General features: G+C 72.1%; 47 protein-coding genes, 2 pseudogenes and 1 riboswitch (1 of these 50 running past the window's edge). Of the genes and pseudogenes, 23 read left to right on the forward strand and 26 right to left on the reverse strand.

The genetic code is table 11. The features are described 5' to 3' along the window. Together ACWDAG_RS11560 and ACWDAG_RS11565 are read right to left on the reverse strand one after the other, a co-directional pair. Positions 1 to 2,190, reverse strand: partial view of an HAD-IC family P-type ATPase gene (locus ACWDAG_RS11560; protein ID WP_450695386.1) — the 5' portion only. The gene continues 2,130 nt to the left of window position 1, outside the view; 2,190 of the gene's 4,320 nt are visible here — the first part of the coding sequence; the start codon lies at positions 2,188 to 2,190; the stop codon falls past the left edge of the window. A gap of 9 nt (positions 2,191 to 2,199) precedes the next feature. Further along, positions 2,200 to 2,682, reverse strand: coding sequence for a hypothetical protein (locus ACWDAG_RS11565; protein ID WP_450695387.1), 483 nt, complete (start codon positions 2,680 to 2,682; stop codon positions 2,200 to 2,202). Positions 2,683 to 3,119: 437 nt separating this feature from the next. Between ACWDAG_RS11565 and ACWDAG_RS11570 the strand changes: the two are divergent. Further along, positions 3,120 to 3,264 (forward strand): annotated as a pseudogene (locus ACWDAG_RS11570) (pectate lyase); the annotation flags it as partial. A gap of 81 nt (positions 3,265 to 3,345) precedes the next feature. Here the strand turns inward: ACWDAG_RS11570 and ACWDAG_RS11575 are convergent. Further along, entirely contained in the window at positions 3,346 to 4,089 is a 744-nt protein-coding gene (locus tag ACWDAG_RS11575) for a PaaX family transcriptional regulator C-terminal domain-containing protein (protein WP_450695388.1), read from the reverse strand. A 72-nt stretch (positions 4,090 to 4,161) separates the two neighbouring features. On the opposite strand from ACWDAG_RS11575, the gene ACWDAG_RS11580 reads away from it, so the two are divergent. From ACWDAG_RS11580 to ACWDAG_RS11600, 5 genes are all read left to right on the forward strand, one after another. Next, positions 4,162 to 5,826 (forward strand): DNA alkylation response protein, encoded by a 1,665-nt coding sequence (locus ACWDAG_RS11580; RefSeq protein WP_450695389.1) that lies wholly within the window; start codon positions 4,162 to 4,164, stop codon positions 5,824 to 5,826. Between the two features lie 213 nt (positions 5,827 to 6,039). After that, positions 6,040 to 7,269, forward strand: coding sequence for an EfeM/EfeO family lipoprotein (locus ACWDAG_RS11585; RefSeq protein ID WP_450695390.1), 1,230 nt, complete (start codon positions 6,040 to 6,042; stop codon positions 7,267 to 7,269). Continuing rightward, complete coding sequence (locus ACWDAG_RS11590; RefSeq protein WP_450695391.1) at positions 7,266 to 7,430, forward strand: hypothetical protein; 165 nt, start codon at positions 7,266 to 7,268, stop codon at positions 7,428 to 7,430. Before ACWDAG_RS11585 ends, ACWDAG_RS11590 begins: the two co-directional genes overlap by 4 nt. Beyond that, positions 7,427 to 8,647, forward strand: coding sequence for an iron uptake transporter deferrochelatase/peroxidase subunit (gene efeB, locus ACWDAG_RS11595; RefSeq protein ID WP_450695392.1), 1,221 nt, complete (start codon positions 7,427 to 7,429; stop codon positions 8,645 to 8,647). Before ACWDAG_RS11590 ends, efeB begins: the two co-directional genes overlap by 4 nt. A 212-nt stretch (positions 8,648 to 8,859) precedes the next feature. Beyond that, positions 8,860 to 10,743, forward strand: coding sequence for a phospholipase C (locus ACWDAG_RS11600; RefSeq protein WP_450695393.1), 1,884 nt, complete (start codon positions 8,860 to 8,862; stop codon positions 10,741 to 10,743). 55 nt (positions 10,744 to 10,798) lie between these two features. On the opposite strand, the gene ACWDAG_RS11605 is transcribed toward ACWDAG_RS11600, so the two are convergent. The 3 genes from ACWDAG_RS11605 to ACWDAG_RS11615 form a co-directional block, all read right to left on the reverse strand. After that, a complete protein-coding gene (locus ACWDAG_RS11605) occupies positions 10,799 to 12,022 on the reverse strand; it encodes an MFS transporter (RefSeq protein WP_450695394.1) in 1,224 nt (407 codons plus the stop codon). 146 nt (positions 12,023 to 12,168) lie between these two features. Further along, complete coding sequence (locus tag ACWDAG_RS11610) at positions 12,169 to 12,996, reverse strand: MIP/aquaporin family protein (RefSeq protein ID WP_450695395.1); 828 nt, start codon at positions 12,994 to 12,996, stop codon at positions 12,169 to 12,171. Between the two features lie 218 nt (positions 12,997 to 13,214). Then, a complete protein-coding gene (locus ACWDAG_RS11615; protein ID WP_450695396.1) occupies positions 13,215 to 13,799 on the reverse strand; it encodes an Rv1733c family protein in 585 nt (194 codons plus the stop codon). 280 nt (positions 13,800 to 14,079) lie between these two features. On the opposite strand from ACWDAG_RS11615, the gene ACWDAG_RS11620 reads away from it, so the two are divergent. The 4 genes from ACWDAG_RS11620 to ACWDAG_RS11635 all read left to right on the forward strand — a co-directional run bounded on the left by ACWDAG_RS11620 (position 14,080) and on the right by ACWDAG_RS11635 (position 17,957). Then, positions 14,080 to 15,165, forward strand: coding sequence for a WD40/YVTN/BNR-like repeat-containing protein (locus tag ACWDAG_RS11620; RefSeq protein ID WP_450695397.1), 1,086 nt, complete (start codon positions 14,080 to 14,082; stop codon positions 15,163 to 15,165). A gap of 73 nt (positions 15,166 to 15,238) precedes the next feature. After that, entirely contained in the window at positions 15,239 to 15,916 is a 678-nt protein-coding gene (locus tag ACWDAG_RS11625) for a uracil-DNA glycosylase (RefSeq protein ID WP_450695398.1), read from the forward strand. Further along, entirely contained in the window at positions 15,913 to 16,914 is a 1,002-nt protein-coding gene (locus ACWDAG_RS11630) for an N-acetylglucosamine kinase (RefSeq protein WP_450695399.1), read from the forward strand. Before ACWDAG_RS11625 ends, ACWDAG_RS11630 begins: the two co-directional genes overlap by 4 nt. Before the next feature lie 119 nt (positions 16,915 to 17,033). Next, on the forward strand, positions 17,034 to 17,957 hold the full coding sequence (locus tag ACWDAG_RS11635; protein ID WP_450695400.1) for a sirohydrochlorin chelatase: 924 nt from the start codon (positions 17,034 to 17,036) through the stop codon (positions 17,955 to 17,957). Between the two features lie 224 nt (positions 17,958 to 18,181). Here ACWDAG_RS11635 and ACWDAG_RS11640 read toward each other — a convergent pair whose 3' ends face one another. The 3 genes from ACWDAG_RS11640 to ACWDAG_RS11650 form a co-directional block, all read right to left on the reverse strand. Next, on the reverse strand, positions 18,182 to 19,216 hold the full coding sequence (locus ACWDAG_RS11640; RefSeq protein WP_450695401.1) for a lactonase family protein: 1,035 nt from the start codon (positions 19,214 to 19,216) through the stop codon (positions 18,182 to 18,184). 59 nt (positions 19,217 to 19,275) lie between these two features. Then, positions 19,276 to 20,439 carry a nitric oxide synthase oxygenase gene (locus ACWDAG_RS11645; protein WP_450695572.1) on the reverse strand — a complete coding sequence of 388 codons (1,164 nt, stop codon included), beginning with the start codon at positions 20,437 to 20,439 and terminating at the stop codon, positions 19,276 to 19,278. 374 nt (positions 20,440 to 20,813) lie between these two features. Then, complete coding sequence (locus ACWDAG_RS11650) at positions 20,814 to 22,307, reverse strand: FUSC family protein (RefSeq protein ID WP_450695573.1); 1,494 nt, start codon at positions 22,305 to 22,307, stop codon at positions 20,814 to 20,816. A 195-nt stretch (positions 22,308 to 22,502) separates the two neighbouring features. Here ACWDAG_RS11650 and ACWDAG_RS11655 point away from each other — a divergent pair, with 195 nt between their 5' ends. After that, positions 22,503 to 22,979 (forward strand): Lrp/AsnC family transcriptional regulator, encoded by a 477-nt coding sequence (locus tag ACWDAG_RS11655; RefSeq protein WP_030931193.1) that lies wholly within the window; start codon positions 22,503 to 22,505, stop codon positions 22,977 to 22,979. Between the two features lie 31 nt (positions 22,980 to 23,010). Then, positions 23,011 to 23,706: an HAD family hydrolase gene (locus ACWDAG_RS11660; protein ID WP_450695402.1), complete on the forward strand. Its 696-nt coding sequence runs from the start codon at positions 23,011 to 23,013 to the stop codon at positions 23,704 to 23,706. Here ACWDAG_RS11660 and ACWDAG_RS11665 read toward each other — a convergent pair. Together ACWDAG_RS11665 and ACWDAG_RS11670 are read right to left on the reverse strand one after the other, a co-directional pair. Then, on the reverse strand, positions 23,654 to 25,279 hold the full coding sequence (locus ACWDAG_RS11665; protein WP_450695403.1) for an AMP-binding protein: 1,626 nt from the start codon (positions 25,277 to 25,279) through the stop codon (positions 23,654 to 23,656). The two genes, ACWDAG_RS11660 and ACWDAG_RS11665, sit on opposite strands and share 53 nt — an antisense overlap. Next, complete coding sequence (locus ACWDAG_RS11670) at positions 25,276 to 25,893, reverse strand: TetR/AcrR family transcriptional regulator (protein WP_450695404.1); 618 nt, start codon at positions 25,891 to 25,893, stop codon at positions 25,276 to 25,278. Before ACWDAG_RS11670 ends, ACWDAG_RS11665 begins: the two co-directional genes overlap by 4 nt. Positions 25,894 to 25,971: 78 nt before the next feature. On the opposite strand from ACWDAG_RS11670, the gene ACWDAG_RS11675 reads away from it, so the two are divergent. Continuing rightward, entirely contained in the window at positions 25,972 to 29,070 is a 3,099-nt protein-coding gene (locus ACWDAG_RS11675) for a carboxyl transferase domain-containing protein (RefSeq protein ID WP_450695405.1), read from the forward strand. Positions 29,071 to 29,131: 61 nt separating this feature from the next. Here ACWDAG_RS11675 and ACWDAG_RS11680 read toward each other — a convergent pair whose 3' ends face one another. The 3 genes from ACWDAG_RS11680 to ACWDAG_RS11690 form a co-directional block, all read right to left on the reverse strand. Next, positions 29,132 to 30,520 (reverse strand): FAD-binding oxidoreductase, encoded by a 1,389-nt coding sequence (locus ACWDAG_RS11680; RefSeq protein ID WP_450695406.1) that lies wholly within the window; start codon positions 30,518 to 30,520, stop codon positions 29,132 to 29,134. Between the two features lie 106 nt (positions 30,521 to 30,626). Next, positions 30,627 to 33,227, reverse strand: a complete 2,601-nt coding sequence (locus tag ACWDAG_RS11685) for an AAA family ATPase (protein ID WP_450695407.1) — start codon at positions 33,225 to 33,227, stop codon at positions 30,627 to 30,629. A 67-nt stretch (positions 33,228 to 33,294) separates the two neighbouring features. Then, complete coding sequence (locus ACWDAG_RS11690) at positions 33,295 to 34,260, reverse strand: hypothetical protein (RefSeq protein ID WP_450695408.1); 966 nt, start codon at positions 34,258 to 34,260, stop codon at positions 33,295 to 33,297. 213 nt (positions 34,261 to 34,473) lie between these two features. Between ACWDAG_RS11690 and ACWDAG_RS11695 the strand changes: the two genes are divergently transcribed. Together ACWDAG_RS11695 and ACWDAG_RS11700 are read left to right on the forward strand one after the other, a co-directional pair. Then, complete coding sequence (locus ACWDAG_RS11695; protein ID WP_450695409.1) at positions 34,474 to 35,892, forward strand: hypothetical protein; 1,419 nt, start codon at positions 34,474 to 34,476, stop codon at positions 35,890 to 35,892. Between the two features lie 198 nt (positions 35,893 to 36,090). Beyond that, on the forward strand, positions 36,091 to 36,354 hold the full coding sequence (locus tag ACWDAG_RS11700) for a hypothetical protein (protein WP_450695410.1): 264 nt from the start codon (positions 36,091 to 36,093) through the stop codon (positions 36,352 to 36,354). A gap of 34 nt (positions 36,355 to 36,388) precedes the next feature. Here ACWDAG_RS11700 and ACWDAG_RS11705 read toward each other — a convergent pair whose 3' ends face one another. The 4 genes from ACWDAG_RS11705 to ACWDAG_RS11720 form a co-directional block, all read right to left on the reverse strand. Continuing rightward, the gene (locus tag ACWDAG_RS11705; protein ID WP_450695411.1) at positions 36,389 to 37,117 is read right to left on the reverse strand and encodes a TIGR03943 family putative permease subunit; all 729 of its coding nucleotides are present in this window, start codon (positions 37,115 to 37,117) and stop codon (positions 36,389 to 36,391) included. After that, positions 37,114 to 38,148, reverse strand: a complete 1,035-nt coding sequence (locus ACWDAG_RS11710; RefSeq protein WP_450695412.1) for a permease — start codon at positions 38,146 to 38,148, stop codon at positions 37,114 to 37,116. The genes ACWDAG_RS11705 and ACWDAG_RS11710 overlap by 4 nt, the downstream gene beginning before the upstream one ends. A 105-nt stretch (positions 38,149 to 38,253) precedes the next feature. Further along, positions 38,254 to 39,120: a hypothetical protein gene (locus tag ACWDAG_RS11715; RefSeq protein ID WP_450695413.1), complete on the reverse strand. Its 867-nt coding sequence runs from the start codon at positions 39,118 to 39,120 to the stop codon at positions 38,254 to 38,256. A gap of 67 nt (positions 39,121 to 39,187) precedes the next feature. Next, positions 39,188 to 39,985 (reverse strand): LysR family substrate-binding domain-containing protein, encoded by a 798-nt coding sequence (locus ACWDAG_RS11720; protein WP_450695414.1) that lies wholly within the window; start codon positions 39,983 to 39,985, stop codon positions 39,188 to 39,190. Positions 39,986 to 40,043: 58 nt separating this feature from the next. On the opposite strand from ACWDAG_RS11720, the gene ACWDAG_RS11725 reads away from it, so the two are divergent. From ACWDAG_RS11725 to ACWDAG_RS11745, 5 genes and pseudogenes are all read left to right on the forward strand, one after another. Further along, the gene (locus ACWDAG_RS11725) at positions 40,044 to 40,448 is read left to right on the forward strand and encodes a DUF5997 family protein (protein ID WP_450695415.1); all 405 of its coding nucleotides are present in this window, start codon (positions 40,044 to 40,046) and stop codon (positions 40,446 to 40,448) included. Positions 40,449 to 40,639: 191 nt separating this feature from the next. Beyond that, positions 40,640 to 40,813: riboswitch (cyclic di-AMP (ydaO/yuaA leader) on the forward strand. Between the two features lie 56 nt (positions 40,814 to 40,869). Beyond that, positions 40,870 to 42,276 carry an NlpC/P60 family protein gene (locus ACWDAG_RS11730; protein WP_450695416.1) on the forward strand — a complete coding sequence of 469 codons (1,407 nt, stop codon included), beginning with the start codon at positions 40,870 to 40,872 and terminating at the stop codon, positions 42,274 to 42,276. A gap of 269 nt (positions 42,277 to 42,545) precedes the next feature. Further along, positions 42,546 to 42,964, forward strand: a pseudogene (locus ACWDAG_RS11735) (enolase C-terminal domain-like protein); the annotation flags it as partial. Positions 42,965 to 42,978: 14 nt separating this feature from the next. Next, positions 42,979 to 43,740, forward strand: a complete 762-nt coding sequence (locus ACWDAG_RS11740; protein ID WP_450695417.1) for an SDR family NAD(P)-dependent oxidoreductase — start codon at positions 42,979 to 42,981, stop codon at positions 43,738 to 43,740. Between the two features lie 228 nt (positions 43,741 to 43,968). Then, the gene (locus tag ACWDAG_RS11745) at positions 43,969 to 44,754 is read left to right on the forward strand and encodes a LuxR C-terminal-related transcriptional regulator (RefSeq protein ID WP_450695418.1); all 786 of its coding nucleotides are present in this window, start codon (positions 43,969 to 43,971) and stop codon (positions 44,752 to 44,754) included. 18 nt (positions 44,755 to 44,772) lie between these two features. On the opposite strand, the gene ACWDAG_RS11750 is transcribed toward ACWDAG_RS11745, so the two are convergent. Continuing rightward, entirely contained in the window at positions 44,773 to 45,396 is a 624-nt protein-coding gene (locus ACWDAG_RS11750; RefSeq protein WP_450695419.1) for a DinB family protein, read from the reverse strand. Positions 45,397 to 45,510: 114 nt separating this feature from the next. Here ACWDAG_RS11750 and ACWDAG_RS11755 point away from each other — a divergent pair, with 114 nt between their 5' ends. Beyond that, positions 45,511 to 45,942, forward strand: coding sequence for a VOC family protein (locus ACWDAG_RS11755; protein WP_450695420.1), 432 nt, complete (start codon positions 45,511 to 45,513; stop codon positions 45,940 to 45,942). A 6-nt stretch (positions 45,943 to 45,948) separates the two neighbouring features. Here ACWDAG_RS11755 and ACWDAG_RS11760 read toward each other — a convergent pair whose 3' ends face one another. The 3 genes from ACWDAG_RS11760 to ACWDAG_RS11770 form a co-directional block, all read right to left on the reverse strand. Beyond that, positions 45,949 to 47,502, reverse strand: a complete 1,554-nt coding sequence (locus ACWDAG_RS11760) for an MFS transporter (protein WP_450695421.1) — start codon at positions 47,500 to 47,502, stop codon at positions 45,949 to 45,951. A gap of 136 nt (positions 47,503 to 47,638) precedes the next feature. Then, positions 47,639 to 48,568, reverse strand: a complete 930-nt coding sequence (locus ACWDAG_RS11765; RefSeq protein WP_450695422.1) for a carbohydrate kinase family protein — start codon at positions 48,566 to 48,568, stop codon at positions 47,639 to 47,641. Further along, complete coding sequence (locus ACWDAG_RS11770) at positions 48,565 to 49,251, reverse strand: class II aldolase/adducin family protein (protein WP_450695423.1); 687 nt, start codon at positions 49,249 to 49,251, stop codon at positions 48,565 to 48,567. Before ACWDAG_RS11770 ends, ACWDAG_RS11765 begins: the two co-directional genes overlap by 4 nt. Before the next feature lie 57 nt (positions 49,252 to 49,308). Here ACWDAG_RS11770 and ACWDAG_RS11775 point away from each other — a divergent pair, with 57 nt between their 5' ends. Further along, positions 49,309 to 49,959 (forward strand): TetR/AcrR family transcriptional regulator, encoded by a 651-nt coding sequence (locus ACWDAG_RS11775; RefSeq protein WP_450695424.1) that lies wholly within the window; start codon positions 49,309 to 49,311, stop codon positions 49,957 to 49,959. Positions 49,960 to 49,981: 22 nt separating this feature from the next. On the opposite strand, the gene amaB is transcribed toward ACWDAG_RS11775, so the two are convergent. Continuing rightward, positions 49,982 to 51,511 carry an L-piperidine-6-carboxylate dehydrogenase gene (amaB, locus tag ACWDAG_RS11780; RefSeq protein WP_450695425.1) on the reverse strand — a complete coding sequence of 510 codons (1,530 nt, stop codon included), beginning with the start codon at positions 51,509 to 51,511 and terminating at the stop codon, positions 49,982 to 49,984. 79 nt (positions 51,512 to 51,590) lie between these two features. Further along, positions 51,591 to 52,766 (reverse strand): NAD(P)/FAD-dependent oxidoreductase, encoded by a 1,176-nt coding sequence (locus ACWDAG_RS11785; protein ID WP_450695426.1) that lies wholly within the window; start codon positions 52,764 to 52,766, stop codon positions 51,591 to 51,593. A gap of 131 nt (positions 52,767 to 52,897) precedes the next feature. On the opposite strand from ACWDAG_RS11785, the gene ACWDAG_RS11790 reads away from it, so the two are divergent. Next, positions 52,898 to 53,812 carry a LysR family transcriptional regulator gene (locus ACWDAG_RS11790; RefSeq protein ID WP_450695427.1) on the forward strand — a complete coding sequence of 305 codons (915 nt, stop codon included), beginning with the start codon at positions 52,898 to 52,900 and terminating at the stop codon, positions 53,810 to 53,812. 304 nt (positions 53,813 to 54,116) lie between these two features. Here the strand turns inward: ACWDAG_RS11790 and ACWDAG_RS11795 are convergent, their stop codons facing one another. Both ACWDAG_RS11795 and ACWDAG_RS11800 read right to left on the reverse strand, forming a co-directional pair. Beyond that, positions 54,117 to 55,331: an argininosuccinate synthase-related protein gene (locus tag ACWDAG_RS11795; protein ID WP_450695428.1), complete on the reverse strand. Its 1,215-nt coding sequence runs from the start codon at positions 55,329 to 55,331 to the stop codon at positions 54,117 to 54,119. Next, positions 55,328 to 57,145, reverse strand: coding sequence for an amino acid adenylation domain-containing protein (locus ACWDAG_RS11800; protein WP_450695429.1), 1,818 nt, complete (start codon positions 57,143 to 57,145; stop codon positions 55,328 to 55,330). The genes ACWDAG_RS11795 and ACWDAG_RS11800 overlap by 4 nt, the downstream gene beginning before the upstream one ends. Between the last annotated feature and the right edge of the window lie 4 nt (positions 57,146 to 57,149).

A 57,149-nucleotide genomic window follows, 5' to 3' on the forward strand; every position in this document is an offset into this window, starting at 1 on the left:
CCGGAGCTCGATCACATCACCGGGGGTGAGCTTGGCGGCGTCCACGAGGTGCGGTTCGGCGGACGTCTCCTCCTCCGTGACACGTGCCTTCGGTTTCTGTTCGGCCAGCAGCTTGGACAGGGCCCGCTCGGCCCGCAGCCGCTGTATGCCGCCGACGAGGGCGTTCAGATCGAGTGCGCCGACCACCAGCAGGGCGTCCACGACGGAGCCGAGGATCGCCTCGGCGGCCGAGCCGACGGCCAGCACCGGAGTGAGCGGATCGTCGAGTTCGCGGCGCACGGCCCGGGCGAGCTGCAGGGGCCCGCGGACCGGCGCCAGCACGGGCTGCCGGCCCATCGTGCGGATCGCCGTGCGTGCCCGGTCCGTGAGCTGCTCGCCGAAGGTCGGCTCCGGTTCCGTCTCGTGCTCCAGCCGGTCGCGCACCTCGGCCGACGGGAGTTCGTGCCAGGCCACGCGCGGGCGGGGGCGCGGGGGGCGGGCCGCCGCCACAGCGAGGGCCGCTCGTGCTCCGCTCAGCAGGGCCCAGGCCGCGCTCGCGTCGACGGGTGTGTGCCGCAGGCCCGGCCACGGTGTGGGGCGGCCGCGCCGGGATTCGCCGATGGCCACGAGGAGCCCGGACAGCGTGGCACCGGAGCGTGCGAGGGTCTGCGACCTGCGGCCCACCGCGCGTGCGGCCGGGACCGCGGTCAGCAGCCGCCACACGTCGACGAGGCCGTGCAGGGCCAGCACGTCCGCGCCCCACAGGACGGCACTGTCGCCGTCGCTGACGGCCAGCGCCACGTCTCCGGCGAGCAGCCCGGTCAGGACGTCGTCGTCGGACGCCGTCGGCCGGGCGACCGAGACGACGACGGCGCCCTCGTCGTGCAGTGCGTTCACCACCTCGGCGAGCGGCCGCTCGGCGCTCACCACCTGGTCGACGAGGCTCGTGAAGTCGGCCAGGGCGGGGTCGTCCACCATCACCACCCGCAGCCGGGCGCGTCGTGCCGCGTCCAGTACGGCCTCGGCCCTTGGGTCCGCGCCCGCGCCCGCGCCCGGGGCCCGCAGCGCGCTCGGATGCAGGACGACCGTGTCGGCCATCTCCAGCTGTCGCAGCCGTTCCGTGTCCCGCACCAGCACGCCCGCGCGGGACAGCGTGCCGCTCAGGACGGCGTGGAAGGCGGCGGGCCCGTAGCGCGCGGCCTTGGGAGAGCCCGCGAGGACCGCCTCCGCCGCCTCCCGGCTGTCGTGTTTGACCAGCAGCACGGCAGCGGCACCGAGCACACTGCCGGTCTCCGCCTTCTCGGCGTACTCCTGGGCCGGGGAGGTGCGCAGCGGCGGGCGCGGGCGGTGGTCCATGGGAACGCTGTCCCGCTCCGGTACGCAGACCTGGTCGTGGACCGCGTCGAAGGCGGCGGTGCGGGCCACGGTCTCGGCGAGCTGCAGGGCGCGCAAGGCGCCGTCGAGGACCAGGGGCGTCGGTGTCCGGCCCGCGCCGTGGGCCGCCGCGTTCGCGACAGCCAGCGCCAGGTCCATGCGGGACCGGCCGATTCGAGCCCGCAGCCAGCCGCGGAAGCGGGGGTTCTCCCGCACCATGGTGACCAGCGCGGTCACTGCCCGTGGCGAAACCGGCAGCCGCAGACCGTAGCCGATCAGTGCGGCCGCGATGCCCGCACCGTCGACCGCGAGCGCCGTCGCCGCGGCCCGCACGCCGGCGGGATCGGCCGGGTGCGGGACGTCGTCGACCACGTCGTCGGTCTGCGCGAGACCGTGCCGGGCCGCGAGTTCGGCCGCCTTCTCCACGACCCGGTCGGTGAAGGCCTCCTCGCTCGCGGTCACCACGAGCCGTCGCAGTCCGCCGTCCCAGTACGCGAGGGCCACGTCCGGCCGCTCGGCCAGGGCCTTGGCGACCCGGCGCGCCGCACGCTCCGTGCCGCCCGCCCGCCGCACCCGGTCCGGCGCGGCGGGCCGCAGCGCGAGGTGCGCCCGGGATCCGGCCCGCCAGGGATGCGGGGTGAGCGGCAGCGCGTTGCGGGAGACCCGTGCGACACGCACGGCGGCGTCCGCGCTCCGTACCCCGGCCCGTGCCGTGCCGGCCACCGCTCCGGCGGCGACACCCACGGCGGGAGCGGCGCCTCTGGCGAGCAGCCGGGGGCCGGCCGACGCGATCCCGACGGCGGCACTCGCCGGGCGCATGAGCAGTTCCGGAACCATCGCTCGCCCTCAGCCGGTTGCGCTGCTGCGGCGGGCCGTCGACGCGGTGGACTTGCCGCGACCGGAGGCCGTCTTCTTCTGACTGGTGGACTTTCCGGCCGGACCGGTGGATTTCGCGCTCCGGCCCGTGGACCTCTTGGCCGATGCCGTGGCCTTCTTGGTCTGTGTCGCGGCCGTGCTGCCGCGCGTGCCGGACGTGGGGCGCCCGCTCCCGGCGGACGTGCTCGGCTGCCCCTCCGGCTTCGGCTGGGTCAGCCAGGCCACGGCGGCTCCGGTGAGGGCGACCGGCCACTCGACGACACCGGCGACACCGAGCACTCCGGCTCCGGTGTACACGGCTGTCCGGCGTCCTTGCGGTGAGACGGCTCCGATCTTGTCCAACGCTCCTTCGGTGGCCCTGCTCACGGCCCCCGCACCGGGCACCCTGCGCAGCGCCGAGGCCGCGGTCCGCAGCGGCTCGAGCAAAGTCGTCGACGCTTGCTGCGTGTCCATAGCTCTCTTCACCTCGCATGACGTCGCCGTTCGCGTGCGCACCGGGTTCCCGCGAAAGACGACGTCACCCGCCCCGGGCGTGCCGACATGACATTCCTGTCGGCCGCGAGAGGGCAGGCTGATCATTTCGGATCCACTGCGAACCCGAAGATCACGGCGGCCGGGGCCGGGCGCCACGGCCGCCGTCGGTTCCGGACGTCAACTGCTCGTGCAGGACGTCCGGTTGAGCGTGTTGCTGCCGAAGTCGGTGACCTCGGTGAGGGGGACGCTGGGGACGGCGGCGGTGCGTGCGGCGGCCGCGGGCGCGGTGAGGGGCACCGCAGCGAGTAAGGGTGCCGCCGTCTGCCCACACAGTTCGAGACGGGCCTTGCCGCCCACCAGGCCTTGCCTGATGCCTCTGCGCCAAGCGTTGATCAGAAAGCGCTTGCCCCATACGTTCCGTTGTCGGGGACAGCAGCAAGAAGATCGCGCCCTGCCAGAAGTACATCGGGAACAACACCGGCGCCGAGCCGCCGAAGAACGGCTCGAGCCCCGACGGGCACGTACTGCAAGTACGCATCGTCCGAGATCACCGACAAGTAAGCAGCCCACGGTGACCCGGCCGCACGAAGCGCACCCGCGCGGCGCGTCGTACGGCCGCCGTCGCGTCGGGTTCCGATCGATTCAGTGCCCGATCGACCGGGTGATTTCCCCCTGGTACGCCGCGTACGCGGCACGCAGCGTCGCGCCCGGCCAGTCGGCGGGAAGGAGTTCGGGCGGCAGCACGGGGTCGGCGAGCAGATGGCGGACGACGGCGGCGAAGGCGGTGAAGCGGTCTGCCGGGCGGTGCACCCCGGCCACATGGGCGAGCAGGGACCGGGCGGTGGCGGCCCAGGCATCCAACGGCCACAGCTGCACGGCCAGTTCGCGCGGGGGCCGGTCGGGGCGGGCGGTGTAGGACTGGGCCACCTGTTCCAGGTCGCCCGGCAAAGGGCGGCTGAGATTGGCGGGGCGCAGCCAGACGCCCTCGCGCAGTTCGGCCAGGCGCAGGGCGGTCAACCGGTTGCGCAGCTCGGCGCGTTCGGCGGCGCCGCGGCCCGTTGCGGTGATCACCACCATCTCCCAGTCGCCGTCCCACGCGCGCGTGCGGGCTTCCACCGCCTCGTCCTGGCGGCGCTGGCGGGCCAGCAGGCGGTCGCTGAGCCGGTACACGGCGTCGGTGCGCCGCAGGTCACCGGCGGCCACCATCCGGCTGAGCGCGGCACGCAGCGTGGAGCCGCCCACACCGAAGGCCTCCACCGCACGGACGAGCTCCTTCACCGCAAGCTCCGGCGGATGCGTGCCCAGCAGCAGGCTCAGCACGACCGACCGCGCGGACAGCGGCGGCAGGTCGACCTCGCCGGGCTGCACTGACATGTTCATCCGCATGGCCAGGTACTTTACGTGCACGCTTCTTGTTGCATCATTGCTACGGCCGCAGGAAACATGCAACATGGCGGCATGGTCTCGATACCCTCCCCCACGCAGCACCACCGGCAGTACGCCACGCACGACGTCACCAACCAGCCGCCCGCGCTGACGCCGTACGACGCCTCCGAGGACACGGCCCTGATCGAGGGGCTGCGTCGGGAGGGTGCCGGATGGGCCGAGGACGGCGTCCGGCAGCTCGGACTGCGGGCGGGCAGTGCCGAGGCGCAGGAGTGGGCCGAGCAGGCCAACGTCCACGAGCCGGTGCTGCGCACCCACGACCGCTACGGCAACCGCATCGACGAGGTCGACTTCCATCCCAGCTGGCACCGTCTGATGCGGACCGCGGTCGCCGAGGGGCTGGCCGCCGCACCGTGGGCGGAGGACCGGCCCGGCGCCCATGTCGCCCGTACTGCGGGCGGGCTGGTGTGGGGGCACACCGACGCGGGGCACGGCTGCCCCACCTCGATGACGTACGCGGCCGTACCCGCCCTGCGTGCCCAGCCCGAGCTCGCGAAGATCTACGAACCCCTGCTGACCAGCCGGGAGTACGAGCCGCGGCTGCACGTGCCGACCGAGAAGCGCGGTCTGCTCGCCGGCATGGGGATGACCGAGAAGCAGGGCGGCTCAGACGTCCGTACGAACACGACCACGGCGTGGCCGACCGCCGAGCCCGGCGTGTACCAGATGCGCGGGCACAAGTGGTTCACGTCGGCGCCGATGTGCGACGTCTTCCTGGTACTGGCGCAGGCTCCGGAGGGGCTGTCGTGCTTCCTGGTGCCGCGGATCCTGCCCGACGGGAGCCGGAACACCTTCCGCATCCAGCGGCTCAAGGACAAGCTGGGCAACCGGTCCAACGCCTCCTGTGAACCGGAGTTCGACGGGACGGTGGGCTGGCTGGTCGGGCCGGAGGGCCGTGGCATCAAGACGATCATCGAGATGGTCAACTGCACCCGGCTCGACTGCGTGATGATGTCGGCCACCCTGATGCGCAGGACGCTCGCCGAGGCGGGGCACCATGTGCGCCACCGCAGCGCGTTCGGGGCGCGGCTGGTCGACCAGCCGCTGATGCGCAACGTGCTGGCGGACCTCGCGCTCGAGTCGGAGGCCGCCACGACGCTCACCCTGCGGCTGGCGGGCGCCGCGGACCGTGCGGTGCGCGGAGACGCGAGCGAGGCGGCGTTCCGACGGATCGCGACCGCCGTCGGCAAGTACTGGGTCACCAAGCGGGGCCCGGCCTTCACCGCGGAGGCCCTGGAGTGCCTCGGCGGCAACGGTTATGTGGAGGAGTCGGGCATGCCCCGCCACTACCGCGAGGCTCCGCTGCTGTCGATCTGGGAGGGCTCCGGGAACGTCAACGCCCTTGACGTGCTGCGGGCGCTGCGGCGTGAGCCCGGCACCGCGCAGGCCCTCTTCGACGAGCTCGCCCTGGCGCACGGGGCGGACGCCCGCCTGGATGCCGCCGTGACCCGGCTCGAGGGCATGCTGGTCACCGGGTCAGAGTCCGGAGCCCGGCGCCTGGTGGAGCTGATGGCCCTGGCTCTGCAGGCCTCCCTCCTGGTCCGGCATGCCCCGCCCGCGGTCGCCGACGCGTTCTGCGCGACCCGGCTGGGCGGCGACTGGGGACATGCCTTCGGCACACTGCCGGACGCCGCCGATCTGGATGCCGTGCTGGACCGGGCGCTGCCCGGGAGTTGAGCCGACGCGGGACGCGATGCCACGACGGAGGGGCCGCGGGGTGGGGTTCTTCGCAGGTGAGACCACGCGACGCTGCCGAACGGGCAGGTGAACCCCGGCCGAATTCTGGCTCTTGCTCCGGTCAGGAGCCGGTCAGGAACGCTGTCGCGGTCCTCCGGCCTGCTTAGGATCATTCGGCGCCGACTCGTTCGTACGACTTCCAGGAGGGCCGGCATGCCCGAGACCGCGTCCGGTCCACCCGCTCCCCGGGCCCGGCGGCGCACCGCGCTGCTCGCAGGGGGTGCCCTGGCGGCAGCGGCTGCGGTGACGGCCGGGGTACTGGCTGCCGGTGGTTCCGGCGGGGGACGGCAGCAGACGAGGCCGGCCGACGGGCTGCGGCACACCACCGTCGAGGTCACGTCCGCCGCCTGTGGCCGCGGCTGGACCCGACCCGAACCCGGCCGTCAGGTCTTCGATCTGCGCAACACCTCCGGCACAGCGGCCGAGGTCTATCTGACCGACGCGAGGACAGGCGCGGTCTACGGCGAGGTGGAAGGGCTGGCCCCGGGCACCGAGCGCCCGATCCGGGTGACGCTAGGCAAGGGCTCGTACGCCTTCAAGTGCCTGCCCGACGACGCCGACGCCGTCACCGGCCCCACCGTGCAGATAACCGGCGGGACCGTACGGAGCGGCCCTGCCGCCGTCCCGGTGACCCAGCAGCAGCTCATCCCGCCCACGCTCGCCTACCAGAAGTGGATCGGGGCCCGCACGGTCGAGCTGGCGGCCAAGACGGATGTGCTGCGCGCGGCGATCGACCGCGGGGACCTCTCCGCGGCCCGCGCCGCCTGGCTTCCCGCGCACCTCGTGTACGAGCGGATGGGCGCGGCCTACGGCACCTTCGGTGACGCGGACTCGGCGATCAACGGGACCACGGCAGGACTGTCCGGCGGGGTGCACGACCCGGGCTTCACGGGGTTCCACCGGGTCGAGTACGGGCTGTGGCACGGCGAGTCGGCGAGCAGTCTGCGTGGACCGGCGGGGCGGCTCGCCAAGGCCGTGCACGACTTGCGCGACGGCTGGCCCGATCAGCGGATGGATCCTGCCGATGTCGGTCTGCGGACGCACGAGATCCTGGAGAACACCGTGCAGTTCGAGCTGACGGGCCGCACCGACTACGGCAGCGGCACCAGTCTGGCCACCGCCCGTGCCAACCTCGACGGCACCCGCGTGCTGCTCGGATATCTCCGCCCGCTGCTGCGGACCCGTGACAAGGGCCTCGCCGGCCTCGACTCGTGGATGATCCGGGCCCGGCGCACGCTCGACACCGGCGAGCACGACGGCCACTGGACACCCCTGGACCGACTCCCCCGCTCCCAGCGGGAGAAGATCGACGCGGACCTGGGCGAACTGGTCGAGCGACTCGCCCACGTGGCCGCCCTCACCGACGTCCGGAGGACGGCGTGACCCCGTCACCCGCCAACCCACGCCGCGCCCTCCCGGCCACCGGCCACCAGGCCGCCCAGCCCCGCACCCGGCGCAGCAAGACCACCGGCACCAACCTGGGCACGTCAGTCGAGCACCCCTCCACCACGGCCACCCCCACCGACACACGGAGAACCGCGTGACCCCGCCACCCGACCTCCCACGCCGCGCCCTCCTGGCCACCGCAGCCGCCGCGGCCGGAACCGGGCTCGTGACCGCCGACCAGGTCGCCTCCGCGTCCGCGCCGGCCCGCGAGGGTGCGCGGGTGGCCTTTCACGGTCGGCACCAGGCGGGCATCGTCACTCCGGCGCAGCGGGCCACAGCGTTCGTGGCCTTCGATGCGACCGCGGAGAACCGGGGCGAACTGGTGGATCTACTGCGCACGTTGACGGGCCGGGCGCGGTTCCTCACATCCGGTGGCAGTCCGGAGGAGCTGGGCATCACCGGGCCGCCCGCCGACTCCGGCACCCTCGGCCCGGACGTCGCCACCGACGCCCTGACCGTCACCGTGGGTGTCGGCGCCTCGCTCTTCGACGACCGTTACGGCCTGGGCTCCCGCAGGCCGCACCGGCTCACCACGATGCCGTCGTTCCCCGACGACGACCTGGATGCCGCCTGGTGCCACGGCGATCTCAGCGTGCAGTTGTGTGCGGCCAACCAGGACACGGTGCTGCACGCCCTGCGGGACATCGCCCGGCACACCCGCGGTGGCATGCAGGTGCGCTGGCGCATGGACGGTTTCATCAGTCCGCCCCGCCCTTCGGGCACGCCCCGCAACCACATGGGGTTCAAGGACGGCATCGCCAACCCCGACCGGCGCGACGCCCGGGCGATGGACCGCCTGGTGTGGGTGGGCAGCGGCTCGGGCGAGCCCGACTGGGCCGTGGGCGGGAGCTATCAGGTCGTACGGCTGATCCGCATGCTGGTGGAGTTCTGGGACCGGGTCTCGATCACAGAGCAGGAGCGGATGTTCGGCCGCGCCCGGGACACCGGCGCGCCCCTGGACGGACGCCACGAGACCGACACCCCCAACTACCCGCAGGACCCCCAGGGCGATGTGATCCCGCTGGACAGCCATATACGGAAGGCCAACCCGCGTACCGCCGCCACCGACGACCAGCGCATCCTGCGCCGCGGCTACAACTACGACCGCGGTACGGACAGCAACGGCAACCTCGACATGGGCCTGCTGTTCTGCTGCTACCAGCAGGACCTTGCCCGCCAGTTCGAGACGGTGCAGAAGCGGCTGGCCGGTGAACCGCTGGTCGACTACATCACCCCGTTCGGCGGCGGCTACTTCTTCGCCCTGCCCGGCGTCCGGGACGGCTCCGACTGGCTGGGGCGCGCACTGCTGGCCTGATCCCACCCTGCCGATTCCGGTCAAGGGCATGCCAAGAGACAATGAGGAACTCCTGACCGAAGATTCGCTGTCGTGTCATTGCCACTCCCCCGCCCCGCCGCGAGCATTGCGCAGGATCCAGCCGTAGATGTCACGGCCACGGATTCCGTGGCAGTGGATTCGGTGGAATGTGAAATGCAGTGGAAATCAGTGCTCCCGGAAGGCGAGACAGCATGATCGGCACAGGTAGAACCCCAGGAGCGCGGCGCCGGTTGACGCGCGTAGGCGCCCTGCTCGGTGTGGCCGCCCTGGCGAGCGCGAGCGGTGCGATGTCCGCCTCGGCGGCCTCCGGCGCTCAGGCCCTCTCCGGCGGACGGACCGCGACGCCGATCAAGCATGTGGTGGTGATCTACGACGAGAACATCTCGTTCGACCACTACTTCGCCACCTATCCGAAGGCCGCCAACACCGACGGCACCAAGTTCAAGGCGGCGGCACACACCCCGAAGGTCGACAACCTTCTCAACGCCGGGCTGCTGAAGAACAACCCGAACCTGTACAAGCCCAAGCGGCTGGCCAGTTCGCAGGCCATGACCTGCGACCAGAACCACTCCTACGGCCCCGAGCAGTACGCGGCCGACGGCGGCAAGGCCGACAAGTACGTCGAGAACACCGAGGTCAACAAGTGCAGCGGGCTCTTCGGCGAGCCCGGCCTGGTGATGGACTACTACGACGGCAACACCGTCACGGCGCTGTGGAACTACGCCCAGCACTACGCCCTGAACGACAAGTCGTTCAGCTCGGTCTACGGGCCCTCCACCCCCGGCGCACTCAACCTGATCTCCGGCCAGACGCACGGCGTGATCTCCGTCGACCCTGCCTCCGGCACCGAGAACCCGAAGCAGACCTCGAAGCCGGACCCGTACACGGTCCTCTCCCCCGACGCCAAGGGTGTCGGCACGCTGGTCAACGACCCGGACCCCGCCTTCGACGACTGCTCGGACAAGGACCACACCTCGACCAACGCCCTGGCGGTGATGCAGGGCAAGAACATCGGTGACCTGCTCAACTCCAAGGGTGTGAGCTGGGGTTGGTTCCAGGGCGGCTTCCGGCCCAGCACCGCCTGGGACGGCAAGCAGGGCGACTACGCCAAGTGCGGAGGCACCACCCACGCCAACATCGGCGGCGCGGCCTCGGAGGACTACAGCCCGCACCACTCGCCGTTCGAGTACTACAAGTCGACGTCCAACCCGCACCACCTGGCCCCCAAGAGCGTCGCCGAGATCGGACACGCCGGCCGGGCCAACCACAACTACGACCTGACGGACTTCGACGCGGCCCTCAAGGCCGGTCGCCTGCCCGCGGTCAGCTTCCTGAAGGCGGCCGAGTACCAGGACGGTCACGCCGGCTACTCGGACCCGACGGACGAGCAGCACTTCCTGATCAAGGAGATCAACGCGCTGCAGCAGTCGCCGCAGTGGAAGTCCACGGCGGTCGTCCTCGCCTACGACGACTCCGACGGCTGGTACGACCACGTGGCCTCCAAGGTGCTCAACGGCTCCAAGGACTCCACCACCGGCTCCAACGGCAAGGCCCTGGACAGCCCCGCCTGCCAGTCCGGCCCGGCCCCGGCCGGCGGCTACGCGGACCGCTGCGGCCCCGGCACCCGGCAGCCGCTGCTGGTCATCTCCCCCTACAGCAAGGTCAATTCGGTCGACCACACCGCCACCGAGCAGGCGTCGATCACCCGGTTCATCGAGAACAACTGGCACACCGGCCGCATCGGTGACGCCTCCTTCGACCGGCGCTCCGGCTCCCTGAGCGGGCTGTTCGACTTCAAGCACCCCAACAACAAGCAGGTGCTGCTGAACGCGGACGGCTCGGTGAAGTCCGTGAAGGGCATCCCGCACCACAGCGGGACGGTCACCACCGTCTCCGCCCAGGGCGCCTACCCGCCCTACGTCCAGGACCTCAAGGCGCAGAACGTCGCCGACACCGGCTCCGCCTCCCCGGCGCTGCCGATAGCCCTCGCCGCCGGTCTGCTCACCGCCGGTGCCACCGGCACCGCGTTCGCCCTGCACCGCCGCAAGCGGCGCATCGGGCACGCAGTCCGCTAGAAGAGTCTGCACCGGACGGTCCGCTGGGCACCTGCCCGCGGGCCGTCCGCGCTTTTCAGGACGGACGCCCCGGGCGGGTGACGGCGAGCAGGCCGAGCGCCAGGGCCTGGATGGCCACGGTGACGATGATCAGCGCCGGGATCGAGCGGGCGTACAGGGCTCCCGCGAGAATGCCGCCGACCAGCGTTGCCGCGCCCATCACGGCAGCGAACAGGCCGTACGCGGTGGCCCGGCGCCCTGGCGGGACGAGGTCGGCGACGGTGGCCCGCAGGGTCGACTCCTGTACGCCCATGGCGGCGCCCCACAACAGCGCACCGGCCACGGTCAGGCCGACGGTGTCGGTGAAGGCGAGCAGGGGCACGCCCGCGGCGAGGACGGGCAGCACGGCCAGGGTGCGGGCGCCGTACCGGTCGTAGGCCCAGCCGGTGGCCAGCGCGGCGAGCGCGTCGATGCCCATGGCTGCGGCGTACAGCACCGGCACCGCCGCGGTCGGCAGCAGATGCCGCGCGACCAGGTGGTAGGAGAGCACGCCGAAGGTCGCGAACCCGGCCAGCGTCGCGGCCGTGAACGCGGCGTACACCCAGAAGGTGCGCGGCAGCCGCGGCCGTACGTCCCGCCCCACGGGGGTCGTGGTTTCCGGTTCGGGCTCGTAGACGGACGGATCCGGCACCCTCCGGCGCAGCCACACCAGCAGGGCCAGTACGGCGACTCCGGGGGCAGCCAGGACGCCCAGCGCGGGCGCGTAGTCGTCGCCGGTCGCGGCCAGCACCCCGGCCACCACCAGCGGGCCGATCAATGCTCCGACCTGGTCCATCGCCTCGTGGACGGCGAAGCCGCGGCCGCGCCCGGTGGCGGCCGTGGCGTGTGACAGGAGCGTGTCCTTGGCGGGTGAGCGCACCGCCTTGCCCACACGTTCGGCGATCACCAGCGCGCACGCCACCCACAGCACCCCGGCCAGACCGAGCACCGGCACCGAGACCACCGTGAGCGTGTATCCGGCGATTGTCCACGCCCAGAAGCGGCGGGTGCGGTCGGTCAGCGGCCCGGAGGCCAGCCGCAGCACCAGCGCGGCGGCCTCCCCGACACCGGTGACCACGCCGACGACCAGGGCGGACGCACCCAGCGAGGCGAGCAGCGGCCCGGTGACGGAGCGGGCGCCCTCGTAGACGAAGTCGGCCAGCAGGCTGACCGTGCCGAACGTGACGACGAACCGCCACGGCCGCATCCCCAATCCGGCCGCCGCGGCCGTCGGCGTGGTCCTGCTGCCCCTCCCGGCCATGCCGTGGCGCTCCTCGCCCGGCGTGCGGGACTTCGTCGCCCTGCGCGAACGGGCGCACACCGTCGCCTACGACGGTAACGGCGCCGCTGGGGACGGGAGCGGCCGGGCGGGCGGCAGGCCCGCCCGGCTCGGTGGGACCGTCCGCGCTAATCCGTCTGTTCGCCCTCCGGTGTCGGGATGCGGCCCGGCTCCTGTTCCTCCTCACCGGTCAGGAACGGCGAGATGAAGAGCTTGTAGATTGCGGCGCCGAGCGGGCCGCCGACCAGGGGCCCGACGATCGGCACCCAGAAGTAGATGTTGCCGTACTGGTCCCGCCAGGCGGTCCCGTACCCCGTGAAGTAGCTGGCGAGCCGTGGTCCGAAGTCGCGGGCGGGGTTGATGGCGTAGCCGGCGTCGGTGCCCCAGGCCATGCCGATCGCCACGACCAGCAGACCGATGATGAACGGGGCCAGGTTGGCGCCGGGCGGGGTGTTGAGCAGGTCGGTGATGGCGAAGATGACCAGGACCAGGATGGCGGTACCGATCACCTGGTCGCGCAGGGCGCCGAGTTCGCTCACCGGCAGGGCGCCGTTGCCCGGCAGGGTGGAGAAGACACCCTGTGTCTTGATGGTGTGGCCGGGGTCGGTCTTCGCGAGGACCTCGGTGTAGTTCCAACGCACCAGCAGCGCGGCGACGAAAGCGCCCGCTGTCTGCGCCACGATGTACGGCCCGACCTTCTTCCACTCGAAGCCCTTGAAGATGGCCAGGGCCACGGTGACCGCGGGGTTGATGTGGGCGCCGCTGAGCCGGGCGGCGACGTACACGCCCATCGTCACGCCGAGGCCCCAGGCCCAGGCGATGCTGTCGTGGTCGCCGATCCCGGCGGCCACGACCTGGGCGACCACACCGCAGCCGAAGAGAATCAGGATCATGGTGCCCAGGAACTCCGCCGACAGTTCGCCGACCAGTTCCCTTCTGGAAGTCTGCTCCGCCATGAGGCACCGCCTTCCGCCAGAAATGGTTGTGTCCGCGAGGGTAGTTCTCCCGCGCGGGGCGTCCAGGGGCCCAGCATCAACTGGAGCAACCGCCACCACTTCCGCCCTGAGCCGACACCTGGATGCGCCGCCGCAGGGGCGTCACTTATGACGATGGCACAGGCTCCGTGAGCCCGCATGGCGGCGGCCTCCCGCGGCACCGTGGCAAGCGGGGATCCTCAGCTCGTCTTGCGCCCCCACAGAGGCCCGAAGCGGGCCCACTCCGTGTCCCACTGGGACATACGGCGCCGTTCCAGGCGGCCGCACAGCACGCGGCCACCGACGAAGGGCACCGCCGCGGCGCTCATGCCCACCAGGGCGCCGATCAGCGACGATCGCAACTGGGCCTGGGCGGCGGTGGCGGGCCTGGAGACCAGATGGCCCTGCGGGTCGGTCCAGATGGTGACCGCCGTGCCGGCGCTGCTGCCGGGGCCGACCCGGACCTGCCCGGTGTGCGTGGTGCCGTCCGGGGCGGTCCAGCGCACGTTTCCCCACACCTGGTCGCCGCTGGACTTGGAGGGGTGGTCGGAGGGCGTCCCGGGCGCCTTCTCCGTCAGCCGCGCCGCGACCTGCCGCCACTCGGCACGCTCGCGAGCCAGACCGTCCTCGACGGACCTGGTGGCCGTCAGACCGGCGAACACGCCGGCCAGGAGGGTGACCAGCCAGGCACCGAGCACGACCCACGCCTCCACCGCGTCGGCGCGACGCCTGAGCGGATTGCGCCGCCAGCGCCACAGCCACACCTTCGGACCACGGAACGCCATCGAAGGCATCCTCCTCATGAGCGCACGATCATCCGGAACCTCCCTCCCATACGGGCGAAGGCCGCCGGATGCTCAGCTCGACTCCACCGACTCGACGGTCGCACGCGTCACGCCGCCCGCGCAGGCGTCTTCGCAAACAGGGCCGGTTATCGCCCCTCAAGCCGACACCACTGCTCTGACCTGCGGCGATGATGATTCCAGAGGTGACTGTCAGTGGCGGGGTGCAGACTTGCCGGTGTCTGGGACAGAGCCGTCACAGACACTGCGGAGGTGATTCGGCATGACCGAGGTACTGCTCGCCGTGGGCACGCGCAAAGGCCTGTTCATCGGGCGTCGGCGCGGAGGCGCATGGGAGTTCGACGAGACTCCTTACTTCAACGCGCAGGCCGTGTACTCGGTCGCGGTCGACACCCGCGGCGACCGTCCGCGTCTGCTGGCCGGCGGCGACAGCGCCCACTGGGGCCCCTCCGTGTTCCACTCCGACGACCTGGGCCGCACCTGGACCGAACCGGCCCGGCCGGCCGTCAGGTTCCCCAAGGACACGGGGGCTTCGCTGGAGCGGGTGTGGCAGCTGCACCCGGCGGCCGCGGAACAGGACGTGGTGTACGCGGGCACGGAGCCGGCCGCGCTGTACCGCTCCGAGGACCGCGGGGAGACCTTCGAGCTGGTGCGGCCCCTCTGGGAGCATCCCACCCGCTCGAAGTGGGTGCCGGGCGGCGGTGGTGAGGGCCTGCACACCGTGCTCACCGACCAGCGCGACCGGCAGGCGGTGACGGTCGCCGTCTCGACGGCCGGGGTGTTCAGGACCACTGACGGCGGGGCGAGTTGGGCGCCGTCCAACTCCGGTGTCTCCGCGGTGTTCCTGCCGGATCCCAACCCGGAGTTCGGGCAGTGCGTGCACAAGGTCGCGCGGGACGCGGCCAACCCGGACCGGCTGTATCTGCAGAACCACTGGGGCGTGTACCGCAGCGACGACGCGGGCGGGCACTGGAGCGACATCGGCGAAGGGCTGCCGTCCACCTTCGGCTTCGCCGCGGCCACCCATCCGCACCGCGGCGACACGGCATATGTGTTTCCGATCAACGCGGACGCGGACCGGGTGCCCGCCGGCCACCGCTGCCGGGTCTTCCGCACGGCCGACGCGGGCAAGAGCTGGGAGCCGCTGTCGGCGGGTCTGCCGCAGGAGGACCACTACGGCACGGTGCTGCGCGACGCGCTGTGCACCGACGGCGCGGACCCCGCGGGGGTGTACTTCGGCAACCGCAACGGCGAGGTGTACGCATCGGCCGACGACGGCGACAGCTGGCGGCAGTTGGCCTCGCATCTGCCGGATGTGCTGTGCGTGCGGGCCGCGGTGATCGGATGAGCGCTGCGGGGGGATCGCACGGCCTTGGCCACCGGTTGATCTCCGCTGCCCGTACGGCAGTAGGGTGACGCCCGTGGCACCACGACCGTTGCATGAAATCGTCGAAGCGGGCTGGGCGAAGGCCCTGGAACCGGTGGCCGGACGGATCGCCGAGATGGGGGACTTCCTCCGCGCGGAGATCACCGCGGGGCGCACCTATCTTCCGGCCGGACCGAATGTTCTGCGGGCCTTCCAGCAACCCTTCGACGACGTACGCGTCCTGATCGTCGGACAGGATCCCTATCCCACGCCAGGACACGCTGTGGGGCTGTCGTTCTCGGTGGCGCCCGAGGTACGTCCGCTGCCGGGGAGTCTCATCAACATCTACCGGGAGCTGAACACCGACCTGGGCCTGCCCCAGCCGTCCAACGGTGATCTGACGCCGTGGACGCAGCAGGGCGTGCTGCTGCTCAACAGGGCGCTCACCACCGCCCCGCGCAAACCGGGCGCGCACCGCGGCAAGGGCTGGGAGGAGGTCACCGAGCAGGCCATTCGTGCCCTGGCCGGGCGCGGCAAGCCCCTGGTGTCCATCCTCTGGGGCCGGGACGCCCGCAATCTGCGCCCGCTGCTCGGCAGTCTCCCGTCGGTGGAGTCGGCCCACCCGTCCCCGATGTCGGCGGACCGCGGCTTCTTCGGCTCCCGTCCCTTCAGCCGGGCCAACGACCTGCTGATCAGACAGGGCGGGCAGCCGGTGGACTGGCGCCTGCCATGAGCGGTGCGGGGGACGAGGCGCGGACGGGCGCGACCGGAATCCTCGCGGTCGACTCGGGAGGCTCGGGGCTGCGGGTCGTCGTCAAGCGCACGCACGGCGGTCCGCCGGCCCAGCGGGAGTCCCGGGAGCCGGTGCGCACCGGAGCCCAGGGGATCGATCCGGGGCATCTCATGGCTCAACTCGTGCCGATGGTGCGGGAGTTGACCGCGGAGACGGACGTTTCAGCGCTGAGCACGGCCGTCGTGGGTGCCGCCGGGCTCGCCTCCCTGGGCGATGCCCTGCGTGCCGAACTCCCCGGTGCGCTCGGGCGGGAGTTCGGTATTCGCTCCGTCGCCCTCGCCGCCGACGCCGTCACCGCCTATGTCGGCGCCCTAGGGACGCGCCCCGGTGCCGTGGTCGCAGCCGGGACGGGCCTGATCGCCATCGGTACCGACCTGACGTGCTGGCGCCGCGCGGACGGCTGGGGGCATCTGCTGGGCGACTGCGGCAGTGGCGCCTGGATCGGTCGGGCCGGGCTGGAGGCGGCCCTGCGCGCGTACGACAAAAGACCCGGCGGTTCGAACGGACTGCTGGCCCGCGCCGAGGAGATGTTCGGTCCGGTGCCGGAACTGCCGGGCAGGCTCTACCCGCGCCAGGACCGGCCCGCCGTACTCGCCTCCTTCGCGCCCCAGGTGGCCGCCTGCGCCGATGGCGACCCGGTCGCCGCGGGCATCCTGCGCGCGGCGGCCCGGCACATGGCGGAGTCGGCAGCCGCTGTCTGTCCGCCCGCGGGAGATCCTCAAGTTGCCGTCACGGGCGGCCTGTTCAAGATGGGCGACCCTCTGCTCGCCCCCCTGAGAGAAGAACTGGCGCAGCGGCTGCCGCATGCGCCACTGGTGCCGGCCGCCGGTGATCCGCTGGCGGGCTCGGTGCGTATCGCCGACGATCTCGCGGCGGGGAGGCTCACCCTCCCGAGTGATCTGGCGATGTTGTCCGTGATGACCAGCGGCCGGGGCTGATTCCCGTACGCCGCAAGCTTCTGATCCGTATGTAACTCTTCAGACAAAATGGGACAGAAACCGCTCACCTGCACCCTCCCCGAACAGGGGAGCCCAGGAAGCCAGTAACATGCGTCGCCATGAGCTCCCCCACTGGGCCCGCGTCCGGCCTGCCAGTACGAATGCCGCGACCTCGCCAGCCCGGGCGGCACCGCCGACCCGAGCCGCTGGCGGCTCCTGAGGGCGCGCCTGCGCTCGTCCTCGCGGTGCCGGGCACTCCCGGCGCCCCCACGCGCAGCCTCGCCGAGGAGGTCGTGAGCATCGCCCGCTCCGAGCTGCCCGGCCTCGATGCGCGCATCGGGTACCTGGACGGGGACGAGGCGGAGTTCCCCGCACTGCAGGCCGTGCTCGCGCACGCCGCCGAGGAGCGTGCCGCTCGCTTCGAGCACGCCCGCGCCGCCGGCCTGGACGTCAAGGAGCCGGACGGCCCCGTCGCCGTCGTCGTGCCGCTGCTGGCCGGCCCCGACGGCGCACTGCTGCGCCGTATCCGCCAGGCCGTGATGGACAGCCGCGTCGCGGCCGACCTGACCGATGTGCTGGGTCCGCACCCGCTGCTCGCCGAGGCGCTGCACGTGCGCCTGTCGGAGGCCGGACTGGCCCGCGCCGACCGCGCCCGTCTGTTCACCGTGGCGACCGCGGCGGACGGCATCATCCTGGCCTCGGTGGGCGGTGACGAGGCCGTTCAGGCAGCTGGGATCACCGGCATGCTGCTCGCCGCACGTCTCGCCGTGCCCGTGATGGCGGCGGCTCTGGACCAGGACGGCTCGATCGCGGCGGTCGCCGAACAGCTGCGCGGCTCGGGCTCGCAGCAGCTGGCGCTGGCGCCGTACCTGATAGGGCCGGAGATCGACCCGGGCCTGATCGAGGAGGCGGCCAAGGAGGCGGGCTGCTCCGCCGCCGAGGCGCTCGGCCCGTACCCGGCGATCGGCAAGCTCGCGCTGGCCAAGTACACGACGGCCCTGGGTATCGCGCCGCCGCAGCCGCAGGGGACGCCGGTGCGCTGAGGCACGGCGCCGTGCGACGGCGCTGACATCGAAGGGGCCCGCTCCATGCATCGGAGCGGGCCCTTCGGCGTGCGCCGGGCTGCGGAGCGCTGCGCGGGCTGAACCGATCTGCGGCACCGCCGCGGGGCGTTCTGCCGTCTGTCGTCTGCGGCAGCGTCGTGGCGGGTCGCGCAGTTCCCCGCGCCCCTTCGGGGCACGGCCGCCCCGGCCGCTCGCGCGTCCGTTCAGCCGAAGACCACGCAGGACGCGGCCGGAACCGCGAGGGCGCCCTCGTAGCGCGGCAGACCCGTGGACGGGTCGAGGGCGAACCAGGTCACCTCGCCGGAGCGTTCGTTGGCGACGTAGAGGAATCCTCCCGACTCGGCGATCGCGCGGGGCCAGTGGCCGCCGCAGGGGACCGTGCCGATCAGCTGCAGCGCGTCGCCGTCGACGGCGAAGGTGGACAGGACGTCCTCGCCGCGGGTGGCGGTCCACACGAAGCGGCCGTCGGGGGAGGCGGCGATGCCGGACGGGTAGGCGTCGCCGGTCGGGGCGTCGCGCAGGACATGCCGCTCGGTGAGCGGCACCAGGGAGCCCTCACCTGCGTCCCAGCGGCAGACGGTGAGGGTCGGGGTGAGTTCGTTGAGGACGTACGCGCGCGTGCCGTCCGGGTGGAAGGCCAGGTGGCGCGGTCCGGAGCCGGGCCGCAGGGCGATCTCCCGGTGCACTTCGAGGCGGCCGCCGGTCAGCGTGCACACCCGGACCGAGTCCGTGCCGAGGTCGACGCTGACGGCCCACCGCCCGGTCGGGTCGGGCTGCACCTGGTGGGCGTGCGGCCCCTGCTGGCGCAAGGTGTGCGGGCCCGACCCCTTGTGCTGGAGGACATCGGACGCGGCGCCGGCGAGGCTGCCGTCGGAGCGGACGGGCACGGCGGTGACGCTGCCGGAGCCGTAGTTGGCGGTCAGGACGTGGCCGGCGAACACGCTGAGGTGCGTGGGGCTGTTCCCGCCGACCGGGACCGGCGCGCCTGCCTTCTCCGGCCGGTCCCCCGTCACCCGGTACGCGGCCACCGCGCCCTCGGCGGTCTCACTGACCGCGTAGAGGGTCCGCCCGTCGGGCGCGGGTGCCAGGTAGGAGGGGTCGGGTACGCCGTCCACGCTGCTCAGCGCGGTCAGTGCACCGCTGTCCGGGGCCACGGCCGCGGTCACGATCCCGGGGCCTCCCGCCGCCGTGAACGACCCGATGAAGGCCCGCCGTCGCCGCCCGCCGCCGTCTGTCACCGCTGTCCCCTCTCGGTCCTGTGCCGTCGGGGCGACGTTAGCAGTCGATCACCAGCGGTCTAGACCATACGCGGGGTATGTGGCCGGGCCGCAACCGAAGCGCCTGTTTCACCGCGGGCCCGGGCGAGGGCCTCGGGGTGGTGGACGTAGGCGGGGCGGTGCTCGACGGTGTCGTAGGTGCGGTGGAAGACGGGCGTGGTGCTGCCGGAGATCGGCGGCACGATCCACGACCAGTCGGCGCCCACCCGGCGGCCCTTGCGCTCCTCGCGGCCGAGGTGGTCGAGGAAGCGCCGGGACTCGGTGTGATGGTCGGTGACGGTGACGCCCGCGCGGTCGAAGGAGTGCAGCACGGAGCGGTTCAGCTCGACGAGGGCGCGGTCCTTCCAGAGCGTGCGGTCGGAGCGGGTGTCGAGACCGAGGCGGCCGGCGATGTGGGGCAGGAGGTCGTAGCGGTCGGCGTCGGCGAGGTTGCGGGCACCGATCTCGGTGCCCATGTACCAGCCGTTGAAGGGGGCCGCCGGATAGCAGATCCCGCCGATCTCCAGGCACATGTTGGCGAGCGCGGGAACCGCGTGCCAGCGCAGGCCGAGCGTGGGCCACCAGTCGTACTCGGGGTGCGTGAGGTCGACTTCGAGTACGGCGTCCTCCGGTACGTCGAACCAGTGGGGCCGTTCGTCGCCGGCGCCCTGGACGATCAGCGGCAGGACGTCGAAGGGGGTACCGGGGCCGCCGGGCCAGCCGAGGCGGAGGGCGAGGGTCGTGATGCCGGCGTTGCGCGGGTCGCCGGTGACCGTGCCGTCGGGGCGGGTGTGGCCGGCGTAGCGGACGAGCTGTTCGTTCCAGATGCGAGGTCCGGGGCGGCCGGGTTCGTCGGGTGCGAAGACCGAGATGAGGGCACGGATCCGGCCGTCGCGGGTGGCCTCCCGCAGATGCCCCGCGGACGCCTCGGCCACGGCGTCCGCACTGCGCACATCACGCAGGTCGCGCACCCGCAGGGAGCGCCAGTACAGCCGCCCGATGCACCGGTTGGCATTGCGCCAGGCCACCCGGGCGCCGAAGACGAGCTCCGGCGTGGTGTGGCGGTAGGTGCCGGTTGCCGCGATCTCGGCGTGAGCGGCGGCGATACGGCGGGCGGGGTCGCCGAGCCGTTCCTCGGTGTGGTGCAACGTGAGGAACTCGGCGGCTGCGCGCAGGAGTTCGAACGGGGGCGGATCGCATCGCACAGGGGCGGGCGGGCCGCCGGTGAGCAACCGCCCGCGCAGTCCCGTCACTTGGGAGAGGGACCCTGGACAGCAAGCGGTCTCGATCCGCTCCAGCCAGCCGCCCGGCTCGTCCGGCCGGGGCAGCGGGCGGTTCCCGGAATCAGGTTTCCGGCGTCCGTCCCGGTGCGGGAAGTTCCGCATGGCACACCCCCAGGCGGCACGCCCGTGGACCGCTCCCGCGCGGCCCTCGGGGGTCGGGCGTCCGATAGCGGCGGGGTTACCCGCACGGTGGCCTGATCCACCCTGTAGATGGCCGATACTGCTTTATTCACTGCTTTGTTCCGGGGGCTGCTCCCGGGCCCCGGCCGAAAAGCGGGCCCTCGGTCCGGGCGGCGTCACGCACCGACGAGCGGCGACCCCGACGGCGTCCGCAGCGGTGCGGCCAGTTCCGCGAGGGCCCGTTCCAGGCCGTGGAGGTGGGCCAGCGCGGGTTCCGCCGCGGGGGCCTGGGCGGCGAGGTCGATGCGGGCTTGTTCGCCGCCGGTGAGCGCCTCCACCGCCGCCTCCACGCGCCAGCAGGCGGCCGCCAGTCGGGCGTCGTGGGAGGCCTCCGGGTCGGCCGCGACGGCGACCAGACCCCGGGTCTCGCGGGCGCAGTCGTCGAGCAGGGCCAGGACCCGGCGGGCGCGCCGTTTGCGGCCGAGCATCGGGTTGAGCGGGTGGACGAGAGGTGCGACGGACAGCCGTACGCGGCCCAGGAGCTGCTCCAGTTCCGCGACGCGTTGCGCCGGGTCGGCATCCACGGCGCCCGCGAGCCGCGCGGCGGCCTGTGCCGTGCAGGCGTGCACGCAGCGCAGGGCGCGCTGGATCCAGGCGTCGGTGATGGTGTGCGTGGTGACGGGCAGGACGAAGAGCACGGCGAGTACGGCGCCGAGCGCGCCGACGCCGGTCTCCGCGAGGCGCAGGGCCAGCAGGCCCGGGTTCAGCACGCCCAGGAGGCCGTAGAGGAGTTCGGCGAGGAGCGTGACCCAGAGCATCATCCAGGTGTAGGACACCGCTGCCGTGTAGAAGATGCCGAAGACGCAGACGGCGAGGAGCGCGGCCGTGGGCACGGCGGCTCCGTGCACGGGGACGGCGATCAGCGGGCCGAGGCCGATGCCGATCACCGTGCCGAGGACCCGGCGGAAGCCGCGGACCAGGGTCTCGCCGCGCGAGGCGGTGTTGACGAAGATCCACCAGGTGGCGCCGACGGCCCAGTACCAGCGCTGCCCGGACACCAGCTGGCCCACGACGAGTGCCAAGCCCGCGCCCGCGGTGGCCTGGACCGCCTGGCGGGTGGTGACGCGTGCCAGGCCGGTGCCGGCGGGCGGGGCGGGCACGGGTGCCGGGGGGAGCTTGGTCTCGTAGCACCACAGGCCGAAGCGGACCGCGGAGGCGCTGAGCACGGACACGAGGACAGCGGCGTACAGCTCGGGCAGCCGGTCCGTGGTGGCGTGCAGGAACTGCGCCACGAAGAAGGTCATGAACGCGAAGACGCCGAGGCTGTGTCCGCGCGGGCCGAAGCGGCGCGCGTACACGCCCGCGCCGATGACGGCGAGGAAAGTGAGGTCGCGGGCCACGGGATGGTCGTGCAGCCCGGCCGCGGCGGCGAGCACCGGCAGTCCGACGGCGGGCAGCAGCGCGGTGCTGACGGCCTGCCCGCGGACGGTGGCATCCGTGACGGTGAACAGGGCGAGCAGCGCGGCCAGTCCGCCGGTGACGGCGCCGACGAGGGAGAGCCCGGCCAGACCGCAGACGACGACCGCGAGCCCGATGCCGAGGACCGCCCGCGCGGCGAAGCGCAGCCGCATCCGCCCCGGATCCGGCGCCACGAACACCCTCTTCAGCACTGCTTCCCGCCCCTCGACATCACCGGCACGAAAAAGGCGCCGCGGGGTCCGCAGCGCCATCGACTCGAGCATTGCACCATCAAGCCTTCGGTTGGCTCAAGTGGCTTCGAATATGCTGGACCATTGGCACAGACATATCGGTCTGTCGGCGACCATGAGCGAGCCAACGGACCATGTACGAGGAGGCCGAGCATCATGGCCGTCGACGAGCTCGACACCCGTATCCTGCGGCTGCTGATGGAGCAGCCGCGCACGAGCGTGCGCGAGTACGCCCGGATCCTGGGCGTCGCCCGCGGCACCCTGCAGGCCCGCCTCGACCGGCTGGAGCGGGACGGTGTGATCACCGGCACGGGCCCGACGCTCTCCCCCGCCGCGCTCGGTCACCCGGTGCTGGCGTTCGTGCACATCGAGGTCACCCAGGGGCATCTGGACGACGTGGGTGAGGCGCTGGCCTCCGTGCCGGAGATCGTCGAGGCCTTCTCCATCACGGGCGGCGGCGATCTGCTGACCCGGGTCGTGGCGCGCGACAACGCCCACCTGGAGGACGTGATCCAGAAGCTGATCAGCCTGCCCGGCGTCGTCCGCACCCGCACCGAGGTTGCCCTGCGCGAGCGCGTCCCGCAGCGGCTGCTGCCGCTGGTCGAGTCGATCGGCCGTGCGGCCCGCAAATGACCTTGCCCTGGTGCGCTGCCATGCTGGAGCCATGAGCAGGTTCGGTGCCACTTCGGTCATCTTCGATCTCGATGGAACGCTCGTGGACAGCGAGCCGAACTACTACGAAGCGGGTCGGCAGACCCTCGCCGAGCACGGCGTCCCGGACTTCACGTGGGCGGAGCACGAGCGGTACGTCGGGGTCAGCACCCTGGAGACGGCCGCCCTGTGGAAGCAGGAGTACGGCCTCGCGGCCCCCGTCGACGAGCTCCTCGCCGACACCGACCGCCGCTATCTGGAGCTGGCCCGCACCGCCACGCGCGCGTACCCGGAGATGCGGAAGTTCGTGGAGCTGCTCGCGACCGAGGATGTCCCGATGGCCGTGGCCTCGGGGTCGTCGCCGGAGGCGATCGAGGCGATCCTGGCCGGTACCGGCCTGGACGCGTACCTGCGCACCGTCGTCTCGGCCGACGAGGTGCCTCGCGGCAAGCCGGCCCCGGACGTCTTCCTGGAGGCTGCCCGGCGCCTCGGGGCGACCCCGGCCGACTGTGTGGTCCTGGAGGACGCCGCCCCCGGCGCCGTCGCAGCGCACGCCGCCGGCATGCGCTGCATCGCGATCCCGTACGTGGCCGCACAGGCCGACACCCCGGAGTTCGCCACCGCGGACCTGCTGCTGCGCGGCGGTCAGGGAGAGTTCACGGCGCGCGCCGCGTACGACTGGCTCGCGCGCTCAGCTCCGTCTTCCTGATCTTTCCCGTCGGCGTGAGGGGCAGCTCGGGCACGATCTCGACCAGCGGCACCTTGTACGTCGCCATCGCCCCCTTCGCCCAGACGCGCAGCTCGTCGGCGGTCAGCGCGGAGCCGGGTGCGGTCCGTACGAAGGCGTACGGCAGCTGTCCGCTGTGTTCGTCCTCGACGGCGACCACGGCCGCCGCGAGCACCTCGGGGTGGCGGCCGAGCAGGTTCTCGACCTCGGTCGGGAAGACGCTCATCCCCTTCACCTTGATCATGTCCTTGTTCCGGCCGAGGTAGCGCAGACAGCCGTCCTCGTCGAGGCTGCCGATGTCCCCGGTGTGCAGCCAGCCGTCGCGCAGCGCACGCGCGGTGGCCTCGGGTGCGCGCCAGTAGCGGGTGAGGACGGAGGGGCCGCGGACGACGATCTCGCCGGGTTCCCCCAGCGGCAGCGGCTCGCGGGTCGTGAAGTCGACGACCATGAACTCGGTGCCGGGCACCGGCAGTCCGCAGAACACGGGGTCGCCGAGCAGGTCGTGGTCGCCGTCCTGGAAGCCGAGGGTGTTGGTGTCGCTGGTGTGGGTCTCGGTCATGCCGTACGAGGCCTCACGCAGGGTGCCGCCGGTGGCCTGCCGCCAGCGTGCGCGCACTTCGGGGGTGAGTTTGCGGATGAAGGAGATGGCGAGCGGGGCGGTGAGGCTGCTCAGGTCGCGATGCGTGAAGTCGGGGTGGTCGAGGAGTTCGAGGTAGTTCTCCACGGTTCCGGCCATGGTGGTGACACGGTGCGTCTCGACGGCCTCCAGCACGGCGGCGGGGTCCCAGCGGGTCAGCAGCACTCCGGTGCCGCCGGAGACCAGTGGGGCGAGGAGACCGAGGTTCTCGCCCGCGATCCAGAAGACGGGCAGGTGGCACAGGGAGACGATGCCGTCCTCCGCGCCGGGCATGCCGTTCTGGATGGCGGTGGCCGTGTAGACCATGTGGCGCTGGGTGTGCTCGACGCCTTTGGGCAGTCCGGTGGTGCCGCCGGTGTAGTTGAGGGCGGCGAGCGCGTCGAGGTCGTCGGCGGGGGCGGCCAGGGGCGGGTGCTCCATGATGGCGGGCCACTCGTCCTCCAGCAGGACCGCGCGTGCGCCGGTGCCGTCGAGCGCCTCGGCCAGCACGTCCCGCAACGGCTCGAAGGACAGCACCAGTTCGGCGCCGGAGTCGTCGATCTCGTGCCGTATCTCCGCCGCCTTGAACATCGGGTTGACCGGCACATGGACCGCACCGAGCCGCAGGATCGCCAGGAACGCGACGGCGAAGAACACGCTGTTGGGCAGGTGGACCGCCACCCGGTCCCCGGGCCGTACTCTTCGGCTGTCGAGCCAGCCCGCCAACCGGTCGACCGCGTCGTCGAGTTCGCGGTAGGTGAGGGTCTGGCCGTGGGCGACGAACGCGGGCCGGTCGGGTGTCTCCCGCGCCCAGTGCCGTACATAGCCCGGCACGGTCCGTTCCCCGGCGCGATGCGTCACCGTGTCCGGCTGTCTGCCCCGGCGGGACTTCGCCCAGCGGGCGCGCAGGTCGGCGAGGTACTGCTCGGCAGGCTTCATGCGACTCCCAGCAGGTGCAGATAGAGGGCGGTGACGTCGCGGACCGCGGCGTCGTACAGGTCCGGCCGTTCTGCGGTCACTCGGGCGAACTCGACGCACATCCCGCCCACCGCGCGGGCCACTGCGAGGGGTTCGGCGGCCGGGGCGGCCCGGCCCTGGTCGACGAGGCGGCGGATGTAGCGGGCGTGGCGGTGGACGGGCCGTTCGCGGACCTCCTCCCACAGCTGCCGTAGGTCCGGGTCGGTGCGGGCCTGCTGCTCCAACTGGCCCAGCAGCGGCAGATGTCGGACATACGCGGCCATGAAGGCCCCGACGGACGCCTCGGCGACGACGTCGATGTCGTCCGTGTCGATCCCGGGTACGTCCTGCGCGGCCAGGAAGGCGTCCCGCACCCGGACCGCGAGCACGCGGAAGATCTCCTCCTTGGAGGCGAAGTAGACGTAGAAGCCCGCGCGGGAGATCTCCGCCTCGGCGGTGATGTCGGCGACGGTGGCCGGGCCGTGGCCGAGCCGGGCGAACACGGCCTCGGCAGCGTCGAGGAGCCGTCCGCGAGCCGGGGCCTCCGTGCGGTCGCGGGCGGTGCGGACCGCCCAGGCCTTGTGTGTGCGTGCCACACGGCGAGCGTATTGACGTTGACGTCAATGTCAATGAGCATGACGGGGCCGGTCGATGACGTCCTGGAGGGCTCACACATGAGTGCCGTACTCGTCGCCAACCGCGGAGAGATCGCCGTACGCGTCCTGCGGACCGCCGCGGAATCCGGACTGCGCACGGTCGCGGTGTACGCCGAGGGCGACGACCTGCATGTCCGACTGGCCGACGAGGCCGTGCCGTTGAGCGGCTACCTGGACGGGGACGGGCTCATCAAGGCTGCGACCGGGGCCGGCTGCCGTTTCCTGCATCCCGGTTACGGCTTCCTGAGCGAGGACGCGGACTTCGCGCGGCGGTGCCTGGATGCCGGGATCACGTTCGTCGGACCCTCGCCCGATGTGCTGGAGGTCTTCGGGGACAAGGTGCGGGCCCGTGAACTGGCTGTCGCCACCGGGGTTCCGGTTCTCCCCGGGGCTCATGGTGGTCTGCCGGAGGCGCGGGCGTTCCTCGCGGACGGGCCCGTGATGATCAAGGCCGTCGGCGGGGGCGGCGGGCGCGGGATGCGGGTCGTGCGGCGGGCCGAGGAGCTGGAGGAGGCCTGGGAGCGGTGCCGTTCGGAAGCGGAACAGGGCTTCGCGCGGGGCGAGTTGTACGTGGAACGGCTGCTGGAGGGCGCCCGGCACATCGAGGTGCAGGTCGTCGGGGACGCCACGGGTGCCGTCACACACCTCTGGGACCGGGACTGCAGCGCCCAGCGGCGCCACCAGAAGCTGATCGAGATCGCGCCCGCACCCGAACTGCCGGACGCGGTACGGGAGAAGATCCTCAACAGTGCGCTGCGGTTGGCGACGGCCGCGCGCTGTTCGAGCCTGGTCACCTTCGAATTCCTGGTCCTGGGCGACCGGTTCCACTTCATCGAGGCCAACCCGCGCCTCCAGGTGGAGCACACGGTCACCGAGGAGGTGACGGGCCTGGACCTGGTCGCCGTACAACTGCGCCTCGCCGCCGGGGCCACGCTGGAGGAACTGGGGCTGTCGGGACCACCCGCACCGCCCCTCGGGTTCGCGGTGCAGGCGCGGGTCAGCGCCGAATCGGCCGGTCGGATCACCCGCTTCGACGTGCCCACCGGTCCCGGGGTGCGAGTCGACACGGCGATCCGGACGGGGGTTGAAGTCGGTCACCGCTACGACCCGTTGCTCGCGAAGGTCGTCGCGCATGTGCCGTCCGGCGGGGTCGAGGCCGCGTGCGGGCGGGCGCGGCGGGCGCTGGGCGAGTTCGCCGTGGAAGGGGTGCGGACAGGGGTTCCGCTGCTGCGAGAGGTGCTGGCGCGGCCGCGGTTCTGGGCGAACACGGGTGTGGTGGCGGAGCTTGCGCAGGCCCATGTGACCGCCGAGGAAGGGGCCTTGGACGGTACGGTCGTCGCGCCGCTCAGCGGCACCGTCGTCTCCGTCGACGTCTCCCCCGGTGAACCGGTGCGGGCCGGGCAGCAGTTGCTGGTGCTGGAGGCGATGAAGATGGAGCACGTGGTGCGGGCTCCCGGTTCCGCAGTGGTACGGCTGGTGCACGCACGCGTGGGCGAAACGGTCGGCGAGGGCTCCCCGTTGGCCACTCTGGACGACCTCGACGGTGCGCAGGGCGAGGGGCCCGCTGCGGAGCCGGTCGATCCGGATGCCGTGCGCGCGGACCTCGCCGAGGTCGTGCGGCGGCACTCCTTCGGTCTCGACGAGAACCGGCCGGAGGCGGTCGCGGGGCGGCGCGCCCTCGGCAGGCGCACCGCCCGCGAGAACATCGAGGACCTGTGCGACCCGGGCAGTTTCACCGAGTTCGGCGCCCTCGCGATCGCGGCCCAGCGCAGCCGCCGCCCGCTGGAGGACCTGATCAGGTCGACGCCGGCCGACGGCATGGTCACCGGCACCGGGCAGATCAACGGCCGGCCGTGCGTGACGATGTCGTACGACTACACGGTTCTCGCCGGCACCCAGGGGCTGCAGAACCACCGCAAGACGGATCGGATGCTGGAGATCGCCGAGGAGCGGCGACTGCCTGTGGTGCTGTTCGCGGAGGGCGGCGGCGGCCGGCCGGGGGACACCGACACCACGTCGGTGGCGGGCCTTGACGTGACCACCTTCCAGCGGATGGGGCGGCTCAGCGGGCTGGTCCCCCTGGTCGGCATCGTCTCCGGGCGGTGTTTCGCCGGCAACGCGGCGCTGCTGGGCTGCTGTGACGTCGTGATCGCCACGCCCGACGCGACGATCGGGATGGGCGGGCCCGCGATGATCGAGGGCGGCGGGCTCGGCGTGTTCCGGCCGGAGGAGGTGGGGCCGCTGTCGGTGCAGGTGCCGAACGGGGTGGTGGACGTGGCGGTCGCCGACGAGGCGGAGGCCGTGCGGGTGGCTCGCCGGTACCTGTCGTACTTCCAAGGGGGGCAAGGGAGTTGGGAGGCGTCGGACCAACGGCTGCTGCGGCAGGTGGTGCCGGAGAGCCGGCGGCGGGCCTACGACGTGCGGGCGGCGGTCACCGGGCTCGCGGACCGGGACTCGGTGCTGGAGCTGCGGCCGGAGTTCGGCGTGGGTGTGCTGACCTGTCTGGTGCGGATCGAGGGGCGGCCGCTGGGGCTGCTGGCCAGCAACCCTGCGCATCTGGGCGGGGCGATCGACCGGGACGCGGCCGACAAGGCGGCGCGGTTCCTGCAGTTGTGCGACGCGTTCGGGCTGCCGGTGGTCTCGCTGTGCGACACCCCGGGTTTCATGGTCGGCCCGGACGCCGAACGGACCGCCACCGTACGGCACTTCGCGCGGCTGTTCGTGGCGGGCGCCAATCTGCGGGTGCCGCTGGTGAGTCTGGTGCTGCGCAAGGCGTACGGGCTGGGGGCGATGGCCATGATGGGCGGCTCCACGCGGGCCCCGCTGGCCACGGCGGCCTGGCCGAGCGGTGAGTTCGGCGGGATGGGTCTTGAGGGTGCGGTGCGGCTCGGCTACCGCAGGGAGCTGGCGGCGATCACGGACCCGGCCGAGCGTGCGCGTGTCTTCGAGGAGCGGGTCGCCGAGTTGTACGAACGCGGGAAGGCGGTCAACGCGGCGGCCGCGCTGGAGATCGACGCGGTGATCGACCCGGCCGGGTCGCGGGCCTGGATTCTTGCGGCGCTTGAGCGGTGCCCCGTACCGGAGGCAGGACACCGCCCGTTCGTCGACACCTGGTGAACCGAGGCCCGGCGGTGCCCCGTCCCCCGCCCGGGGCACCGCCCGTTCATCGACGCCTCGTTCAGCTGGGCCGGATGTTCTGGTTGAGGCGGAACACGTTGTCCGGGTCGCGGTCGGCCTTGATCCTCGCCAGGCGGTCGTAGTTGCCGCGGTAGCTGGCCCGGACGCGGTCCTGCCCCTCGTCCATCATCATGTTCACGTAGGCGCCGCCCGCCGAGTACGGGTGCAGGGCCTCGAAGTAGTCGACGGTCCAGCGCCTGACGAGCTCCGCGCTCGCCGGGTCGGGGTCGACTCCGGCGTAGACGGTGGACCACTGGGCGCCCCGGTAGGCCCAGGGGGTGTCGTCGGGGCCCACGTCGTGGGCTGCGCCGTCGATCGGGTACAGGTGCATGGTCGACTGGACGGTCGGCACCTCCGCGCCGAACTTGGCGTGGAGTTCGACGGCCTCGTCGGGGATCTCGTTGACGAAGTCGGCGCGCCAGTACCACTGGTGGCCGGGCGGGTAGAGCCCGTCGAACATCGACTGCAGATCGGGGTGGGGCATCGGTCCGACGGCGTGCAGCATCGGTGTCGGCAGCGCGTCGAGCAGCGGGGCCATCTCGCGTGCGGCGGCCTCGGGGTCGTCGCCGGCGTAGCACCAGACGACGCCGGCCGTCTTGCGCAGTTGGATGTCCTCGGGGAACGGCGGGGCGGGTGGGACGGTGCCGTACAGGAAGAAGGCGTTCAGGTCGCGCGGTGCGTTCGGGAGGAAGTCCCGGTAGGCGCTGAGGACTTCGGGGCTGATCTCGACGGGCCAGAAGGTCGGGCCGCCGATGACGGTGCCGACCTCGTGCAGCCGGAACAGGAAGGAGGTGACGACGCCGAAGTTGCCTCCGCCTCCGCGGACGGCCCAGAACAGGTCGGTGTTCTCGTCGGCGCTCGCGCGCACCTGCCGGCCGTCGGCCAGGACGATGTCGGCGGCGAGGACGTTGTCGATGGTCAGTCCGCACCTGCGGGTCAGGTGGCCGAGTCCGCCGCCGAGGGTGAGGCCTCCGACGCCGGTGGTGGACACGATGCCACTGGGGGTGGCGAGGCCGTGCGGGTTGGTGGCGCGGTCCACCTCGCCCCAGACGCAGCCGCCGCCGACCCGCACAGAGCGGGCCACGGGGTCGACGTGGATGTCCTTCAGGGGTGAGAGGTCGGCCACCACGCCGCCGTCGACGGTGCCGAGACCGGCGCCGTGGTGACCGCCGCCGCGGACGGCGAGGGGCAGGTCGTGTGCGCGGGCGAAACCGATGACGCGGGCCACGGCGTCCGCGTCGGCGCAGCGTGCGACGAGTGCCGGGCGCCGGTCGATCATCGCGTTGTAGACGGTGCGGGCCTGTTCGTAGCCGGAGTCCTCGGGTCCGATCAACTCTCCGGTGAAGTCGGCGAGTTCCCTGCGTGCCGCCTGGGCGGGTGTGCTGGACATACGGATATCCCCCGTTTTTTCGGAGTCGGGTCGATCCGCACGTTCTACTCGGGTTGCGCGGGCCGGGGCATCCGTGCGTGTCACCTAGCTCGGGCCCGCGGGATACCTACGTTTCGCGGTTGGCGAGCAGTCCGAGTTCCGCGGCGCGAGCGGCGGCGTGCCGCCGGGTGGGTGCGTCCAGTTTGTCGAGGACCGCGCGGACGTGGTTGTCGACGGTGCGGACGGAGACGACGAGCCGGGCGGCGATCTCGGAGTTGGTCAGGCCCTCGGCGAGCAGCCGTATGACCTGCAGTTGGCGTTCGGTGAGACCGGCCGGGTTGCCGCGGGTGGCGGCGAGCGGGCCGCGCGGGATGCGGCGCACGCCGAGCCCGCGCAGTTCGGCGCGGACCAGCCGGGCGAGCGGCTCGGCACCCAACGCGTCGAGCCGGGCGAGGGCGGTGAGCTTGTCGTCGGGCTCCGGGCTCTCGGCGAGGGCGGCGGCGTATTCGTAGGGGCAGCCCGCCGTGTGCCACAGGGCCGCGGCACGCCGCCACTGCCCGCGCGCCTGCAGCGCGTACGGGTGCCCCGAGTCGTCCGCCGGGACCGGGTGTCCGGCCTTGGCGAGCCAGTAGCCGAGTTCGGCTCGGTAGGGGACGCCTGCCAGATGGCGGGCCTGGGCGTGCACCGGGGCGACCGCCTCGACGACGGCGGCGTGGTCGCCGCGCAGCCAGGCGGCCTCCGCGAGCGCGGCGGCCACGGGGCCGGTGCGCTGGAGTTCCCGCGTGCGTACGGCGATCTCCCGGGCCTCGGCGAGGAGTTCGTCGGCGCCGGGGCGGCCGCAGCGGGTGCGGATACGGGCGAGGACGGTCAGGGCCGGGCAGCGCGCAGGGAGGAAGTCGTGGATCCCGAACTCGGCGTGCCGCTCGGCCTCGTCCCAGTCGGCGGCGGCGAGTCGGCGTATGGCCAGCTCGACATGGAGGTAGGTGAGGAAGCCGAGGTGTTCGGCGCGGTCGGCCAGGTCCATGGCCGGGAGCAGGAAGCGGTCGGCCTCCGCGTACTGCAGGTGGTCGAGCAGGGTCCAGATGAGGTTGGCGTAGGCGCGGCAGGCGTGCTCGACCTCGCCGGCGTCCAGGGCGACCCCGAGGCTCTCCTCCAGCTGGTGCCGCCCGCCGGGGTCTCCGCCGCGCCAGCGTGCCGTGCCCATGTTGTTGAGGGCGTGCGAGAGGATCGCCGCGTCGTCCGTCTTCTGGGCGAGCACGATGGCGCGTTCGGCGTGTTCGACGGCCTCGGGGTAGCGGTCGGACAGCATCCGCAGCTGGGCGATGTTGCTGACGGCAAGGGCCAGCAGCCGGTCGTCGCCGGCGTGTTCCAGGACGGCGACGGCCTCGCGGGCGGCGTCCTGCGCCTCGTCGGCGTCCCCGGCCCACCAGTGGATACGGGAGAGCCAGCGCAGGTCGGCGCCGAGGGCGAGGGTGTCGCCGAGGGAGCGGCGCAGGGCGACCGCCTCGCGCTGGGCGGTGACGGCGGCGGCCGAGTCGGCGATGGTGTAACTCTCCACGGCGTAGCGTTCGAGCAGGTCGGCGAGGTCGGGCGGGGGGTAGCGGTGCCGTTGCTCCAGGACGAGCCGCAGCTGGGCGGCGGCCTCGCGGTGGGCACCGGCGGAGGCTGCGTCCCGGGCCGCGTCGGGCCCGTAGCGGGCGATGGCGTCCTGGTCGCCGGCCTGGGCGGCGTGGTGGACGAGGCGGGCGGCATCCGATCCGGGGCGGGCGACGAGGGCCGCGAGGACGTTGCGGTTGAGGTCGATACGCCGGGCGGTGGGCACGGAGTCGGCGACCGCCCGCCGGATCAGCTCGTGCCGGAACGCCACCCGCTCCGGGGTCACTGCCAGCAGCCCGCGCTGCTCGGCCGCCGCGAGGACGGCCACGCCTTTGATCAACAGCTCGTCCACCAGGGGGCGTTCGACCGCGGAGGGGACGACGGCGAGCTGTTCCAGCGCGTCGACCGTGGCAGGTTCCAGTCCCCGCAGCCGGGCGAGCACGGCGTCGACGACGGTCGGGGGCACTCCCCCGGTACCGCCGGACGCGAGGACCTCGGCGACGAAGAAGGGGTTCCCGGACGTGACTTCGTAGACCTGAGCCGGGTCGAGACGGCCGGCCGCGCTGAGTGTGCGGACCGCGTCGAGGGACAGCCGGGCCAGGGGCAGGCGGTGCACGCGGGGTGCGCGGGAGACCTGGCCGAGGAGGTGGCGCAGGGGGTGTCCGCGGCTCAGCTCGTCGTCGCGGTAGGTGAGGACGAGCAGGGCGGGCAGCCGTTCCATGCGCCGGACGAGGAAACGCAGGGCGTCCAGGGATGCCTCGTCGGCCCAGTGCACGTCCTCGACGACGAGTACCGCAGGGTGCGGGGTCACGGCCAGCTCGCTGTGCAGGGCCTCGTAGACGCGGTGGCGGTCGCCGCCCTCGGTGACGGCGCGGGCGAGTTCGGCTCCGACGCTGCCGACGAGGTCGCGGAACGGGCCCAGGGGTCGGCGGGTGGCGAGGTCGTCGCACTGTCCGACGAGCACGCGGGCCTGCCGCGGGAGTCGGTCGGGCATGGCCTTGACCAGGCTCGACTTGCCGATGCCGGCCTCGCCGAAGACGAGCACCACCGAGCCGGCCCCGTCCGCCGCCTCCCGTGCGGCCGTGGCCAGCTGTGCCAGTTCGGGCTCACGTTCGAGGATCCCCCGGTCCACGCGCCGATTCTGTACGGGAGGCCTTCATGAACACCACTGGCAGTCCGCTCTTCAAGGCAGAGCGCACCTACGGTGCGGGCGGCTCGGGGATGCGCCAGGTGATGCGGAACCGCTGGTCCGGCGGAAGTCCGAATCTGCCCACCGGGCCGATTCCCTTGATGAGATAGCCGAAGATCTGATGGTGGGCCTCTTCGGAGAGTTCGTGCCAGGTCTCCGGGCTCGCAGTCATGATCTCCCGCATCAAGGACACGTCGGACTCGGCGCTCAGCATCGCGATGCGGTCCTCACGGTCCATGGTCTCGTCGGCGTGCATGGCGCTGATCGACCGCTGGAGGAGGTTCGGCTCGACCGCCAGGCGTTCGAGGAGCCGGTCGCAGCCGTAGCGGAAGGCCGTATGCATGTCGACCGCTTCCTGGTCCGGATAGTGGTAGCCGAAGGGGCTGCCCTCCTCGGCACCCAGGTAGTCGCCCTTCAGGGTCCGCAGGAGAGCGCGCAGGGCGAACTCGGCACCGTACTCGTCGATGAGGCGGACACCGACCTGCACCCATTCGTCCTCCGAGATCACGGGCTCGTGCGGCACCGCGAGCGACGGGTCGATCTCGATGGCATTGAACGGGTTGATCATCACGCCGACGACCGCCTCGGCGGTCCACTGGCCGTCGTCCGTGCCCCAGCCCTGTGACAGGGCCAGTTCCCGGGCCGATTTCATGCCGCCGGGCTCCCCCTCCCGCACCGCGCGCCACAGGGGCAGGAACCGCGCCACCTCGGCCGCCGGCTCCCGCGGCGGATCGACACAGGCGGCGGCGAGCACGGCCACGATCGACTGCACGGTCTCCCAGCGCGGGACGGTCAGGCCCTTCAGGGCCGTGCGGACTCCCTCGTGGCTGACGACCGCCGGATGGTCGCCCTCGGCGATCAGAGCGCTCACCTTCCGCATGCCGGGGTGCCCCGCCGCCCGGTGGAGTTCTTCCAGGGCGCGTACCAGCTCCTGGTGGGCTTCGTTCGAAGGAGAGGCGGTGGTGTCGGTGGTCACGGAACGGCAGATCCCTTCGCCTTTCGGGCGACGGCCTCGACGACCGTCAGATAGCGCCAAGAGCGTAGAAGTCGCAGGCAGAGCACCACATGTCAGATTGCGCCAACTTCCCCGTCCCGGGCGCCAGACGACGACAAGCAGTCGGAGCCGGAGCGGAGCATGGAGTCAACGTCGTGACCGAACCGGCGCCGCCTTCCGAGGAGTTGCCCGCCTGTGCACATCCCTGACTATGCCCGTGCCGTGATCCGTTCCGCGCTGCCCACAAGACCTACCTCCCGCCAGGTGGGGGCGCTGGACTGCTGCCTGTGCGACCAGGCCTTCGAGGACCGGCTGCCCGTACCGCTCGGGCCGACTCCCGAGTCGGGTCTGTTCGCCTGCCGCCCCTGTCTGACCCGCCTGGTCGCCCGGGCGCGGCGGGCCCGTGATGCCGCGCTGGCCCAGGACGCCGAGCAGGCCCGGGCGGAGTCCGCGGCGTGGGTGTCCGTGCGGGAGCGGCATCTCGGACGACTCGGGAGTGTACGCAAGGCCGCGGAGGCCGTGGCCGAGCTGACCCGGGAGGGTGAGGTCGAGCCGCTGCAGGTCGCCTGGCTTCTGATCTCGCTGGAATCGTCGTACGCCTGGGTGCCGGACATGCCGGAGCCGCCCGCCTCGGCGGATCGCGAGGACCCGGAGCTCAAGGACGGGGCGCTCCGGCTCGACCTGGCCGTGATCACCGCGCGGGAGGCGGTGGTAGAGCGTCTCGCCTACCACCTGATCAACGAGGCGCAGCCCGCAGAACCGGAGATGTGCGAGGAACTCGAGTGCCCGGAGGACTGCTCGGGGCGTCATGACGCCTCGCACATCGACTGCGGCCCTGATGCTGTCTTCGAGGATCTGGCGAAGCACGGCATCACCGTGGAACCGCCGGAACCAGAGCCGCTGTCACCTCGGCTCATGGCTCTCCTGGGGAAGACCGAGAACGGTACCGAGGAGAAGCGCCCGCTGCTTCCGGAGATCGAGGAGCAGGCGCCCGCCGTCCTGGCGCACTTCGGCATCGACGCGGACGACACGGACGCCTTGGTGAGCGCTGCGGCAGTCGGCCTGGTCGCCGAAGCCTGGCGCGAGGGGCCGCTGGAGGTGATCCATGCGGCCGACGACGGGCCGAGCGACGGGGATGTCTTCGCGCAGAGCGTCGACCTGTGTCGCAGGGCCCGCGCGGCGCTGTCGGCCGCGCGGGACGACGGGCCGGAGGCGCTGCGCGCGTTCGTGGCCGTCGCCTCGGACCTGGACCTGCCGTGGGCGGGCGGCTCTCGCTTCGCGCTGCGGACGGTGTCCGAACCGGTGGCGGAGTTCGTACGGCACGTCGACGACCGGGTCTGGTTCACCGCGGAGGTCATGCGTGAGCAGGGCTGGCGCGCGGGGCTGCTGCGCAGTGCCGTGACCGCTGCGGTCACGGCCCCCGCCCACTTCGGCATGCCGGGCTGGCCCGACGCCGTCACCTCGGCGATGCGGCGTCTCGCCGTGCTGGACCGGTCGGGCGCACCCGCGGCGCTGGCCGACCTCGCAGCGGTGGAGGCCGCGTTGCGCGAGGCTCCCGACCGGCTGGGCGTGGACGCCCTCGACTGGATGTCGCGCCATGCCCTGCTCGGCTGAGCGCGCCGCTGGAAGTGCCGCGATGTGCCGTCGGCCGTCTGCGGCGCCGTCGTGGCTGGTCGCTCCCCCGCTCTCGAATTCGCTCGAGCGGGGGGACCCCCATCGCGGCGGAGCCGCAGATCGACACGGCCCCGCGCCCCTTCAGGGCACTGCCGTACCGCAGCGGACTTCGCCGGACCCGCTTGGAGGACGGCTCACATGGGCGTACTTCACCCGGCGGAAGGCGGCGACACGGTGAAGTGGGACGACGTGACCCTCGTCATCCTCGCTGCGTTCGGCTGCGTCACGCTGCTGCTGACGCAGATCACCGAGGTGCTGTCGCGGCTGCCGCAGATCATCCGCGCCTGGCGGCAGGTGCGGCAGGAACTGAACGGCGGCACCGCCTCAGGCACGCCCACGGTCGACCCCAGCGGCAGAAGCCGTGCATCCGGAGAGTCCGAGCCAGGGCCGGGCCAAGGATGACCTCTGCCGCCGGGGCGATGTCATGAGGGCGACGTCACGAGGGCGTGAGCGGAAGGTCGTCCGTGTATGCGTTGACGGGCGGGGAGATGCGCTCGGTGCGGTGGACGTCGAGGGCCGCCGTCGCGGACTTCGTGCCGAGCGTGCCCTGGGGGTGCCAGGCTCCGGTGACGGCCACCCAGGTGTTGGCCGGCAGTGCGGGAGCCCCGTACATACGGACCTTGACCGACTGGGAGTCCGCCGCGCAGCAGGTGAAGATGATCCGGGTCAGATACCAGCCGCCGCCCTGCCCCGCCGGGGTGACGAATCCGGTCATGCGGATGCTGCGGCCTTTGACGGCCTGCTCCCGGTCCTGCTGGACCCGGGCGGTGAAGTCGGTGAGGGTCATCGGCAGCGGGACGGTCGCGGGCAGCGGATCGAACCGCTGTGCCTTCGGCACGGCCTTGTTGTTCGCGTGCGAGGCCGTGTACGCGCCGAGGGCGGGCGGAGCGTAGAGGAGCAGGCTGAGCGCGGGCAGGAACAGCAGCCAGGCGATGCGGGGTGCGGTGGAGTGGTCGTGGCCGTGTGCGTGTACGTCGGCTTCGGGGGCCGTACGGTCCAGCGCCGCTCCTGCCAGGCCCAGCAGCAGGAGCAGCACCCCGGAGGCGATCAGCAGGGGGCGCAGGCCTTCCTTGACGTAGCGCAGACAGAGGTCGCTGAACAGGGCCGCGTGCAGCAGGCCCAGACCGGTCAGGACCAGTAGGAGGACTTGGGCGTGGCGCTTCACAGCAGTGCGCCTCCGATCAGGACGCCGGCGGCGACGGCCACCACCGTCGTGGCGGCGGAGAAGCGCAGGGCGAAGGAGCGGCCGAAGGTGCCCGCCTGAAGGGCGATCAGTTTCAGGTCGACCATCGGGCCGACCACCATGAAGACCAGTCGAGCGGTGGGCGAGAAGCCGGTGAGCGAGGCGGCGACGAACGCGTCGGCCTCCGAGCAGACGGCGAGCAGGACGGCGAGCGCGGCCAGGAAGAGCACCGACAGCCAGGGCGAGCCGGAGAAGGTGTCGAGGACCGAGCGCGGCACGGCCACGTTGAAGGTGGCCGCGGCCATGGCACCCAGCACCAGGAAGCCGCCGGCGTGCAGGAAGTCGTGCTGGAAGCCGAGACGGAACTCCCGCCTGCGGCTGTGTCCCGGCCGGTGGCCGGTGTGGCGGACGGCCGGTCGCAGCCACTCCTCGCGTCCCAGCCAGAGCCACAGCCAGCCCATCACGGCAGCGGTGACGAGAGAGGCCAGCAACCTGGCGGCGACCATGGCGGGGTTTCCCGGGAAGGCGACGGCCGTGGCGGTGAGCACGATCGGGTTGATCGCGGGGGCGGAGAGGAGGAAGGCGAACGCGGCGGACGGAGTGACACCGCGGCGGATCAGGCTGTTCGCCACCGGCACCGAGGCGCATTCGCACCCGGGCAGGACGACCCCCGCGACGCCGGCCACCGGGACGGCGAGTGCGGGCCTGCGGGGCAGGATCCGGGTGAACAGGTCGGCCGGTACGAACGCGTTGATCGCCCCCGACAGGACCGTGCCCAGGAGAAGGAAGGGCAGCGCCTGGACGGTGATGGCCAGACAGACCGTGCGCCAGGCCGCGACGGCGGGCTGGTTCAGCCATCCGACGCCGGTGAGGGAGAGGACCGCCACCGAGGCGGCGGCGGTGACGATGACGACGGGCAGGGGCCGTGCGGGGACGCGGCTCCCCGGCCGGCCGGCCGGGGCGACGAGCGCCACTTCCTTCGCCACATCAACCAGTTCATCCGTTTTATTCATATTTACTCCGGATGTCGGATTTCGTGGCGAAGATAAGCCAGGATCACTCCCCTCACGGTGCGCACACGCCGCCACGGGTGGATGAATGAACAGGACCGGCGGCGCTCAGCCCACCGCGACGTGATCGTCCGGGCACGGGTGCTCGGCCCCCGACCGCGCCGATTCCGCTCGGCCCGCCGGAAGGAGGGGCCGGGCGGACGTCTGCTTGCGGCCGCGTTCGGCGAACAGCGCCAGGACGATCGCGGTGGCGACCGCTATCAGGTGCTCACGGCCCGCCAGATTGGGTACGGCAATCGACTCCCACACCATCGACCCGCCGGTGAGGGCGAACACGATGGGTGCGCGCCGGACGACGGACAGATAGGTGAACAGACCCACGACGGCGGCGGAGGGTCCCGTGTCCAGCACCTGACCGATGCTCGGCGGCAGACCCAGCCCGCCCCAGCCCGGCCCGAGCGCGAGCATCACCCGCACCATGAGGGTGCCGGCGAGTGTGGTCGCGTACGAGATGGCGAGCGTTCTGGCCCGGCCGAGGGTCAGCTCGGCGAGGGCGAACGCGAGGAACAGGCTCGTGATCCCTCCCCACACGGGCAGGTCCAGGGCCGGGACGTACAGCGACACCGGCGTCCGCAGCAGGGCCAGCCACAACGGCAGGTCGCCCTTGACGCCGCCGAGCAGCCGCACCGCCACCGCACCGGCCGGCCGCTGCGCCAGCGCATGGAAGAAGACGACACCGAAGGCGGCCAGGAACGCCAGGAACAGTGCGCGCAGCCCACGACGTCTGAGTTGCCGCACCGGATCGACCACGATGCCCTGCCACTCGCCCCGCAGCGTGCGCCCGACGAACGCCGCCACCCGCCACAGTCCGCCGCGCGGCCGCTCGTATCCACGGTCGGCCGGATCGCCCCACGGTCCGTGAGCACGCAGCCGGTCCGAGGCGCCGCCTGCGCACCGCACCCCCTTGCGAAGCAAGACTCCCCGCCTCCCGTCCATCTCCCCACCGGATGGTCGGAACGGGGCGAGGCCGCCCCGAGGGCGGCTATGCCCCGCGGCGGGGTTTCCTGCGCTTGGCGCCCTTGGAGACGTCGGATCCGGCCCTCGGGTTGCGCCCCGTCGACTTCCCGGCCGTCTTCCCGGTCACCTTCCCCGCCGCGGGCTTGCGCCGGGCGCCGGCCGTGCCGCCGGTCCTGCCCCCTGCCGTGCCCTTGGTTTCCGGTGTCGACGCCTTGCGGCCGCGGGAGCTGTTGACCGTGCGGCCGCGGACGATGCCGATGAAGTCCTCGACCAGGTCCGTGGTCGCCCCCTCCGGCCACGCCAGCGCGACGCTCGACTCGGGGCCGTCCGCCAGCGGCCGGTAGGTGAGGTCCTTGCGGTGGTGCAGACGGGCCAGCGACTGGGGGACGATCAGGAGGCCGACCCCCGCCGCGACGAGTTCCACGGCGTCCTCGGTGGTGGCGGGGCGCTCGAAGGCGGGCTCGCCCGGCGGCCGGTCCCAGTCGAAGACGTCGTCGAGGGGGTGGAAGACGACCTCGTCCGCGAGGTCCGCGACGGTCACCTCGTCCGCCGCCGTGATCACGTGGTCCTTGGGGACGACGACGACCGTCGTCTCGGTGTAGAGGGGGATCGCGCTGAAGAACGTGCGGTCGACCGGCAGCCGTACGAGTCCCGCGTCGGCCTCGCCCCCGCGCAGCACGTCGGATGCCCCGGCGGCCGGTACGGCGAGGAGGTTCAGCGGGATGTCGGGCAGGCGCTCGTTCCAGATCCGCACCCACTTGGCGGGCGTCGCCCCCGGGACGTACGCAAGCCGGAACGTCTGGGATTCTTCCGAGCCTGTCACCAGGCCAGGCTACCGGCCGTGGTCGGAGGTCTCGAACACGCTCGATACCCTGGACGGCATGAAGTCGCACCAGAGCACCCAGACGATGAAGCCCGCGACCGCGGCGAAGAAGCTGGGTGTGTACCTCGATGCCACCCCCGCCGAGTTCCGGGAGGGTGTCGTCTCACGAGCCGAGCTCGACCGGCTCCAGGCCGAGCCGCCCGAGTGGCTGCGCGAGCTGCGGGCCAATGGTCCCCATCCCCGTCCGGTGGTCGCGGCGAAGCTGGGTGTCTCCATCGCGGGTCTTGCCCGCGGCGGGATCACCGAGGCGCTCACCACCGAGCAGATCGAGGCCCTGAAGCAGGAACAGCCCGAGTGGCTGCAGAAGGAGCGCGCCACCCAGGCGGAGGTCCGCAAGGAGGCGGCGCGCATCAAGAAGCGCGATGCCGAGCGTGAGGCTCGCAGCGAGGGCCCGCGGCCCTGACGCGGCCCGCTCGCGACGGACGGTTGCCGTTCGGATCCACTGTGTGCACAACACACGGATCTGACGGCACGTCACGACGAAGGTCACAAAAGCGTATCGGACATTCCGGCCTTCAACCTTCACACGAGCCGCACAAGTTGGCTAGCGTGGCGTCAGGCCGCACGAGTTCCTCCGGCGAACCCCGCCGGGACGCGCGGCCTCCGCCGAATCCGGTGCGCCCTGTGGCAGCCGGAACCGGGGACCCAACCGAACGACGGGGTGAATCGGCCCAACCGCCCGCCAGGGCAGCGGCCGTAGGGCATGCCTTCCGGAACCCACCGCCCGAACCCGACAGCTAACTCGGTAGGCGGAGTACGGAAGGAGTACGGCTCCCATGGCGCCGGATCGACCATCGCGCACCGCAGGCTTCGGCCTTCCTGGTATGCGCAATTCCGCTCTCGCGACCGCTGCCCTCACCTCGGTGGCCCTGTTCTCGCAGACCGCCGACGCCGCACCGACGACGGGCGACGAGGGCCCCAGCCGTGAAGCCGTCCGGCAGCGGGTGAGCAGCCTCTACGACCAGGCCGAGTCCGACACTGGCAACTTCAACTTCACCCGGGCCCAGTTGATGGGAGCGCGGCCGCCGGCGGCGCCGGCCCGCGACCGCGGCCGCTCGGACCCGGCACTCGACTCGGTGTCCCGGCGGTGGTTCGACGGAGCGCGTGCCTCCCTGGGTCCGACGGTTCCCGCGGTGCTGCCCACCGACCGCATGCCGGCCCGCCAGGCCGAGCCCCGGCCCGCGCGCCCGGCGGACAGCCGTGCCACCGCCCGTGAGCTGGAGGCGACCGTCCGGCCCGTGGCCGAGCTGCCCTCCGCGGAGCCCCGTCGGCCGGTGGCGGAGCTGACCGTCGGCCCCACGGCCGCGCTCCCCGCCGTTCCACAGCCCCGCCAGGAGGCCGCCCCCGCCCTGCCCGCGGCGGCCCCCGAGTCGAGGCAGTCCTCCCTGCGCAAGTTCAAGGAGCAGAACCAGCGCAAGATCGCTGCGGCCAGCGAGCTGCTGTACCGGTACACCGCCCGGCAGACCTCCGCGCCGCGCCCGGCCGCCCAGGCCCTGCCGGCCCAGCTCCCCTGGCAGGACCAGGCGGAACAGACCCGCCTGGCGACCGAGGAGGCATGGCGACTGCAGCAGCCGACGGTCCTCGACACGGGCATGCCCCCGGCCGGTGAGCAGCTCATGCAGCCGTCCGTGCTCGACACCGGCGTACCCGCGGTCGAGGAGTGGCGCATGCAGCCGTCCGTGCTCGACACGGGCGTGACCCCTGCCGGGGATTGGCGTACACAGCCCTCCACCCTCGACCCCGGCACCACCGCGGTCGAGGATTGGCGCACCCAGCCATCCGTGCTCGACACCGGCATACCCCAGGCCGGGGGATGGACCACGCAGCCGTCCGTCCTCGACACGGGCGCGCTCGCTGCCGGCACCTCCGTCATCACCAAGGCCGACAGGGCGATCGACTTCGCCCGTGCGCAGATCGGCAGGCCGTGTCTGTGGGGTGCGGTCGGGCCGGAGTCGTACGACAACGCCGGGCTCACCCAGGCCGCCTGGCGGGCCGCCGGGGTCACCCTGCCACGCACCACGTACGAGCAGGCGAGCGCAGGCACGGTGATTCCGCTGGCCGAGAGCCGCCCCGGAGACCTGATCTTCTTCAACGACAACTTCAGCCATGTCGGCCTGTGCACCGGCAACGGCCTGATGATTCACGCGCCCGGCCCGGGCGCGGTCATCCGCGAGGACCCGGTCCACTACGCCGGCGAAGCCGCAGTGCGTATCGCCGTACGTCCCGCGTGAGTTCAGGGACTCCGGTCGAGTCCTGCCACCAACAGTTCGATGAACTGCGAGGCCGCCGACGGAAGTCGGCGGCCTCCTCGTTGTTCGTCAAGGCACTCCGCTTGAGCCCTCCCATCTAGATTCATGACGTCAGTTCATGGATATGAAGCGAAGGTGCTCGTGGGTGATCGCCGGCGAAATCGCCGCCTCGCCGCCGCCCTCGCCGCCGCGGGGATCGCATCCGGGACGGCCGCCTGTGGCTCCGGTTCCGGGAGCGCCGGTTCCCGCGATGCGTGATCGCCTGGGAGCATCTGAAGCCCGCCGTCGAGCAGAACGCCGTGCAGGTGCTCCTCACCGACCACCACTACTGGGGCGGACTGCGTCGCACCCGTGAACTGGCCGCCGTCTGCGAGGCGTTCGGGCTGGCCCTGTCCATGCACTCCAACCCGCACCTGGGCATCAGCCTCGCCGCCATGGCCCAGGTGGCGGCGGCCATCCCCAATCTCGACCACTCCTGCGACACGCACTACCCGTGGAACGCGGCCGACGACTGGCGGTCCCGAGCGGACCGGGCCTGGGTGTGGAGCTGGATCACGACGCGCTCGACCGGCTGCACCGGCTGTACGTGGAGTCGGGGGTGCGCAGTCGCGACGACACCGGGTACATGCGGAGGATCCACCCGGAGTACGAGCTCAGGCTGGCTCGGTGATGAAGGATGGCCGGGTGAGCAACGAGAACACACGGCGGCCGGCCGGGAAGGTCGTGGTCGTCACCGGGGCCGCCCGGGGTCAGGGTGCCGCCGAGGCGGAGGCGCTGACCCGGGCCGGCGCCCGGGTGGTAGCCACCGACGTGCGGCCCGAGGGCGACTGCCGACAGCTCGACGTCAGCGGCGAGAGCGACTGGGCGGCGCTGGCAGCCGAGTTGAAGGAGTCGTACGGGGAGATCCACGGCCTGGTCAACAACGCGGGCATCATCCGGCGCGAGCGGCTGGGCGAGGTGCGCCCCGAGGATTTCACGCAGGTCCAGGCGGTGAACACGACCGGCCCGCTGCTCGGCATCCAGCACCTCGCCCCGCTGATGCCGCCCGGCTCGTCGATCGTCAACGTCGGCTCGTCCGCGGCACTCACCGGCTACTACCCGGTGGCGTACACGGTGAGCAAGTGGGCCCTGCGCGGGGTGTCGAAGATCGCCGCGATGGAGCTGGGGCCGTGGGGCATCCGCGTCAACACCGTCCACCCCGGCTATATCGAGACCGAGATGACGGCCGCAGCCACGCCCGCGTTCCGTGAGACGACCATCCGCGAGACCCCGCTCGGCCGCAGCGGAACCGTCGACGACATCGCACCGCTCGTGGTCTTCCTGTTGTCCGACGAGTCGTCGTTCATCACCGGGGCGGAGATTCCGGTGGACGGGGGCCTCACCGCGCACGGTGGCGTCAAGTCGATCTCCGATGCGATGCGTACGAGCCCGCCCGCGTCGGAGTGAGCCGTGCGGGGCCGCCGGTCCCCCGCGCCGGCGGCCCCGCACGGCGTGGGATCCCGGCGTCCTCCCCAGGCGCCGGGCTCCCCCGCTGCGGCTGCCGTAGCGCCGATGTGCTGGAGTGGATCCGAGAACGTCGTTGTTGTTCGAGGGTGCTCGCATGCAGTCTGGAGCAGTGGACGGCGTCGCCGGTATGGGTACAACTGCGTACGCGGCGGACGAGCGGAGAAGCACGTGGCACAGGTGCCGGGCGGGGCCCACGAACGCATGCTGTCGGTGGCCGTCGCCGCCCTCAACGAACGCGAGCCGGAGCAGCTGTGGCCGCTGCTGGCGAGCGCCCTGCCCGGCCTGTGCGGCGGCGAGACCCTGATCTACAAGCTCGACGACTGGAACGAGGCCGAGGGCACCGTCGGCATGCCGTCCGAGGTCGCCGTCGAGTTCGACGAGCTCGGGGACGAGGACCTGGGCCTGCTGCGCGCGGGCTTTCCGTTCGCGGACCACTACGCGGGCGGGCCCGACAGGACTCCCCTCACGGCACGGGAGGCGGCCGGCGCCGCATGGTCCGCGAGCCCGACCGCGCGGCTGATCGGCGACATCATGGACGCGGACCATGTGCTGGCCGTCCCTCTGCCCCAGACGACGACGCCGATCACCGGATGCATGATCTACCGCTCCGGCACGGACTTCACCGACGACCACGTCCGCACGGCCCGGCAGTTGCAGCCGCTGCTGGCGGCGGTCGAGCAGCAACGGCAGCTCCTGGAGCGCTGGAAGCGGACGGCCGCCCCGGACACCGCCGACGGACCGGCGGCCGCGGACTGCCCGCTCACCCCCCGGGAGATGACCGTCCTGCTCCTGCTCACGGACGCCCTGACCGCGGCCGCGATCGGCCGGCGGCTCGGCATCTCGGACCGTACGGTCCACAAGCACGTCGAGAAGATCTACCGCAAGCTCGGTACCCGCGACCGCATCAGCACGGTTCTGCGGGCCCAGCAGCTGGGGCTGGTCCCCGCGCCGTGACCCGCGGCGCGGGCGCGGTCAGGGCCTTCGCGCGCGGTACAGGTCGCGCAGCAGGGCGATCTCGGCCCCGTGGTGCAGGACCTCCTGATTGACCCACCACACGATGTCGACGAACGGCTCTTGGGGGTCGCTGCCGTGCGGATACGTGCAGTGGCCGACCGTGTCGAGCGCCGCGTCGCCGCTGCTCAGCAGTGCCCCCCGCCAGGCCGTGGCACCGGCGTCGAAAGCGGCGGCGGCCGCTGTCGCGTCCCCGCTGACGAGGTAGTCGCCCCGGGTGAGGCTGTGGGTGCCTGCCGTGTGATCGGCACGGAGGGTCAGCATCTCGCTCAGGTGGCTCAGCCGCCATGCGACGGTGGTGAAGGGCGGTGGCCAGGGGTGCGGGTAGGGGGCGGCGTCGCGTCCCCAGTCCCCGTCCGCGGCGCCGGCCAGCAGGGTGGCACGCGGCCCCGGCCCGTCCGACCGACGGCGTACCGACCAGCAGTCCGGCACCGGCTCCCAGAGGTACTCCTCGTCGGTCATGGGCCCGACCTCGGTGTCCGAACCGTCGCCGCTGTCCATCACCGGCCCGGTCAGCCGGGCGGCCAGACGCGCGCATGCGAAGTCGAACTGCTCCAGCAACGGGGCCAGGCGGGATACGGTCACCGGCACTCCCTTGACGGACTCGTGGACGGAATGGGAAGGCACGAACCGACCGACTAGCCTGGCAGAACCGGCATGCAACCCGCCTCTTGATTTCCCGATGACAGGGAGTCGGCCATGAAGCCGAACCGCTCCATCCCCTCCGCGACCGTCATCCCCGTTCTGATCTATCCCGATGTACGCGCGGCGGTCGCCTGGCTCGGTGCGGCCTTCGGGTTCGTGGAACGGGTACGGATCGGCGAGGACCACCGCGCGCAGCTCGGCTTCGGCGACGGCGCCGTGATCGTCGGGGACACCCGCAAGGACCGCCGTCCCCCGCGCCCCGGCGAGGTCACGCACTCGGTGACGGTGCGCGTCGACGACGTCCGTGCCCACTGCGAGCAGGCCCGGGCACACGGCGCCCGCATCGTCATGGAACCGACCGACTTCGAGTACGGGGAACGCCAGTACACGGCCGAGGACCTCGCGGGCCATCAGTGGACGTTCTCGGAGACCCTTGCGGACGTCGCGCCGGAGGAGTGGGGCGGGCAGACGGTCTCGGCGGGCTGAGGAGCGTCAGCCCGGGCCGGGTCCCGTCCCGCCCTTGAGTCGTTCCAGGTCGGAGGGGCGGACCTGGATGACGACCAGGGCGATCAGGGCGGCGATGACGGTGAAGATCGCCGCCATGATGAAGGCCGCCGAGATCCCGGACGTGAGCACGTGGTCGGACCAGGGGCTCGGGAGCTGCCCGGTGTGCTTGAAGCGCAGGCGTTCGGCCGGGGTGGCCTGGGCCAGGAAGCGCGGTATCTGCTTGTGGGCCTCGTTGGTGCTGGCGGTGCCGAACATGGTGACCAGGATGGACAGGCCGAGTGAACCACCCACCTGCTGGGTGGCGTTGAGGAGTCCGGAGGCCGCGCCGGTCTCCTGGACGGGGACGTTGGAGAGCGCCATGAGGGTGAGCGAGACGAACTCCAGGCCCATGCCCAGGCTGAAGACGAGGATCGGGCCGAGAATGCTGCCCGCATAGGTGGAGTGGACGTCGGTCAGGGTCAGCCAGGCCAGGCCGGCCGCCGCGAGGATCGCTCCCACCACCATGAACGGCTTGGGGCCGAAGGTGGGCAGGAACCGCGAGGCCAGCCCGGCACCGAAGGCGATGACCGCACTGACCGGAAGGAAGGCGAACCCGGTGGCCAGTGGGCTGAAGCCCAGCACGTTCTGCACGAAGAGCGTGAGGAAGAAGAACATGCCGAAGATCGCGGCGGCGAGGCTGAGCATGATGCCGTAGGTGCCGGCGCGGTTGCGGTCGGCGAACATGTGCAGCGGTGTGATCGGCTGGCTGGAACGCCGCTCGATCAGGATGAACGCCGTGAGGACGACGACGGCCGCACCGAACGAGGCCAGCGTGAGCGCGTCCCGCCAGCCGTCCTGCGCCGCTCTGATGAAGCCGTACACCAGCAGCACCATGCCCAGGGTGGACGTCAGCGCGCCGGCGAGATCGAAGTGCCCCGGGTGGCGTTCGGACTCCTTGATCCAGCGTGGCGTGGCGAGGGCGATGAGCACCGCGATGGGGACGTTCACGAAGAGCACCCAGCGCCAGTTCAGCCACTCGACGATGACCCCGCCCGCCAGGAGCCCGATGGCACCGCCGCCCGCCGAGACCCCGGCGAACACCCCGAAGGCCCGGTTGCGTTCCGGACCCTCGCGGAAGGTCGTGCTGATCAGGGCGAGGGCCGTCGGGGACGCGATGGCGCCGCCGACGCCCTGGAGTGCGCGTGCGGCCAGGAGCTGGCCGGAGTTCTGCGCGAGCCCGCCCAGCAGGGAGGCGAGCGCGAACAGCAGTACGCCGAAGATGAAGACGCGTCGTCTGCCGAGGATGTCCCCGGTGCGGCCGCCGAGCAGCAGCAGGCCGCCGAAGGTCAGGGTGTATGCGTTGACCACCCAGGACAGGCTGGTGGTGGAGAAGTCCAACGCGGTCTGGATGTGCGGCAGCGCGATGTTCACGATGGTGATGTCCAGGACCACCATCAGCTGGCACGAGGCGATGACCAGCAGCGCCATGCCGTTTCCGCCGCCGCCCGGTTCGCGGGTGGCGGCCTGTGCTGCGGGGCTCGGCTGCGGGCTGCTGCTCATGGCGTGTCGCACTCGGCATCAGTGAACGGTTCCGTCCACTGCGGCGTCTACCGTTCGACCGTACGCCCCTGCCGTGACCGTCACCACTTGATTGACTCGGTGACGGTTTACACCGGTTTATCGGGAGTCGACCGGCTCACAAGCGCGTCTTGTGGGTCATGGCGAACTCGTCGGCCTCCGGCAGGTCGAACTCCCCGTGGTCGCTGCCCAACCCCTGCGCCACCAGCGCGGCCGCGGCGCTGCCCAGCACGGCGGCCTCGCGCGGGGTGCGGCCGAGGCTGATGCCTCGTATGAAACCTGCCGAGAACGCATCGCCGCAGCCGGTGGTGTCGACGACGTCGACCTCGAAGGCGGGGACCGTTTCCGTGCCGTCCGCCGTCACCAGGAGCGCACCGTCGCCGCCGCGGGTGACGGCGACGAGACCGGCCCCGGCGGCGAGGAACTTCTTCGCGCCGGTCACGAGGTCCTGCTCCTCACTGAAGCCGAGGACCTGGTCGTCGTTGGGGAGCAGGTGGTCGACGTACGGGAGAAGCGGTTCGATCTGGTCGAAGGTCCCCAGTTCGCCGGGGGCGAGGAGGTCCACGGAGGTGACCACGTCGTGTTCCTTGGCGTGCGCCAGGATGCGCGCGGCGACGTCGGCGCCGATCAGCTCGGGGCCGCCCAGGTGGAGGTGGCCGGCCTCGGCCACGGCGTCCCAGGGCACGTCGTCGAGGCCGTAGGTGATGTTGGCGCCGAGCAGATGGAGCGAGGGGCGGTCGCCGTTGGGGCGGATGGGCAGGACGCTCGCGGAGGTCGAGGTGTCGACGCGGCGGACGAGCAGCCCGGTGTCGATGCCTGCCCTGTCGAGGAGCTGGACGAGCAGGTCGCCGGTCGGATCGGTGCCGATCGCACCGGCGGTGCGCACCGAGGCGCCCAGTTTGGCGAGCGTGAGGGCGGTGCCGGCGGCCGTCCCGGCGGCGGTCATCCGGATGTCGTCGACGAGGGTCGCGCCCTGGCCCTCGGGTATCTCCTCCACCGGCCGTACCAGTACGTCCAGCACGTGCACGCCCATCGTGACGACCTTCATCGCTCTTCCTCCTGCGCGGGTGGTACGGGGTGGGTGGTGCCGTAGTTGCGGGCGATCGCGGCCTCGATGACCGCGAGTTGCTGCTGTTCGTCGAGGGTCCGCGGCGTTCCGAGCGCGGCGGCGTGCTGGTAGACACCGCAGGCCCACTCCAGCAGCAGGGCGTGCTCGACCGCCTTGTCCAGGGTCGACGCATGGGTGAGCGCACCGTGGTTGGCCATCAGGGCGGCGCTGCGGCCCTCCAGCGCGGCGAGCACCGACTCGGCGAGTTCGGGGGTGCCGAAGGTGGCGTACGGCGCGACGCGGACGGTACCGCCCAGAGCGAGCAACTGGTAGTGGATGCACGGCAGTTCGTCGAGGACCAAGGAGAGCGCGGTGGCCATCGGGGCGTGGGTGTGGACGACGGCGCCGGTGCCGTAGCGCCGATAGACACCCAGATGCAGATCCAGTTCCGAGGTGGGCTCCAGGGCCCCGGCCACGACCTTGCCGTCCAGGTCGACCACCGTCACCTGGTCCGCGGTGAGTTCGGCGAGCACCGCTCCGGTCGCGGTGATCGCGACCCGCTCCCCCACCCGTACGCTCACGTTCCCGGCCGTACCGATGAGCAGGCCCTCGGCCCCCAGCCGGCGGCAGGCGTCCGCCACGGCGGCCCGCTCCCGCCCGAGCGCCGTGCTTGAGTCGGTCATGTGCGGGACCGTAACCTAAACATGAAACAAAGTCACGTTCAGGTTCGGAGGTTGTTCGTGGGTGAGGCGACCGCGGATGTCAGCGGGGCCGCTCCGCTGCGCCGTACCCCTCAACAGGCGCGCAGCAAGGCGCGGTTGGCGCGGGTCCTGGAGGCCGCCGAGCGCGTCCTGATCGGTGAGGGCGTCGAGGCGCTGACGACGACCCGGGTCGCCGGGGAGGCCGAGGTGTCGGTCGGCTCGCTGTATCAGTACCTGCCCGACCGCGACGCGATCATCGACGCGCTGGCGGCCGGCTACTTCGCGAAACTGGAGGCCGCCATGGACGGCCTCGTCCAGGCCGCGGCCCAGGAGCGCTGGGAGGACCCGGTGGGCGTGCTCATCGACGCGTTCGCCGGGATCTACCGCACCGAACGCGGCTTCCGGGCCCTGTGGTTCGGCAGCGGCCTGACCGAGCGGACCCGCGCCGCGGACCGGGCGCACAAGCGCCGTATGGCCGACGGGATCCGCCGTGTCCTGCTCGCGCTCGGCATGGCCCACGACCACGAGACCCTCGCCGCCGCCTGCCACGCCGCGGTCCTCGCGGCCGACGCGCTGGCGCAGGAGGCGTTCCGGCGGGACGCCGAGGGGGACGTGGAACTCCTCGACGAGGCCAAGGTCATGCTGCGCGGCTATCTGGCGGACGTCACCGCGCGCCATCGACCCCGCTGACCGCGCTCGGCGCGGTGATCCCCTAGAGGAAGCTGACGTTCTGGGCCAGCGCGAGTCGGCCGGAGTAGTTGATGGTGTTGGTGGCCGACCGCATATAGGCCCGCCAGGCGTCGGAACCCGACTCGCGGCCGCCGCCCGTCTCCTTCTCCCCGCCGAAGGCGCCGCCGATCTCCGCGCCGGAGGTGCCGATGTTGACGTTGGCGATGCCGCAGTCGGAGCCCTCGGCGGAGAGGAAGAGCTCTGCCTCCTGCTGGTCGCGGGTGAAGATGCTGGAGGACAGGCCCTGCGGGACGTCGTTGTGCAGGGCGATGGCCTCCGCGAGCGTGTCATACGTCAGGACGTAGAGGATTGGCGCGAAGGTCTCCTCCCGTACGACGTCGGTCTGTTCGTCGACGCGGACGATCACCGGTTCGACATAGGCGGCGCGGGGCGCGGTCTCGGACAGTCGGCGTTCGCCGCCGACCAGGATCTTGCCGCCCTGGGCCTGGGCGCGGGTGACGGCGTCCTGCATGCCGTCGAGGGCCTTGGTGGAGATGAGCGGTCCGACGAGGGTGTTCTCGTCGAAGGGGTCGCCGATGGGGAGCCTGGCGTACGCGGCCTTGAGCCGTGCGACGAGCGTGTCGGCGATGTCGCGGTGCACGATGAGGCGGCGCAGGGTCGTACAGCGCTGCCCGGCCGTGCCGGCTGCGGCGAAGACGATGCCCTGCACGGCGAGGTCGAGGTCGGCCGAGGGCGCGACGACGGCGGCGTTGTTGCCGCCGAGTTCCAGCAGGGTGCGGCCGAAGCGGGCGGCGACACGGGGGCCGACCTCGCGGCCCATGCGGGTGGAGCCGGTGGCGCTGATGAGGGCGACGCGCGGGTCGTCGACGAGCCGCTCGCCGACGGTGCGGTCGCCGAGCAGGAGGCGGTGCACGTCCCGGGGTGCGCCGGTCTCGTCTGCGGCCCGGGCCAGCAGCCGGTCGCAGGCCAGGGAGATCAGCGGGGTGAGCTCGGACGGCTTCCAGATCACTGTGTCGCCGCAGGCCAGGGCCACCGCGGTGTTCCAGGACCACACGGCGGCCGGGAAGTTGAACGCGGAGATCACGCCGACCACGCCCAGCGGGTGCCAGGTCTCGGCCAGGCGGTGGCCGGGGCGCTCGGAGGCGATGGTGCGGCCGTAGAGCTGGCGGGACAGGCCGACCGCGAAGTCGCAGATGTCGATCATCTCCTGGACCTCACCGAGCGCCTCCGAGCGGATCTTGCCCGCTTCGATGGTGATGAGGTCGGCCAGGTCGCTCTTGTGGTCGCGCAGCAACTCGCCCAGTCGGCGCACGAGTTCACCGCGGCGCGGGGCCGGGGTGGTGCGCCAGGTTCGGAAGGCCTCGCGGGTGGCCGTGACGGCCTCCTCGGTGTCGGCGGCGGTGGCGGCCGTGAGCCCGAAGAGGTCCTCGCCGGTGATCGGCGTACGTGCCTGGAGGTCGGCGCCTTCGGGGACGGTGACGCCGATGCGTTCCAGGCTGGTACGGGCGCGGGCGCGCAGGTCCTCGGTGCCGGGCAGGGTGGTGCTCGTCATGGCGCTTCCTCGGGGTTCGGTCAGTGGGAAAGGGCGGTTCGGCTGAGCGGGCCGTCGAGTTGCTGACGGTCTCCGGTGGTCACACCACGTGGGCTTCGGGGCGGATCTCGGCTCCGGAGCGGAAGCGGTCGGCGCTGAGCGGGGAGATGTCGGCGAAGGGTGCGCGCTCCAGGTGGAGGTCGCGCAGGACCTCGCCGACGGCGGGGGCCTGCAGGAAGCCGTGGCCCGAAAACCCGGTGGCGTAGAGGAAGTTGACGAGTTCGCCGGAGCGGCCGATGAGGGCGTTGTGGTCGGGGGTGACCTCGTAGAGGCCGGCCCAGCCGCCGACGGTCCTCATGTCGGCCAGTTCGGGGGCCCGTTGCCGTACGGCGTCCCGGAACAGTTCGAGCCACTCCGGAGTCCAGGTGGTGTCGAAGCCGTCGGGCTGGCGGGGGTCGGCGAGGCCGAACAGCAGGCCGTCGTCGCTGTTGTGGAAGTAGGCCGACGAGGCGAAGTCGATGGTGAAGGGGATGCGGGGTGCCGGGGGCACGAGCCGTTCGGTGAAGGCGAGTTGACGGCGTACCGGCCGGACCGGGAGGTGGATGCCGACCATGTCGCCGATCAGGCGCGACCAGGCGCCCGCCGTACAGATGACGGTGTTGCAGTCGATACGGCCGTGGTCGGTGTGGACGGCGGTGACGCGATCGCCTGCGGTGTCGATGCCGGTGACGGTGGTGTGGGTGGCGAAGGTGGCCCCGGCGCGGGCGGCGGCGTCGGCGTAGCCGTGCACGACCAGGCCGGGGCGGGCATGGCCGTCGGTGGGTGAGTACGTGGCGGCCACGAGTCCGTCGGTGCTGACGTAGGGGCAGAGGCGCCGGGCCTCTTCCGGGGTGATCATGCGGGTGGGGACGCCGAGGGCGTTCTGGGTCCTGACGCCGGTCTCGAAGTCCGCGGCCTGCCGCTCGTCGGTGAGCAGGAAGAGATAGCCGACGGTGTCGAGGCGGATGTCGGCACCGGGGCGGTGCGGGAAGTTCTCGTAGGCGCGCAGACTCCGGCTGCCCAGCTCGACGTTGAGCGGGTCGGAGAAGTGGGCGCGTACACCGCCGATCGGTTTGCCCGAGCTGCCGCAGGCCAGGTCGCCGCGCTCCACGACGACGATGTCGCTCACCCCCGCTTCGGCGAGATGGAACGCGGCACTGGCGCCCATCACACCCCCGCCGATGATCACGACGTCTGCGGTCGGCGGAACGGAGCGGAAGGCGGATGAGGAGGACAAGGGCCGTCCCTTCCGGGGAGCTGACGCTGTGGTGGGCGAGACGCTGATCAGCTTTCTGCCCGTCATCGTGACGCAACCCGACCTTTGACGTCCATGAACAGTTACTGCGCCCGATCTATTAGTGTTCCTATATGGACTGGACGAGCTCCCAGCTGCGTTCCCTGGTGGAGCTGACCAGGCGCGGAACCATCACCGCGGTGGCCCGGGCACTGGGGTACACGCCCGGCGGGGTCTCGCAGCAGATCGCCGCGCTGGAGAAGGCCACCGGTATGGAGCTGCTGCAGCGGGTGGGGCGCCGGGTGGAGCTGACCGACGCCGGGAAGACGCTGGCCCGGCATGCCGAGCGGATCCTGTCCACGGAGGCCGAGGCGGTCGAGGCCCTGGAGCGCAGCCGGGGCGAGGTCTCGGGAGTGCTGGTGGTGGGGCTGTTCGCCACGGCGGCCGCCGAGATCCTGCCGCCGGCGCTGCAGCGGGTGCGCGAGGCGCATCCCGGGCTCGCCGTGCACAGCCGCGACATGGACGTGGACGAGGTGTACGACGCCGTCGCCTCCGGCGCGGTGGATCTGGCCCTCGGGCTGGACTATCCCGATGTGCCCATCCCGCGCGATCCGGCGCTGCGGGTGATGCAGCTGGAACGGGAGCGGTTCTCCCTCGCCGTGCCCACCGGGTGGCTGGAGGGCCGCGAGGAGGTCGCCCTGGCCGACACGCAGAACCTGGGCTGGATCCTGCCCTCTCCCGACAGCTACTACGGTCGCGCCGTGCGCACCGCCTGCCGACGGGCCGGTGTCGAGCCCGACGTCCAGCACGAGGTGACCGACACCGCGGCCACGCTGGCGCTGGTCGAGGCGGGCATCGGGATCAGCACGGTGACGGAGCTGATGCTCAGACTGCGCGCCTCCTGCTTCGACGTGGTGCGACTGCGCGAGAGGGTCGAGCGGCACATCGTCGTGGTGTTCCGCTCCGCCGCCGAGCGCCGGCCGACGGTGGCCGCACTGGTCGACGTGCTGCGGGCGGTGGCCGGTACCCGGCGCGGTGCGAGGGCGTAGCACGGGCACTCGCTTGTCCTGCGGCCCAAGAAGCCCCGACGTTCTTCTGGCCCTTGTGGCTGCGGCTGTCCGGCCCACATCGTCAGGGTCTGCAGGGGTTCCTTGAGCTGCTCGGCCGGCTCCCGTCGGGGGAGGGCTTCGGCGTAGCGGGCGGCCGCCGCCTCGCCGTGGCGCCGCCGCTCGCCCCGTACACGGGTCTGCGTGTCTTCTGGCGTCGGGGAACTCCTCATGAGCCCCCACTCAGTCACGGCGTGGTGGCGCTCGTCCTAGCTCTCGGTGCTCCTGGCACCCGGCGGCGCTCTGCTCACCCGTCGGCGTGCGCCGACTGCTCCTCCCAGTCCTCTCGGTTGCGCAGATAGCGGGGGGAGTGGGCGACGATGGAGCGGGTCTGGGCCGAGCCCTGCCCCAACCGCCAGCGCACGGTTCCGCCGACCTGGGCGGCGCAGGAGTCGATGAAGGCCTGCCCCGCCCGCCGCAGCTCCCCGAACCAGCGCCCCTCCAGCGCCTCCCGGACCCAGAGCTGCTCGATGTGCATCTTCTCCCGGATCGTCTCCGCACCCAGGGTGGCCGTCTCCAGATGGCGGTAGGACTTCAGGAGCAGGGCGGCGGCCGGCATCTCGCGCAGTTCCAGCACCTTCTGACCGCCCGGGAGATGTTCGAGTCCGCTGTAGCGGCCGATTCCATGGGCGCCGGCCAGGTGGTTGAGGGTCTCGATGAGCTCGGGCAGGGGCAGCGGGTTGCCGTCGAGGGAGACGGGAACGCCCTCACAGAAGCCGATCTCGACCGTCGTGTCCGGGACCCCCTCGCCCAGCAGGCTCCAGCGGTACAGCTCCTCGGGAACGGTGTGTTCCTCGGGATCGTCGAGCACGCCGGACTCGAACTCCCGACACCACAGGTTCGCGTCGATGCTGGCGATCCGCCGGCTCATGTGGACGAGCCCGATGTCCGCCAGTTCCCGGCTCTTGGCGTCGCGGCTGACCGGGTCGAGCTCATAGGGGCTGCCGCAATGACCGGAGTAACCCAGCAGCTCCAGTGCGCCGTTGAGTCTGCGCAGGGTGTTCTGCGACCGGTTGGCGGTGTGCAGTACACCCCACGCATCGAGCTCGACGGCGATCTCCATGGCGAGTTTGGCGATCAGGGGCCGGCTCAGGGAGGAGCTGATCGGATGGGTGTCGAGATAGACGGCCTGCGCCGCGATCGCGGGACGCACATACTCCTCGGCGAACATCCGCCGGCCGTCGATGACATGCAGATGCACCGAGAGCCGGTCGGCGACGAGCCGCTGCTCGTCCAGATCCTCGCCCGCGCCCAGATCGACGCTGACCGCGTGGATCTCGGCGAATCCGGCCTTCGTCAGCCGGTGCAGCAGATACGTGCTGTCCAAACCTCCGCTGAACAGGGTGACCACGGGGCGGCGGGCGCCGAATCGCTCCGGTGCGAGATCGGCGAAGCGACGGATGACGTTCTGCCGGCGCGCCGGGGGACGGCCTGGACCGCCGGTTGTTCGAGGGGAGTTCACCGCGTGGGCTCCTGAAGGGTGATGCTGCGCAGCTCCGCGGCGAAGCCGGCCACGGTCGGTTCGAGGAGCAGGGCCGCCATGGGGATCTCCACCGCCAGCAGGCTCTTGAGCCGTTCGACGATGGTGACCACCTTGAAGGAGTCCCCGCCGAGATCGAAGAAGTCGTCGTCCGGGCCGACCGCAAAGACACCGAGGACGTCGCACCACACCTGGGACACCACCTGGACGAGATCGGTGGGCCCGTCGACGGGCGCCGTACGCGGAGGCGGCGCGCCGGCGGCGGATCGGGCCGCGCGCTCCTCCAGCAGGAGGCGGTCCAGCTTGCCGTTCGCGGTCAGCGGCAGCGCGTCGAGGGCCTCGATCGCCGTCGGCACCATGTAGTGCGGAAGCCAGGAGCGCAGCGCGTCCCGTACCGCCGGGACAAGCTCCGCCGGTGCCACGCCGTCCGCGGGGACCACGTACGCGGTGAGCCTCTTGTCGGCGCCCTCGCCGTGGGCGACGACCGCCGCCTGCCTGACGCCCGCGCAGCGCCCCGCGGTGGACTCGATCTCACCGAGCTCGATGCGGATGCCCCGGATCTTCACCTGCCGGTCGACACGGCCGAGGAATTCGAGGGCACCGTCGGGGCGGGCCAGGACGAGGTCCCCGGAGCGGTAGAGGCGGCCGTCCGGGCTCACCGCGGAGGAGGTGATGAAGCGTTCCGCGGTCAGTTCCGGCCGGTTGAGGTAGCCGAGGGCGAGACCGGCACCGCCGATGTAGAGCTCCCCGGGTTCCCCGGCGGGGACCGGGGCACCGTTCTCGTCGAGGATCCACAGCTCCGTGTCCGCAATGGCGGAGCCGATCAGCACGGTGTCGAGGTCCGGATCGCGCGGGCACTCCCAGGCGGTGCAGTAGATGGTGCATTCACTGGGGCCGTAGAGGTTGGTGAGCGAGGCCGTGGACCGGGCGTGGAACCGTCTGACCAGGTCGGGGCTGAGGGGCTCGCCGCCGGTGAGGACCTGGCGTATCCCGTCGTAGCGCTCGGCCGGATCCCGGGCGAGGAGGAAGAGGTCGAGCAGGGACACGACGCAGTAGAACGTCGTGATCCTGTGGTCGTGGATCAGCTCGGCGAGATGGTCGGCGTCGCGCTGGCGGCGCGGGGCCGCGAGGACGACGGTCGCCCCCGCCACCAGCGGCCAGTGGACCTCGGCGAGGTACATGTCGAAGCTGCACGCCGTGTGGTGGATGATCCGGTCGTCCTCGTCCATACGGTGTGAGGCCTGCAGGGCCAGCAGCCGTGAGACGAGCGCGCGATGACTGATCAGCGACGCCTTGGGCCGTCCGGTGGAGCCGGAGGTGTAGAGGACGACCGCGGGGTCGTTCGGCGAGGCGGTCACCGACTCCGACACGTCCGCCGGGTCGTACGTACGGCACTCCTCGTCCGTCAGGACCGGCAGGCCCGCCTCCTGGGGGAACCGGGCGGACAGCGCCGCGCCGGTCAGGACGGCGCGCGGTGCACAGTCCTCGAGCATCCCCAGGGTGCGCTGCAGCGGGTCGTCCACGTCGAACGCCGCATGGGCGGCGCCCGCGAAGACCGCGCCCAGGACGGACACCACGAACTCGACGGACCGTTCGTGATACACCGCCACCCGGTCGCCGCGCCGCACCCCCCGGGCGCGCAGCGCCGCGGCGGTCCGCAGCACCCGGTCCTTGAGCTCGCCCCGGGTCAGGACGGTGTCACCGGAGATCAGTGCGGGCAGGTCGGGGTCACGGTCCCACTGCTCCAGCAGAAGGGCATCGATCCGCCGCTCGGCGTCGACTGCTGCCGTCGTCATGTGA

The sequence above is a fragment of the Streptomyces sp. NPDC001157 genome, assembly GCF_053598255.1.

What these genes read in the sequence shown, in the direction of transcription:
- ACWDAG_RS11660 (WP_450695402.1), top strand. Translation starts at nt 23,011, where the DNA reads ATGAGCAGGTTCGGTGCCACTTCGGTCATCTTCGATCTCGATGGAACG.
- ACWDAG_RS11770 (WP_450695423.1), bottom strand. Translation starts at nt 49,251, where the DNA reads ATGACCGACTCAAGCACGGCGCTCGGGCGGGAGCGGGCCGCCGTGGCG.
- amaB (WP_450695425.1), bottom strand. Translation starts at nt 51,511, where the DNA reads ATGACGAGCACCACCCTGCCCGGCACCGAGGACCTGCGCGCCCGCGCC.
- ACWDAG_RS11615 (WP_450695396.1), bottom strand. Translation starts at nt 13,799, where the DNA reads ATGGCGTTCCGTGGTCCGAAGGTGTGGCTGTGGCGCTGGCGGCGCAAT.
- ACWDAG_RS11620 (WP_450695397.1), top strand. Translation starts at nt 14,080, where the DNA reads ATGACCGAGGTACTGCTCGCCGTGGGCACGCGCAAAGGCCTGTTCATC.
- ACWDAG_RS11635 (WP_450695400.1), top strand. Translation starts at nt 17,034, where the DNA reads ATGAGCTCCCCCACTGGGCCCGCGTCCGGCCTGCCAGTACGAATGCCG.
- ACWDAG_RS11600 (WP_450695393.1), top strand. Translation starts at nt 8,860, where the DNA reads ATGATCGGCACAGGTAGAACCCCAGGAGCGCGGCGCCGGTTGACGCGC.
- ACWDAG_RS11680 (WP_450695406.1), bottom strand. Translation starts at nt 30,520, where the DNA reads ATGTCCAGCACACCCGCCCAGGCGGCACGCAGGGAACTCGCCGACTTC.
- ACWDAG_RS11665 (WP_450695403.1), bottom strand. Translation starts at nt 25,279, where the DNA reads ATGAAGCCTGCCGAGCAGTACCTCGCCGACCTGCGCGCCCGCTGGGCG.
- ACWDAG_RS11585 (WP_450695390.1), top strand. Translation starts at nt 6,040, where the DNA reads ATGCCCGAGACCGCGTCCGGTCCACCCGCTCCCCGGGCCCGGCGGCGC.
- ACWDAG_RS11755 (WP_450695420.1), top strand. Translation starts at nt 45,511, where the DNA reads ATGAAGCCGAACCGCTCCATCCCCTCCGCGACCGTCATCCCCGTTCTG.
- ACWDAG_RS11580 (WP_450695389.1), top strand. Translation starts at nt 4,162, where the DNA reads ATGGTCTCGATACCCTCCCCCACGCAGCACCACCGGCAGTACGCCACG.
- ACWDAG_RS11730 (WP_450695416.1), top strand. Translation starts at nt 40,870, where the DNA reads ATGCGCAATTCCGCTCTCGCGACCGCTGCCCTCACCTCGGTGGCCCTG.
- ACWDAG_RS11700 (WP_450695410.1), top strand. Translation starts at nt 36,091, where the DNA reads ATGGGCGTACTTCACCCGGCGGAAGGCGGCGACACGGTGAAGTGGGAC.
- ACWDAG_RS11765 (WP_450695422.1), bottom strand. Translation starts at nt 48,568, where the DNA reads ATGAAGGTCGTCACGATGGGCGTGCACGTGCTGGACGTACTGGTACGG.
- ACWDAG_RS11655 (WP_030931193.1), top strand. Translation starts at nt 22,503, where the DNA reads ATGGCCGTCGACGAGCTCGACACCCGTATCCTGCGGCTGCTGATGGAG.
- ACWDAG_RS11725 (WP_450695415.1), top strand. Translation starts at nt 40,044, where the DNA reads ATGAAGTCGCACCAGAGCACCCAGACGATGAAGCCCGCGACCGCGGCG.
- ACWDAG_RS11630 (WP_450695399.1), top strand. Translation starts at nt 15,913, where the DNA reads ATGAGCGGTGCGGGGGACGAGGCGCGGACGGGCGCGACCGGAATCCTC.
- ACWDAG_RS11800 (WP_450695429.1), bottom strand. Translation starts at nt 57,145, where the DNA reads ATGACGACGGCAGCAGTCGACGCCGAGCGGCGGATCGATGCCCTTCTG.
- ACWDAG_RS11710 (WP_450695412.1), bottom strand. Translation starts at nt 38,148, where the DNA reads ATGAATAAAACGGATGAACTGGTTGATGTGGCGAAGGAAGTGGCGCTC.
- ACWDAG_RS11675 (WP_450695405.1), top strand. Translation starts at nt 25,972, where the DNA reads ATGAGTGCCGTACTCGTCGCCAACCGCGGAGAGATCGCCGTACGCGTC.
- ACWDAG_RS11760 (WP_450695421.1), bottom strand. Translation starts at nt 47,502, where the DNA reads ATGAGCAGCAGCCCGCAGCCGAGCCCCGCAGCACAGGCCGCCACCCGC.
- ACWDAG_RS11575 (WP_450695388.1), bottom strand. Translation starts at nt 4,089, where the DNA reads ATGCGGATGAACATGTCAGTGCAGCCCGGCGAGGTCGACCTGCCGCCG.
- ACWDAG_RS11605 (WP_450695394.1), bottom strand. Translation starts at nt 12,022, where the DNA reads ATGGCCGGGAGGGGCAGCAGGACCACGCCGACGGCCGCGGCGGCCGGA.
- ACWDAG_RS11610 (WP_450695395.1), bottom strand. Translation starts at nt 12,996, where the DNA reads ATGGCGGAGCAGACTTCCAGAAGGGAACTGGTCGGCGAACTGTCGGCG.
- ACWDAG_RS11565 (WP_450695387.1), bottom strand. Translation starts at nt 2,682, where the DNA reads ATGGACACGCAGCAAGCGTCGACGACTTTGCTCGAGCCGCTGCGGACC.
- ACWDAG_RS11790 (WP_450695427.1), top strand. Translation starts at nt 52,898, where the DNA reads ATGGACTGGACGAGCTCCCAGCTGCGTTCCCTGGTGGAGCTGACCAGG.